This window comes from Amycolatopsis ponsaeliensis (assembly GCF_030182635.1).
GTDB classification, from domain to species: Bacteria; Actinomycetota; Actinomycetes; order Mycobacteriales; family Pseudonocardiaceae; genus Amycolatopsis; species Amycolatopsis ponsaeliensis.
In genome coordinates this window covers 57672-112493 of sequence record NZ_JAPZLD010000005.1, presented here as the reverse complement: position 1 = coordinate 112493, position 54822 = coordinate 57672, and the positions used below count along the sequence as shown (strand labels likewise).

64 protein-coding genes (2 of these 64 running past the window's edge) are annotated in these 54822 nt (G+C 68.5%); 33 read left to right on the top strand and 31 right to left on the bottom strand.

What is annotated here, in order from left to right:
- The 3 genes from QQ657_RS09460 to QQ657_RS09450 form a co-directional block, all read left to right on the top strand.
- Window positions 1–295, top strand: partial view of a hypothetical protein gene (locus tag QQ657_RS09460; protein WP_284741733.1) — the 3' end only. The gene continues 488 nt to the left of window position 1, outside the view; the window shows 295 of its 783 coding nt (coding positions 489–783); the start codon falls outside the window, past its left edge; it ends in the stop codon at window positions 293–295.
- A gap of 201 nt (window positions 296–496) precedes the next feature.
- Entirely contained in the window at window positions 497–769 is a 273-nt protein-coding gene (locus QQ657_RS09455; RefSeq protein ID WP_091628395.1) for a hypothetical protein, read from the top strand.
- A gap of 104 nt (window positions 770–873) precedes the next feature.
- On the top strand, window positions 874–1335 hold the full coding sequence (locus tag QQ657_RS09450) for a hypothetical protein (protein ID WP_284741732.1): 462 nt from the start codon (window positions 874–876) through the stop codon (window positions 1333–1335).
- A gap of 253 nt (window positions 1336–1588) precedes the next feature.
- On the opposite strand, the gene QQ657_RS09445 is transcribed toward QQ657_RS09450, so the two are convergent.
- Both QQ657_RS09445 and QQ657_RS09440 read right to left on the bottom strand, forming a co-directional pair.
- Complete coding sequence (locus tag QQ657_RS09445; RefSeq protein WP_143086427.1) at window positions 1589–1945, bottom strand: hypothetical protein; 357 nt, start codon at window positions 1943–1945, stop codon at window positions 1589–1591.
- A gap of 41 nt (window positions 1946–1986) precedes the next feature.
- Window positions 1987–2322 (bottom strand): hypothetical protein, encoded by a 336-nt coding sequence (locus QQ657_RS09440; RefSeq protein ID WP_284741731.1) that lies wholly within the window; start codon window positions 2320–2322, stop codon window positions 1987–1989.
- 241 nt (window positions 2323–2563) lie between these two features.
- On the opposite strand from QQ657_RS09440, the gene QQ657_RS09435 reads away from it, so the two are divergent.
- Both QQ657_RS09435 and QQ657_RS09430 read left to right on the top strand, forming a co-directional pair.
- A complete protein-coding gene (locus QQ657_RS09435) occupies window positions 2564–2920 on the top strand; it encodes a hypothetical protein (RefSeq protein ID WP_284741730.1) in 357 nt (118 codons plus the stop codon).
- Between the two features lie 30 nt (window positions 2921–2950).
- Entirely contained in the window at window positions 2951–3745 is a 795-nt protein-coding gene (locus QQ657_RS09430; RefSeq protein WP_284741729.1) for a hypothetical protein, read from the top strand.
- A 133-nt stretch (window positions 3746–3878) separates the two neighbouring features.
- Here the strand turns inward: QQ657_RS09430 and QQ657_RS09425 are convergent, their stop codons facing one another.
- Window positions 3879–4199 (bottom strand): hypothetical protein, encoded by a 321-nt coding sequence (locus QQ657_RS09425; protein ID WP_284741728.1) that lies wholly within the window; start codon window positions 4197–4199, stop codon window positions 3879–3881.
- A 248-nt stretch (window positions 4200–4447) separates the two neighbouring features.
- Between QQ657_RS09425 and QQ657_RS09420 the strand changes: the two genes are divergently transcribed.
- The 11 genes from QQ657_RS09420 (at window position 4448) to QQ657_RS09370 (ending at window position 12616) form a co-directional block, all read left to right on the top strand.
- On the top strand, window positions 4448–4939 hold the full coding sequence (locus QQ657_RS09420; protein WP_284741727.1) for a GntR family transcriptional regulator: 492 nt from the start codon (window positions 4448–4450) through the stop codon (window positions 4937–4939).
- 73 nt (window positions 4940–5012) lie between these two features.
- The gene (locus tag QQ657_RS09415; protein WP_284741726.1) at window positions 5013–5399 is read left to right on the top strand and encodes a hypothetical protein; all 387 of its coding nucleotides are present in this window, start codon (window positions 5013–5015) and stop codon (window positions 5397–5399) included.
- Window positions 5396–6463 carry a hypothetical protein gene (locus QQ657_RS09410; protein ID WP_284741725.1) on the top strand — a complete coding sequence of 356 codons (1068 nt, stop codon included), beginning with the start codon at window positions 5396–5398 and terminating at the stop codon, window positions 6461–6463. The genes QQ657_RS09415 and QQ657_RS09410 overlap by 4 nt, the downstream gene beginning before the upstream one ends.
- A gap of 261 nt (window positions 6464–6724) precedes the next feature.
- The gene (locus QQ657_RS09405; protein WP_284741724.1) at window positions 6725–7048 is read left to right on the top strand and encodes a hypothetical protein; all 324 of its coding nucleotides are present in this window, start codon (window positions 6725–6727) and stop codon (window positions 7046–7048) included.
- Window positions 7049–7104: 56 nt separating this feature from the next.
- Entirely contained in the window at window positions 7105–7809 is a 705-nt protein-coding gene (locus QQ657_RS09400; RefSeq protein WP_284741723.1) for a hypothetical protein, read from the top strand.
- Between the two features lie 5 nt (window positions 7810–7814).
- Complete coding sequence (locus QQ657_RS09395; RefSeq protein WP_284741722.1) at window positions 7815–8084, top strand: hypothetical protein; 270 nt, start codon at window positions 7815–7817, stop codon at window positions 8082–8084.
- Window positions 8085–8109: 25 nt separating this feature from the next.
- Window positions 8110–8583: a hypothetical protein gene (locus QQ657_RS09390; RefSeq protein ID WP_284741721.1), complete on the top strand. Its 474-nt coding sequence runs from the start codon at window positions 8110–8112 to the stop codon at window positions 8581–8583.
- Between the two features lie 323 nt (window positions 8584–8906).
- Window positions 8907–9317: a hypothetical protein gene (locus QQ657_RS09385; protein WP_284741720.1), complete on the top strand. Its 411-nt coding sequence runs from the start codon at window positions 8907–8909 to the stop codon at window positions 9315–9317.
- A gap of 74 nt (window positions 9318–9391) precedes the next feature.
- On the top strand, window positions 9392–10255 hold the full coding sequence (locus tag QQ657_RS09380) for an LppA family lipoprotein (protein WP_284741719.1): 864 nt from the start codon (window positions 9392–9394) through the stop codon (window positions 10253–10255).
- Window positions 10256–10425: 170 nt separating this feature from the next.
- Entirely contained in the window at window positions 10426–11580 is a 1155-nt protein-coding gene (locus QQ657_RS09375) for a hypothetical protein (protein ID WP_284741718.1), read from the top strand.
- Window positions 11581–11779: 199 nt separating this feature from the next.
- The gene (locus tag QQ657_RS09370) at window positions 11780–12616 is read left to right on the top strand and encodes a hypothetical protein (protein WP_284741717.1); all 837 of its coding nucleotides are present in this window, start codon (window positions 11780–11782) and stop codon (window positions 12614–12616) included.
- Between the two features lie 87 nt (window positions 12617–12703).
- Here QQ657_RS09370 and QQ657_RS09365 read toward each other — a convergent pair whose 3' ends face one another.
- The 6 genes from QQ657_RS09365 to QQ657_RS09340 all read right to left on the bottom strand — a co-directional run bounded on the left by QQ657_RS09365 (window position 12704) and on the right by QQ657_RS09340 (window position 19308).
- Window positions 12704–12949, bottom strand: a complete 246-nt coding sequence (locus tag QQ657_RS09365; RefSeq protein WP_091628367.1) for a hypothetical protein — start codon at window positions 12947–12949, stop codon at window positions 12704–12706.
- Window positions 12950–13032: 83 nt separating this feature from the next.
- On the bottom strand, window positions 13033–13440 hold the full coding sequence (locus QQ657_RS09360; RefSeq protein WP_284741716.1) for a hypothetical protein: 408 nt from the start codon (window positions 13438–13440) through the stop codon (window positions 13033–13035).
- 309 nt (window positions 13441–13749) lie between these two features.
- Complete coding sequence (locus tag QQ657_RS09355; protein WP_284741715.1) at window positions 13750–14985, bottom strand: TniQ family protein; 1236 nt, start codon at window positions 14983–14985, stop codon at window positions 13750–13752.
- Window positions 14982–16223: a TniB family NTP-binding protein gene (locus tag QQ657_RS09350; RefSeq protein WP_284741714.1), complete on the bottom strand. Its 1242-nt coding sequence runs from the start codon at window positions 16221–16223 to the stop codon at window positions 14982–14984. The genes QQ657_RS09355 and QQ657_RS09350 overlap by 4 nt, the downstream gene beginning before the upstream one ends.
- The gene (locus tag QQ657_RS09345) at window positions 16220–18478 is read right to left on the bottom strand and encodes a hypothetical protein (RefSeq protein WP_284741713.1); all 2259 of its coding nucleotides are present in this window, start codon (window positions 18476–18478) and stop codon (window positions 16220–16222) included. Before QQ657_RS09345 ends, QQ657_RS09350 begins: the two co-directional genes overlap by 4 nt.
- Entirely contained in the window at window positions 18475–19308 is an 834-nt protein-coding gene (locus QQ657_RS09340) for a TnsA-like heteromeric transposase endonuclease subunit (protein WP_284741712.1), read from the bottom strand. Before QQ657_RS09340 ends, QQ657_RS09345 begins: the two co-directional genes overlap by 4 nt.
- A 162-nt stretch (window positions 19309–19470) precedes the next feature.
- On the opposite strand from QQ657_RS09340, the gene QQ657_RS09335 reads away from it, so the two are divergent.
- The gene (locus QQ657_RS09335; protein WP_284741711.1) at window positions 19471–20406 is read left to right on the top strand and encodes a hypothetical protein; all 936 of its coding nucleotides are present in this window, start codon (window positions 19471–19473) and stop codon (window positions 20404–20406) included.
- 33 nt (window positions 20407–20439) lie between these two features.
- On the opposite strand, the gene QQ657_RS09330 is transcribed toward QQ657_RS09335, so the two are convergent.
- Window positions 20440–20835: a hypothetical protein gene (locus tag QQ657_RS09330; protein WP_091628362.1), complete on the bottom strand. Its 396-nt coding sequence runs from the start codon at window positions 20833–20835 to the stop codon at window positions 20440–20442.
- Window positions 20836–21105: 270 nt separating this feature from the next.
- Between QQ657_RS09330 and QQ657_RS09325 the strand changes: the two genes are divergently transcribed.
- Window positions 21106–22419, top strand: a complete 1314-nt coding sequence (locus QQ657_RS09325; RefSeq protein WP_284741710.1) for an ApeA N-terminal domain 1-containing protein — start codon at window positions 21106–21108, stop codon at window positions 22417–22419.
- Window positions 22420–22579: 160 nt separating this feature from the next.
- Here QQ657_RS09325 and QQ657_RS09320 read toward each other — a convergent pair whose 3' ends face one another.
- Complete coding sequence (locus QQ657_RS09320; RefSeq protein WP_284741709.1) at window positions 22580–23410, bottom strand: hypothetical protein; 831 nt, start codon at window positions 23408–23410, stop codon at window positions 22580–22582.
- Window positions 23411–23468: 58 nt separating this feature from the next.
- Between QQ657_RS09320 and QQ657_RS09315 the strand changes: the two genes are divergently transcribed.
- Window positions 23469–23768 (top strand): hypothetical protein, encoded by a 300-nt coding sequence (locus QQ657_RS09315; protein WP_284741708.1) that lies wholly within the window; start codon window positions 23469–23471, stop codon window positions 23766–23768.
- 22 nt (window positions 23769–23790) lie between these two features.
- On the opposite strand, the gene QQ657_RS09310 is transcribed toward QQ657_RS09315, so the two are convergent.
- Entirely contained in the window at window positions 23791–24648 is an 858-nt protein-coding gene (locus tag QQ657_RS09310; protein ID WP_284741707.1) for a helix-turn-helix domain-containing protein, read from the bottom strand.
- Between the two features lie 136 nt (window positions 24649–24784).
- Between QQ657_RS09310 and QQ657_RS09305 the strand changes: the two genes are divergently transcribed.
- On the top strand, window positions 24785–25357 hold the full coding sequence (locus tag QQ657_RS09305) for a kinase (RefSeq protein WP_091628526.1): 573 nt from the start codon (window positions 24785–24787) through the stop codon (window positions 25355–25357).
- Window positions 25358–25532: 175 nt separating this feature from the next.
- Here QQ657_RS09305 and QQ657_RS09300 read toward each other — a convergent pair whose 3' ends face one another.
- Complete coding sequence (locus QQ657_RS09300) at window positions 25533–26915, bottom strand: helix-turn-helix domain-containing protein (protein WP_284741706.1); 1383 nt, start codon at window positions 26913–26915, stop codon at window positions 25533–25535.
- 182 nt (window positions 26916–27097) lie between these two features.
- On the opposite strand from QQ657_RS09300, the gene QQ657_RS09295 reads away from it, so the two are divergent.
- Both QQ657_RS09295 and QQ657_RS09290 read left to right on the top strand, forming a co-directional pair.
- Entirely contained in the window at window positions 27098–28810 is a 1713-nt protein-coding gene (locus tag QQ657_RS09295; protein WP_284741705.1) for a ribonucleotide reductase barrel domain-containing protein, read from the top strand.
- Between the two features lie 8 nt (window positions 28811–28818).
- Window positions 28819–29289: an NUDIX hydrolase gene (locus tag QQ657_RS09290; RefSeq protein ID WP_284741704.1), complete on the top strand. Its 471-nt coding sequence runs from the start codon at window positions 28819–28821 to the stop codon at window positions 29287–29289.
- A gap of 136 nt (window positions 29290–29425) precedes the next feature.
- Here QQ657_RS09290 and QQ657_RS09285 read toward each other — a convergent pair whose 3' ends face one another.
- The 5 genes from QQ657_RS09285 to QQ657_RS09265 form a co-directional block, all read right to left on the bottom strand.
- Window positions 29426–30541 carry an FAD-dependent oxidoreductase gene (locus QQ657_RS09285; RefSeq protein WP_284741703.1) on the bottom strand — a complete coding sequence of 372 codons (1116 nt, stop codon included), beginning with the start codon at window positions 30539–30541 and terminating at the stop codon, window positions 29426–29428.
- On the bottom strand, window positions 30538–31695 hold the full coding sequence (locus QQ657_RS09280) for an MAB_1171c family putative transporter (protein WP_284741702.1): 1158 nt from the start codon (window positions 31693–31695) through the stop codon (window positions 30538–30540). Before QQ657_RS09280 ends, QQ657_RS09285 begins: the two co-directional genes overlap by 4 nt.
- On the bottom strand, window positions 31692–32117 hold the full coding sequence (locus tag QQ657_RS09275; RefSeq protein WP_284741701.1) for a hypothetical protein: 426 nt from the start codon (window positions 32115–32117) through the stop codon (window positions 31692–31694). Before QQ657_RS09275 ends, QQ657_RS09280 begins: the two co-directional genes overlap by 4 nt.
- A gap of 153 nt (window positions 32118–32270) precedes the next feature.
- Entirely contained in the window at window positions 32271–32819 is a 549-nt protein-coding gene (locus QQ657_RS09270; protein WP_284741700.1) for a hypothetical protein, read from the bottom strand.
- Window positions 32820–32821: 2 nt separating this feature from the next.
- Entirely contained in the window at window positions 32822–33301 is a 480-nt protein-coding gene (locus QQ657_RS09265; RefSeq protein WP_284741699.1) for an XRE family transcriptional regulator, read from the bottom strand.
- A gap of 279 nt (window positions 33302–33580) precedes the next feature.
- On the opposite strand from QQ657_RS09265, the gene QQ657_RS09260 reads away from it, so the two are divergent.
- The 3 genes from QQ657_RS09260 (at window position 33581) to QQ657_RS09250 (ending at window position 35201) form a co-directional block, all read left to right on the top strand.
- The gene (locus tag QQ657_RS09260; RefSeq protein WP_284741698.1) at window positions 33581–33838 is read left to right on the top strand and encodes a hypothetical protein; all 258 of its coding nucleotides are present in this window, start codon (window positions 33581–33583) and stop codon (window positions 33836–33838) included.
- 170 nt (window positions 33839–34008) lie between these two features.
- The gene (locus QQ657_RS09255; protein ID WP_284741697.1) at window positions 34009–34698 is read left to right on the top strand and encodes a hypothetical protein; all 690 of its coding nucleotides are present in this window, start codon (window positions 34009–34011) and stop codon (window positions 34696–34698) included.
- A gap of 80 nt (window positions 34699–34778) precedes the next feature.
- Window positions 34779–35201, top strand: a complete 423-nt coding sequence (locus QQ657_RS09250; RefSeq protein ID WP_284741696.1) for a hypothetical protein — start codon at window positions 34779–34781, stop codon at window positions 35199–35201.
- 9 nt (window positions 35202–35210) lie between these two features.
- Here the strand turns inward: QQ657_RS09250 and QQ657_RS09245 are convergent, their stop codons facing one another.
- The 3 genes from QQ657_RS09245 to QQ657_RS09235 form a co-directional block, all read right to left on the bottom strand.
- Window positions 35211–35831 carry a hypothetical protein gene (locus tag QQ657_RS09245; protein WP_284741695.1) on the bottom strand — a complete coding sequence of 207 codons (621 nt, stop codon included), beginning with the start codon at window positions 35829–35831 and terminating at the stop codon, window positions 35211–35213.
- On the bottom strand, window positions 35828–36679 hold the full coding sequence (locus tag QQ657_RS09240) for a DUF6283 family protein (protein WP_284741694.1): 852 nt from the start codon (window positions 36677–36679) through the stop codon (window positions 35828–35830). The genes QQ657_RS09245 and QQ657_RS09240 overlap by 4 nt, the downstream gene beginning before the upstream one ends.
- 98 nt (window positions 36680–36777) lie before the next feature.
- Window positions 36778–37785, bottom strand: coding sequence for an endonuclease/exonuclease/phosphatase family protein (locus tag QQ657_RS09235; RefSeq protein ID WP_284741693.1), 1008 nt, complete (start codon window positions 37783–37785; stop codon window positions 36778–36780).
- Window positions 37786–37927: 142 nt separating this feature from the next.
- Here QQ657_RS09235 and QQ657_RS09230 point away from each other — a divergent pair, with 142 nt between their 5' ends.
- Window positions 37928–38200, top strand: coding sequence for a hypothetical protein (locus QQ657_RS09230; RefSeq protein WP_284741692.1), 273 nt, complete (start codon window positions 37928–37930; stop codon window positions 38198–38200).
- Between the two features lie 327 nt (window positions 38201–38527).
- Entirely contained in the window at window positions 38528–38683 is a 156-nt protein-coding gene (locus QQ657_RS09225) for a hypothetical protein (protein WP_284741691.1), read from the top strand.
- A gap of 642 nt (window positions 38684–39325) precedes the next feature.
- Here the strand turns inward: QQ657_RS09225 and QQ657_RS09220 are convergent.
- Window positions 39326–40159, bottom strand: coding sequence for a hypothetical protein (locus tag QQ657_RS09220; RefSeq protein ID WP_284741690.1), 834 nt, complete (start codon window positions 40157–40159; stop codon window positions 39326–39328).
- Between the two features lie 131 nt (window positions 40160–40290).
- On the opposite strand from QQ657_RS09220, the gene fxlM reads away from it, so the two are divergent.
- From fxlM to QQ657_RS09205, 3 genes are all read left to right on the top strand, one after another.
- The gene (fxlM, locus tag QQ657_RS09215; protein ID WP_284741689.1) at window positions 40291–41535 is read left to right on the top strand and encodes a methyltransferase, FxLD system; all 1245 of its coding nucleotides are present in this window, start codon (window positions 40291–40293) and stop codon (window positions 41533–41535) included.
- A gap of 85 nt (window positions 41536–41620) precedes the next feature.
- Window positions 41621–42832 (top strand): M20 family metallopeptidase, encoded by a 1212-nt coding sequence (locus QQ657_RS09210; RefSeq protein WP_284741688.1) that lies wholly within the window; start codon window positions 41621–41623, stop codon window positions 42830–42832.
- A gap of 82 nt (window positions 42833–42914) precedes the next feature.
- A complete protein-coding gene (locus tag QQ657_RS09205) occupies window positions 42915–43439 on the top strand; it encodes an NUDIX domain-containing protein (protein WP_284741687.1) in 525 nt (174 codons plus the stop codon).
- A gap of 218 nt (window positions 43440–43657) precedes the next feature.
- Here QQ657_RS09205 and QQ657_RS09200 read toward each other — a convergent pair whose 3' ends face one another.
- From QQ657_RS09200 to QQ657_RS09185, 4 genes are all read right to left on the bottom strand, one after another.
- Window positions 43658–44617, bottom strand: coding sequence for an endonuclease/exonuclease/phosphatase family protein (locus QQ657_RS09200; protein WP_284741686.1), 960 nt, complete (start codon window positions 44615–44617; stop codon window positions 43658–43660).
- Entirely contained in the window at window positions 44614–45357 is a 744-nt protein-coding gene (locus QQ657_RS09195) for a sigma-70 family RNA polymerase sigma factor (RefSeq protein ID WP_284741685.1), read from the bottom strand. The genes QQ657_RS09200 and QQ657_RS09195 overlap by 4 nt, the downstream gene beginning before the upstream one ends.
- 240 nt (window positions 45358–45597) lie before the next feature.
- Window positions 45598–46446 carry an SAM-dependent methyltransferase gene (locus tag QQ657_RS09190; RefSeq protein ID WP_284741684.1) on the bottom strand — a complete coding sequence of 283 codons (849 nt, stop codon included), beginning with the start codon at window positions 46444–46446 and terminating at the stop codon, window positions 45598–45600.
- A gap of 538 nt (window positions 46447–46984) precedes the next feature.
- Complete coding sequence (locus QQ657_RS09185; protein WP_284741683.1) at window positions 46985–47647, bottom strand: Scr1 family TA system antitoxin-like transcriptional regulator; 663 nt, start codon at window positions 47645–47647, stop codon at window positions 46985–46987.
- Between the two features lie 316 nt (window positions 47648–47963).
- On the opposite strand from QQ657_RS09185, the gene QQ657_RS09180 reads away from it, so the two are divergent.
- The gene (locus QQ657_RS09180) at window positions 47964–48455 is read left to right on the top strand and encodes a RapZ C-terminal domain-containing protein (RefSeq protein WP_284741682.1); all 492 of its coding nucleotides are present in this window, start codon (window positions 47964–47966) and stop codon (window positions 48453–48455) included.
- 150 nt (window positions 48456–48605) lie between these two features.
- Here QQ657_RS09180 and QQ657_RS09175 read toward each other — a convergent pair whose 3' ends face one another.
- The 5 genes from QQ657_RS09175 to QQ657_RS09155 all read right to left on the bottom strand — a co-directional run bounded on the left by QQ657_RS09175 (window position 48606) and on the right by QQ657_RS09155 (window position 53588).
- Window positions 48606–49514, bottom strand: coding sequence for a hypothetical protein (locus QQ657_RS09175; RefSeq protein WP_284741681.1), 909 nt, complete (start codon window positions 49512–49514; stop codon window positions 48606–48608).
- Window positions 49511–50500: an endonuclease/exonuclease/phosphatase family protein gene (locus tag QQ657_RS09170; protein ID WP_284741680.1), complete on the bottom strand. Its 990-nt coding sequence runs from the start codon at window positions 50498–50500 to the stop codon at window positions 49511–49513. Before QQ657_RS09170 ends, QQ657_RS09175 begins: the two co-directional genes overlap by 4 nt.
- Window positions 50501–50600: 100 nt before the next feature.
- On the bottom strand, window positions 50601–51728 hold the full coding sequence (locus QQ657_RS09165; protein WP_284741679.1) for a YhaZ family DNA alkylation repair protein: 1128 nt from the start codon (window positions 51726–51728) through the stop codon (window positions 50601–50603).
- An 83-nt stretch (window positions 51729–51811) separates the two neighbouring features.
- On the bottom strand, window positions 51812–52660 hold the full coding sequence (locus tag QQ657_RS09160; protein ID WP_284741678.1) for a TauD/TfdA dioxygenase family protein: 849 nt from the start codon (window positions 52658–52660) through the stop codon (window positions 51812–51814).
- A 34-nt stretch (window positions 52661–52694) separates the two neighbouring features.
- A complete protein-coding gene (locus tag QQ657_RS09155; RefSeq protein ID WP_284741677.1) occupies window positions 52695–53588 on the bottom strand; it encodes an amino acid--tRNA ligase-related protein in 894 nt (297 codons plus the stop codon).
- 490 nt (window positions 53589–54078) lie between these two features.
- On the opposite strand from QQ657_RS09155, the gene QQ657_RS09150 reads away from it, so the two are divergent.
- A complete protein-coding gene (locus QQ657_RS09150) occupies window positions 54079–54327 on the top strand; it encodes a hypothetical protein (protein ID WP_284741676.1) in 249 nt (82 codons plus the stop codon).
- Between the two features lie 134 nt (window positions 54328–54461).
- On the top strand, window positions 54462–54822 hold the 5' end (the start) of the coding sequence (locus QQ657_RS09145) for a fatty acid desaturase family protein (protein WP_284741675.1). It continues 713 nt past the right edge of the window; only the first 361 of its 1074 coding nucleotides appear in the window; it begins with the start codon at window positions 54462–54464; the stop codon falls past the right edge of the window.

Genomic DNA, 54822 nt, shown 5'->3' with positions numbered 1-54822 from the left:
TCTGCGCTGCCGCATGATGCGTGACCGCGCGGCCGCGAGTGTCTGGGTCCTGGTCGTCGACGGGCTACCCGAGGGCCGTCACGTCTCTCTGCACCCTGGCCGCGGCGACGCCCGCGACCACTTCATCGCGATCACCCCGGCCAGCACTCCCGCCGACGCGGTCGTGGCCACCGTCGCCGAACGGGTCCTCGGATCGCCTCGGGGCCCGGTCGAGACGTTGCATCGCCATGACTTGCCCGCCCCATCACCGTCGGACGGTGATGGGGCGGGCGAAGTCCCACGTAATGGGACCTAACCGCGCGGGACAAAGCGTCGACGCATCGGGCCTGGTCGTCGTCCTCAAGGTCGCCGTGGCCTACGGGGCGGGTCCGCGGGATCGACACGATCAGCGCTGACCTGAACTCCGGGTGGGTTGCCCGCACACGGACCGCACCAGCGTCGGCACGGTACGTTGTAGGTCCGCAACAGTCGGTGCACCGGGAGAGGCTGCGAATTCGTGGGCATGCAGGGTGATCGCAAGTCTTTCGGTGGCTTGGCCATCACGGTCGACGTAACCGTCGAGACCTCCGGTTTTGAAGGCGGTGACGGCAGTCAGCACGCCGTGACGGTGACGACTCCCGACTACTCCGGTGCGGTTGTCTTCGAACCCGCTGACGCCAGCGGCGGCACGATTCGCATCACCGGAGACGCAGAGCTGGACACGATGATCGCCGGACTGGAGTGGGCCGCTCGACGCCTACGCGAGTTGGCTGGCCCGTCGCCTGCATGACGCTGTCCCGTCGGGACGGGCTCGGCCGCGCGCCCGAGCCGGGCACGATCGGCCGACTCGTGATCCTCAGCGGGGTCATGTGCGGGGCGTCTCCCGTGTAGTACGTGGAATCCGTCGAGCGCTCGCCCCTGAGCCACGCCGTTTCCGCCCATCGAGTCGGTGAGACCGGCAGGCCGATGGGTGGTGGATTCTCGACGGAAGTGGCGGAGGAGGATCGTGGCGGCACCCGCCCGCGGGTCATCCCCGGACGAAGTTGCACCGATTGGAAGGATCGTCGCCCCATGAACGCGGCAAACATCAACGTGATCCGGGTGGGCCAGAAGGAGGTCACCATGCCCGCGTCGGCGACCGTTGAGCAGCGACGGTTCGTCCGGGGCTGGCTGAGCGGCCTCGACTCAGAAGGCGCCAGCGCGGACATCGTCGCAGAGAAGTGCGGCATGGACAGGGAAATCCGCGTGTCATTCCTTGCCGGGGACGGTCAGCGTCAGCAGATGGTCATCGCCCCTGAGGGCGGCGGCAGCTACGCCGAGGGGGCCTACCTGGGCGACTTCGCGGGCCGCTCCTGAACCCGAAGCCCTGGGCCGAGGTGAGCCGACGGCACCGTCGCGCACCTGCTCGCCAAGGGCGAGCCGGAGGCTGGCGCTCGCTCCCTCGCGTTCCGGGCCGTGCCAGCGCCGGCATCGCGACCCACCAGGAGTTGACCGAACTGCTCGCCTAGCTCCAGCACTCCAGAGCCCATCGACGCCTAAGCATCCGGGAGTGAACTCCTGAGGCGTTCCAGGAAAATGGCAACTGGGCGGATGCGCCCTTGACCCGGACTCAGCTGCCGGAGTCGTCGATCGATCCACCTCTGCGGAGACGATCAATTGTGCAGCTCGCGGTACCGGGACCGTACTGGCGGTCAAAGTCCGTGACGTCCACCGACGTACCGCGAAAAGTGACTTTCAGCAGACGGCCGTGGAGATAGTCGAAGCGAATGTGCTTGATTCGGCGAAGTCCTCGCCACGATCGACCCACCATTTCGCCCTGAGTGCGCCACGCCTGCCGCGCCCAGCCTTCGGTGGCGGTCGTTCCCTGATGGGGGTGCAGAGACCCGAGGCCGACTGCACCTGCGTTGTTGTACAACGCGGCCAGGACCTGCTCCTTCTTCAGGCCGGCGATATCGATCTCCGTCACAGGGGTCACCATAGCCGCGAACCGCCGTCCGGGATGCCCGATCAGCGACACGTCCGCCGTGCTGCGGCCGCAGGCACGGCATCAGGTTGGCGGTCCATGCCATGGAGGGGCTTCTCCGTGAAGTACGCGGAATCCGTCGAGCGCTCGCCCCTGAGCCACGCCGTGGTTTCCGCCATCGAGTCGGCGAGCTCGGCTGGATTGAGCACGATGAACAGCATGTTGGAGAACTCTTTTCGAGCTTGCTGATCAGCGGGTAACAGGCCGCGCTTTTCCTTGCGTGCCCAGTACTCCTGCTCGGCCTCCAGCCGTGGCAGGAGCTCGTCGCGGGTGTGGGTGGTCAGGTCGTCACGGGTGAGCCGCTGGAACCGCGCCATCATGTCCTCGCTCCTTTCTCAGTCGTAGATTGTGGACACGGCGAGCTGGTGCCGCTTGCCGGGGGTGCGAAAGTAGCGGCCGCAGCGAGGTGGGCGGGGGTCGCTGGCTGGCCAGGGAGTTGTCAGTGTGGTCGTAGATCGACAACCGGATGGATAGCAGCGCCCTCCATCTCGCCGGCACTGCCGCGTACGTCGGCGCCTCGAGTCGAGGCGCCGCGATCATCCTCTACGCTTCAATAGCGCGATGACCTCCTGGACTCACGTACTCGCCGTCGTCGTCGGCGCCGCCCGGCCCGACGGCGATGTCTACGCGCACTTCGGCTCCCTGCTGGGATTCGATGCCCACCTCGCCGTAGCCGAGGAGCTCGGCCTGGTGCTACCTGCGCCCGAACCGATCGCCGACGACGCACCGGAGATCTTGCTTGCCGACGCCGGCCGAGCCTTCGTCCGGCAATTCCAGCTCACTAAACTGCCGGCCGGCCGAGCGAATTACTGGAACCTCCGCCACGCCTCGCTGACCGAGCCAGCATCCACCGAGCTGGCTTGCCGCTGGGAGGCCCTGCGCGCCCGGCACTCATCCATCCAGAACGGGGCGTCATGACCGCGACCGAGCACGCCCTGCACCGGTCCCATGCGTGACGCTGCGCGCGAACTTGCCGATCTCCAGGCGCACGACGACCTGGTGGCCCGCATCTACGCCGACCATCTGCCCGGCGAGATCCGCGAGCTCGCGCTTGCCTTGGCCTGGATCAGGCTGCGCGACCCAGCGCGGCATGCCCCGGACGCCGATAGCAGCCTCACCCGGGCAGCCCGGCTGCTCGGCTGCGACGAGACCGGCCGATGGCGTCACAAGCTCGGCTTCGCCGCCGACGCCCCGCGCTACGAACCCGGCCGCGAGCACCACCTGCGCTCCGGCGTGACCTGCCAGGGCCCGCGCATCCGGCCATACCGCCCGCGCGGCAGCGCGCCGGCGACGGCGACGGCGACGGCGACGGCGAGCACCCCGCCGAACACGGCGCTGGTGTGCGGCGGCCAGGCGACGATCGGCGTCGAGGAGCACGATCTGGCCACCGGACACATCGTCGCGCTGCACGCTTTCTGCCGTCGCCATCGCGAGGACGCCGACCGCGTCCTGCACCAGGTCGCTGCCCGCGGCGAACCGCTCGATCCGCCGATCCCCAACACCGGCGGCTGGCTGCCGCGCTACTTCACCGCCAAGCCCCTGGAGCGGCTGTACCGGTGGGCCCGGCCTGGCTGGGCCCGGCCTGACGCTGGGCTCTGCCGCGACGACTGGCTCACCGGCGACGTCCGGTTCCTGCCCCGCCACCAGCGCCTCGCCCTCGTCGTCACTGCCGAAGAAGTACCCAGCGCCCCCGCCCCGCTCAACAGCCACAACAACGCACGATCCACACCGTCGAGGTCGTGAGAACCTGGGCTCGCCACCGCGAAGGAGCGTCCTGCCGAGCGCCAGCAGCAGCTGATCGGGACCCGAGAACCTGCCCGCAGGCTGCAGCGCCATGACCCTGCGCCGCGGCGACGTGAAACGAGCGTCTGACCGGCTAGCGCTTAGCATCAATGCGCTGGTCAAGACCGCCGCTGCCCGGTCCAGCATCGCCGCGGCGCGGGTGCAAAACCACAACGACCGTTTCTTCACTGGGCTGCATGCCACGCCAAGGATTCGCCCGCATCGCAGGGAAGACCGGGCGCAGCCCAGCATCAGCCAACACGGCCGCGAGGTTCTGGCGGACGAGTTTGGTCAGCACCGGGCTTCGCCCCGGATACGGTCCGCCCAGCACCGTCACCGCGCCGGCGAGGGCCTGTCCGCTCCTGAGAGCTCTCGCGTGCCCGAGCCGGCGAAACCAGCTGGCGAACGTCCGCACGCTGCTTCTCCTCAGCCGAGCAGCCAGGTGACTCACGATCGCTCCTCCGGTCCGACAGTCACTCTCACCATACAAGCCGTCCTAACGGATCATCGAGATTTCCTTTCCTGGAAACGAAAATGCGTAGCTCGCTCGGGTCGACCGACGAACTACCGATGCGACGTTCCGGGATCAACACGGCGGACGAGGAACGAACAGCCAAAGCACTCCCTATTGCACCCCATGAGGGGTAGTGGTAAGTTTGTCACGTGAGCAGATATCGGGAGATCGCGGACGTGCTCCGCGCTCGCATTCAAAATGGCGAGTATCCCGTCGAAAGCCAGTTGCCGGGCATCTCCGCCCTGCAGGACGAGTTCGCCGCACGTGGTCTCGACACAATCCGACGCGCCCAGCAAATCCTGGTCGAGGAGGGGATTTTGGAGACACGACAGGGGGTCGGCGCCTTCGTCATCGGCACGACCTCACTGCGACAGGTCGACGTCGTGGCCACCCTCACCAAAGCCCGCGACTCGCTGGTCACCGCGATAGCCGCGATGACCGCACCTCGGCGCAGCATCACGATCGACCTTGATCTTGAAGATGACGACACCTACTTCGTGCTCACCGATGCGCTGCGGGAGTGGGCGAGCGATCAACGACACGAGGCCAAGGACGAGCCGGATGAACTCCTGCGCGAGAAGCGGCTGCGGTGGGCGTCTGCTGCCGAGACCCTCCTCGATCGCATCGACGACGCACTATGAACTGGAAGAAGCAGGCGACGACCGGCCCCGGAAGGCCGGGGCAGCAGGACACACACGGGGAGGCGCGCGGCCGATGAGGAAGTCAGGACTCGTCAAGGGCCTGGGTAGCGCTTGGCGCTGGGTGTTCCGAGGGCGGCTGTACGTCCACCAGCTCGTCAGGTTCGAGTTCGCCTGCGACGATCACTTACGGCTGGAGCTCCTGCCGAACATGACTCCGCCGGGAACCGATCTGGATGAGCTGGGAGCCGCGCTGCAGTCCCTTGGCCGCGCCGGGGTGAACGTCGTAGCCATCGGGCAGATCGTGCGGGATCGCAAGCTTGTGCCGGACAGCTGGTGGGCGGAGACGTCCTACAAGCGCCCGAGGATCAGGTCGAACAACTCGGCCGGGATGGTCGAAGCGGTGACGGCGCTGGACAGCGGGCTCGCCGCGGCGCTGGCCGAACAGGACGGCTGGTCGTGAGCCTCGAGCGGCTCACCGCGGAGACCCTCCGTCGGTGCCGGGCCGTGCATGAGACCCATGACCACGTCATCCCGGCGGCGTGGCCAGTCGGGGACCAGCTCGCCGTCGCGCTGGTCCTCGAGTTCGGCGAGCACCTCGCCGGGCTCGGGCACACGACGGCGAGCGGCATCGCCGAGCTGGCCCAGGCACTGCCCGATCTGCCGGAGAACGTTCCCGCCTGGCTGGAGGAGATCCGTGCCGCGCTGCGCCTGCGAGTGGGCTGGATGGCCGTCGGCGACGAGCCGGCCTTCCCGTTCATCGTGGACAAGGCCCCCGACGGTCCTCCCCCGGGCTTCGTGCCGACGAAGCTCGACGAAGGCTCGGCGCGCGCCGCCTTCCTGGACTACGCCGGCACTGAACGGTTTGCCGAGCAGGTGGTGCAGCGCTGCCGGATGGTTCGCGACGTGCACGACGGCCGGATCGACCGCGGCTGGAGCCTGCGCCAGCAACTGGTCGTGGCCCTCGTCCTGCGCAATCACGGGCACCTGACTTCGCTGGGCTACAGCATCCAGGGCGCGGAGGTTGAGTTGATCAACGGGATGGCACGGCCGCCACGCGACCTGGACAGCTGGCTCGACGGGATCCGCCATGAACTCGGAGGGCTCGAGGTGGTCGGTGCACCGCTTGATCGACCGACCTTGACCCAGCTGCGCATCGAAATCGAGGTCGAAGGGCAGCGCTGGAATTCCGGTGGCCCGGCGTCGGCCGAGGTTGATCGTGCCGGGGAGATCGTCGACCTGGTGCAGCGGACCGTCGTCCGCTCGCAGCGGATCCATCAGGCACCCGCAACGATCGGGGTGCAGCGGGCCGAGTCTCCGGCGGTGCCACCCTCGCCGATGCACACCCTGGTGACGATCGAGCTCACCGTCAGCGTAATCGAGTCACGCTGGCGTGACACAGCGCCAGCTGGGTCCTCGACGGCGCCGCTGGCAGAGGAGCTTCGCAGCCACGTCGCAGAAACACTGGCGGCCAACGGGCGTTTCGCCGACACCGCAGCCACGATCACCGTCACAGTGATCGCATGAACATTTGTTGCCGGACAACGGAAAGGAGGATCGAAACTTACCCGATGAGCACGCAGCCCAGCGGCTTCGACAAGCTGATGATGGCGATCATCGTTGCGTTCGTCGCGATGATGATCACGCTTGCTGTCACTGGCAATCTCGGCTGAACCGCCGAGCATGCACCTGGTCGTTGCCCCCGTGCCCGCCAAACACGGACACCGCCAGGGAAGCCGCAAAACCCCACAGAACCCCAAGTTAGACCGCGACCGGAAGGAAACACCGATGGACATCGACATGGATCGACAGGAGATGTGCGCGCTGGCCGAAGATGCCGTGAGCGACGCGCTCGGATTCGCTCCCGAGCTGGTCGAGAAACTGCTCGCCGACACAGACCCGGAGAGCGCGTTCGGCGCGCTCGCCACGCGGCTGCGTCAGGCCGAGGAGCGCGGCATCACCCGGACCGACGCGCTGAGCGAGGTCGCGCGGGCCGAGGACTTGCGCGATGAGTGCGGCGTGGTCAACCTCAGCCGGGTTCGTTGGCTGGCGGAGAACCTGTCCAGCCCCGCGGGCTGGCTGGCCTCCAAGGTCGACACGCACGTGCTGTAAACGCCGCTGCCTGCCCGGCGCCCCGCCGGGCAGGCTCGAGCGAAGGGACGCAGCGGGTGTCCACCACGACGATGCAGCGGATCCTCACGCGCCTGTGCCGGGCAGGCTGGGTCAGCCGGCTCGCGCGCGGCCAGCGCGACGACTTGGTCGTCGCGGCCGCCGACGTCGGCGACGGCCGGGCCGCCGAGGAGCTCACCGCGATCGCCGAGGTGTGGCGCCGCGTCGCGGACCGGCTGAAGGACGGCGCACCGCTCGAGGCCGGGGTCTACGCCCAGGTCGCCGCCGACGTCGAAGCTCGCGCGGTGGTACTGCGCGGTGTTCCGAAGATCCGCACCCTGCTCGCCTCCCGTCCCGACCTCGACGTGGCCCCGGCCGACGTGGCGCTGGACAAGCTGGCGGCCGTGGCGGAGGTCGCGCTGCAACTGCGGTCGCGCCCGGCTGCCGCGACCGTGCGCGCCCTGCTCGCCTGGTGCCTGATCCTGCGCGAAGGCCAGGTGGACGTGGTGGTCCTCGGACCCGACTCGATCCAGCTGGTGGTGGCCGGGATCCTGCACGAGTGCGTGGTCTCGGTCCGCGGCCGCGTCGCCGGCGGCCACCCGGCGGTCGCCGAGTTCGTGAGGGACCTTCGCGAGCGGCACCCGCAGGGCGCGGCCACGGTCGGCTCCGCGCACCTGCGGCACCTGGCGGACACCCTCGCCGCTCCCCCGCTCACCCCGGAGCCCGCGATGCGGGCCACCATCTCCATGACGAACAGGACATGACCACGATGACCGATCAAGCACAGACCATCCCCAGCGACTGGCAGGTCCAGATCAACGACCCCGGTACTCCCGACGCCGCCTGGGTGCTCGTGTGCGAGCACGAGGGCATCGGCCCGGTGGCCGAGGGCACCCTTGCCGTAGCCGCCTCTGACCCCGCCAGCGCCGGCCCCGACGACGTGGTGGCACGCTGGGTCGCCGACTGCCTGCAGGTCACCGGCGTCACCCTCGTCCCGGCCGGCCCGCCGCAGACGTGGGCTGTCGAGATCAACTTCTGAGCAACGCCTCACGAACAGGGACATCATGATGAACAACGACAGCACCGCCGGGCCCTCACCGAGCCAGCCGGCCGAGGTCGCGCATGACGTCGAGGCCGTCACCACGGCCGACGGCAGGGTGCAGTGGATTCCCGGCGATGCCGAGGTGACGGCCGAGGCCTTGCGCATGATCGAACAGGTAGCGCGGGCGCGTCGTCAGCCTGGACGCGTCACGGCCGCGGATTCACCCGTCATGGTGCTCGTCGACGAAACCGCGGAACTCCTGCGGCGTTCCGCGGCAGAGGCCAGGCGAGGCACGACAGTACGGGATGTCCTGGCCGCGATGCGCACAACTGAGCCGGTGAGGCTCTCCCATACCGTGTTCGGCAACCGCGTGACTCGGGTACCACCGCTGATGCAGCGAATGTCGGTGGACGCAGCCGACGAGACCAGCACGGTCCTCCACGACAGGACGTCCGCGCCGCCGGACACACACGACGCTCCCCCGCCGGATCGGTGACCAACAACGCCACTGATCCACTGTGGACATACCGCTTGTGTCGCTCTGTTTCCCTTACCCGCAGACCGCCTCCGGGTATGGCACGACGCGATACCGGCTGGCAGCAGCCCGGCCAGCACACCGTCGTCGGTGTGCTGGCCGACGCGCACTCGCCGCCGTTGCCTCGGCTGCTGCGGCCGCCGCCGAGGCAGCGCCGGAATCCTCCTGATCGGAATATTCGATTGTGGTCGCGATCGAACGCGTGCTCTCGTGCGTCATCATCATCATCATCAGAAGGACCACGTGGATCTCGTGAGTGGGAAGGACCAGGGAGGGACATGCCGATGACCACAGAACACTCCTCGACGCCGACCACGGCTTTCCTGCCCGCGGCCAGCACCGTCCCGGTCGCCGACGGCCTGCTCCTGCGGCAGGCGGTGCGCGAGCTCGATGCCTGGGAACTGGTTCACGTGCCATCGGGCTGGGTGCTACCGATGCTGGCCTGGGAGACCGACGCGCTGCCCCGCCGGTTCGCCGTCGTCGCCGCGGCGAACCTGGCCGCCGCCGAGATCGACTTCGCCGTCGATCGGGATGCCCTGCTGGCCAACCCGGCGTTGGCCGGCGCGCTGCGGGACGCCGCGCTCGCCGCGCGGATCGCGGCGAAGGGACCCCGGCATCGCCCCAGCGGCGGGTTGCTGCTCGACCTGCTCGCCGCGGCGAGGTGCCGGCGATCGATGCGCGGGAACGGCACGTAAATTCGGTACACCAGCGGATACGTTGAGTAGTTTCCCTCTTGGCCGCCCAAGAACTGTTCTCTACCGTCGCCGCAGTGGACACACCGGATGATCACCGCCCGCGCGCTCTCGACGCGTCACGCCGGCGCCCCTGGCCGCTGATGTGGGGGCTGGTCGCGCTGGGATGCGTGGGTGTCGCGGCCGCGCTGTACACCATGTTGGCGGTGGCGGTGCAGCCTTTCCCGTGCGTGACGTTCGAGCCGATCTGCAACGGGACGATCCGCAATCTCGTCGCGAGCATGCCGATGTTGACGCTGATCGCCGGACTGCTGGCCGGCGCGATCGGCGGCGGGATCGCCGTCCACCGGCGACGCTCAGCAGGATGGTGGGTGCTCGGGGCATGGCTGCTGTTCCTCTCCGGGTGCGTTTACTCCTGGGCCACCCTCGGCACTGGGCCCGACACGCACGCGATGGAGGCGCAGGCGGCCGACGAGCGGGCGGAGCGAGTAGCCGCGATGCGGGCGCGGACCGATTTCGAGACCATTCAGGCCCGCTACGGGCAGATGCAAGAGCAGTTCGCCGGGGCCACGGCCGCGGCGGTGCCCGGACTTCGATGGCCGAACTCGTCGCTGCTGGATGAGAGCGGCAGCTTGTGCACTTGGGATCACCCGAGCGGCCACGGCTTTCACGGAGTCGGCGCGGCGAGCGTTGTCGGGTACGCGGCGATCACCGACGCCCAGTGGGTTGCTCTCGATGCGGCCATCCGGGATGTCGCCGCGCGGTACGGCTTCACGGGCCCGCCGGCCCACCGCTCAACGGGCCCGGCTGAACCTGAGCCGCCCCAGTTCTCGTTGTCCGGCCCTGACGGCGCCCGCCTCGATGGATACCTGGAGCGGTTCGGCCACGACGTCCGCCTCACGTTCACCACGCCGTGCTATCTGCCGAAGGCGCAGCGCTAGCTCCCGCCGAGGATCCAGTCAACGACCTCCGCGGACGCCGACGATCGGAGGTGAGCGCGGGCTGCTCGGTCGCCGTGTCGTTCCGGACGGGAACGGCCCCTTGCCAAGCGCGCCGAGGCAGCTCCGGACAGCGCGGCCACGGTGTTCGGAGCGCGATGCCAAGATGAGGCGTGTCCCTCGCAACGCAGCTGCACAACGGTGACCTCGGCCGATGGTGTGCCGAGCATCTGCCGGGCACACCGAATCTGATCGGCGACATCCAGCGCCGGCTGGCCGCCGCCGGGAATCGCCAGCCGATCATTCCCGCGGGCCGCGTGCCGGCCGACCACTGGGCTCGAGTGGCGACGGCGTTCCGGCTGCGACTCGGGCTCCTGGTCGACGGCGGGGCACCGACAGGCGCTCTTCTCGGTGCCGTCCGTGCGCGGCTGGCGAGCCGGGAGTGGGCCGAGCACGCGGGGCAGTCGTTCGCGGGGGCCCGGCCGAAGCGGGATACGGCAGGTCGCTGGTCGCCGTATCTGGCCGGCAGCCGCGGCTGGCTGGACGCCGCCCGCGTCGACGCGGAGCCCGACGCGGGCCATGAGCCGGTCCTGACCGATCTGCTCGAGCGCACGGCCGCCTACGCGGGCGAGCACATGCCGCCCGCAACGATCGGCCATCCTGGCGCCGAGGCTGGGCTGGCCAGGGTGTGCTGGGTGCTGGCGGCGTGGGAGTCGTGCGCGCGCGGCGGGAACCTCCCCGCCGACGTCGCCTCGGTCCACCAGCAACCGGACTTCGACGCCGACGACCTACGGCGGGTCGCGCCCGAGCACGCCGTCACCGAGCTCGCCGCGCTGATCGAGCTGCTGCAGAGCAGCGGCACCCTGCGGGATTGGCGAGGCGACACACCCGGCCGCGCGCCGCGCGAGCCGGGGCCGCTCGGCTGCGCCACCCCGGTGTTCGTGCCGCATTGGGCCGAGGGGCACTTGATCATCGGGCGCTCCCTGGTCGAGGTGACCGCGGCACCGTCCCTCGAGGAGGACGCGCTGGCGCGGTGCCTGTGGCGGCTGCTGGCCTGCAGCTGGCTCGACACCAGCAACCGGCACGACATCGGCTCGGTGGATATCTACCTCGCTCGTCACGGCGTCGTCGCCAGCTGGGGTGTCGTGACGTTCGCGGACATGCTGCTCGGCGGCACCGGCCGTGCCGACGGCGGCGCTCGCGACGCGTTCCTACGGCTCGCCCGCCCCGTGATCTCCGCCGAGGGCGGTCAGCCGCCGGCCGAATGGGTGCCCCGAGAACGATCGGCGCCCCGGCCCCCGTACATCACCAAGTCGTCCGCGCCGTGACGCACGGTCCCGCGCTCACGACCTTGAAATCGGGCCGACAAACGGGGGCGTGCGGGTCGCATGGGCTGCCTTCCGCAAGTGTCCAAGACGCCTGCCATAGTTGTCACCCTGTGTCAGCGCGATCGCGGAGTGCGATGGGATGGTCGGAATGAACCCTCCGAAGTGGGCGACGGATGCCCAAGCACTCATGGATGCCGCCGTGCGTATGGACTGGTCGCGTGGCCCGGCGGCCGTCGACGAGATCTCCCGCCTGATCGCGGCGTTCACCCGCGATCACGGGAACCAACTGCTCGTCGCGTTGCGCGAATGGGTCGACCACGCCAAGTTCGAGACCGGGTTCGAGCCTCACGACGGCCAGAAGCCGTCCTTCGAGCCCATCGACGTCTCCACCGGCGCGACACTGTCACTCGACGCCGTTCCGGCTGGCATGCTCTGGGCTGGGCGATTCCTGGCCGCCGGCTTCGGCGACGACCGTGAGGAGCAGCGCGCCCTAATCGACACGCTGTGCTCAGATTTGTTTCCTGAGCAGGATTTCCGTGACGCGGTCGTCGCCACCTTGCGGCTGTCCGCCGAGATGGTGCGGACCGGGCTGGGCCCGCAGGACACGACGGTGCCGGAGGCGGCGTGGGCGCCGGAAGCCCGCACGCTGTTCGCGGCCGCGGCGCGCGAGCACTGGCATGGCCCGGATGGCGCGCTGGAACTCTTGCAGCGGTTCAGCACAGAACACGGGACGCCCGCGGTCATCGGGGCGATGAAAGGCTGGTGCCGCCAGGCCCGTGGACTGATCGCCAACGACGTCCCCGGCGAACCGGCGTATCCGGGGTGGCGATCCACCAGCACTGATGACGAGCTGGCCGCCGACGAGGTCCCGCCTGCAGCGCGGTGGGCCGGACGGTTCATCGCGGCGGTCTGGAATGACGATGAGGACCAGGCCCGGGCGCTGCTCGGATCGCTGCGCAGCAGCGCGGAGCTGACCGAGTGCGTGATCGAGACGCTCAAGACGGCCACCGCCTTCGTGCCAGACCCTCGAGGCTGACAACCTCGTGCTGGCCGGGCCGCGTCCGCACCGTTCGCGGTGGCGAGCGCCGTCTCGGTTCCCGCCACCGCGAACAAGGTCAGAGCGTTACTCGCTGAGCTCCCGCCGCTCAGGCGTTTCCGGCGCCTCGCCGCGGCTGATCGCCACGGGCCCGAGCTTGAGCGACAGCGCCGGCGACAACATCCGCAGCACGCGCAGAGCGGCCTGCCGGCGCTTCTTGTCGCTGGTGTTGAGCGCAATCACCACGGCGTAGACGACGAGGGCGGTGTGGATCAGGATGCACACCGCGGCTAGGGCAGCGACGGTGATGAAGGCAATGTGGGCAGCCGACACGGCTCCTCCAATTGAGGATGACGTGCCGGGTGCCTCAAACCCGACGTGGCGAGCGGTCCCGCCTCAGGCATGCGTTTGTGCGATCAGGGTACCGAAGGTTCGCCGTCCGAGTGCGGAACACGCGTGGCGGGGTGTCGGATTTTCCGGCCCCTGCCTCGGTAGCGATCGATGACCGCCCGGCAGTCCGCACCGGTGATCCGCAGATCTCCGTGGCCGCGCCAGCACACCAGGTCAGCAGCCTCGTCATCGGCGGGTTCCGCCGCAGTGACGAGGGAGAAGAAGGCGAATCCGACGATCAGGCTCTGCGGGTTGGCCACCGACGAGCCGCGCATCCACGAGGTGAGGCCGACACCCTCGGCGCGGTCATGCAGCCGGGCGAGGATGTTGTCGCATTCAGGGCAGAAGATCTCGCCGATGAGTCGTTGGTCGCCCGAGTCGACAGGAATGTCCTTCTCGGTGCAGGGCCCCAGCTGGGTCTGCCAGAACGTCACGCCGGCCTCCGAACACTGCGCCGAGACGCCATCGGCGCGCGGCAGCCGATCCAGTGAGGGCTGCAGGTGCGGGCAACTGTGTCCAGCATGGTCCAGACGATACCGAGCAGCGCGCCGCCGAGTGCCGAGCGTCGTCCCGATCACGAGTCCGGGTGACATGCGCCTTTGGCACCGCATGTTGACAGCCTGACTTGTCAATTAGTTTTGACAGGATAAGCTGTCAACTATGGCGATGACGTGGCGGCAGCCGACCGAGGGTGTGACTGTGAGCCGTAACTGTCATTTGTGAGTCACATCTGTCACCAGCGCTCATCTGGTCCACCGTCCCCTCCCCGTTGTGGTGCGTCGACCAGCGAGGCTTCGGATCTGGATCTGAGCGATCGAGCGGAGTGCGTCGAGGAGTCCTTCTGTGCAGCCAAGTTGTGTTCGCGGTAACGCGGGGTTTTGCCAGAGAGGTTGATCAGGACGTGGCCGGTCGCTGGCGATGAGCTGTTCGAAGGTGCGGACAAGGTCGCGAGGCGAGTTCAGTCGTAGAAGTTGGTCTGCGGTGGCGAGCAGTGCCGCGGTGACGGAGGCTTGCAGCGGCGGGGCTTTGTGTGTGACTTTGAAGCCGCGAGCCGTTGAGAGCCGTTTTTTCGCACTTCGCAGGGCTTTCTCCTGTTGCTCGCGGATGTAAGTGTCCAAAGTGGTCGCCAGTGGCTCGTTGGGGACGAAGTCGTGAGCGAGGGGCCAGGTTGCGCGGATCAGGTAGCTGATCAGCTGCACGTCCTTGAAGTAGTGCCGCGACGTAGTTGGTGTGCCGAGAGACTCGGCTTTCCTGGTGTGTGCCGGGTCGAGCGCGGTGAGGAACCGGTGCTGCAGGTCCAGCAGCGGCGAAGAGAGCGCGACGGCCGGTGGGGGCTGATCGGGTAACCAGTGCTCGCAGACGGTCGTGGGGTCGGAGGGGTTTGATCGTGTCAGGAATCGGCATCGCAGCGGGTGCAGGGAGGCATCGTTCCAGCGCAACACCGCTGTGGATCGCTGCTCCTGCACCGGTTGCTGGCAGGCGGGGCATTGGTGTTCGAGTAGCCGGCGGTGAGGAATGCAGGCGAACACGACTGGAAGACGCCAGGTCTTGCGCCAAGGCCCGCCGAAAAGCCGCTCGATCTCGGTTCCGGTGCCCGCGAGGCATTCTGGGCAATAGCGGGTCGAACGGGTGAACAGCCAGCTCTCGTGAGGGTTCAGGCTTGTCCATCGCGTCGTCGTTGGCGCGGCGGTGGACGCGTAACGTTCGCCGAACACGCTCAGGAACAGGTTCGCGGTTTCGGCTGAGGTCAGGCGGGTCGCGTGTGCAAATGCCCGCTGGCCGGCAGGTGCGACGTGGCTCGCCAGCGCGAACGCGGCCAACGATCGACGGTGATGGCCGGCGGCCAGGCCGGTGAGCGTCGCGAGCCGCTGAGGGCTGATACCCAGCCTGAAGGCCAGCCGCAGCAAGTATCCGATAATGGACTCGTCGAACAACGGGTCAAGACTGCGCGGCAGCGGCCTGAGCAATGTATCGGTCACCCCGTAGCTGCCGGGGTGCCGGCGTCGTCGAGGACAGTGTTGCGGGGCTTGCGTTTCCTCCGGGGTGGTGAAACTGCCGGGACGGAGGGCACTTCTCCGGCCTCGGGGTCGCGGGTGGGGTCGTTGCCGAGGTTGATCATGATGCCGTCGAGCAGCTCTTCGGTCAGGTTCTCGACACCGGTGCCGAGTGCTTCGGTGCAGCCTTCCTCGATGAGCCGTTCCAGCAGGCCGACGACTCCGCCGGTGCGGCGGAACAGATACTCGGGCATCGTGCCGCCGGTGAGCATGTCCGGTCCGGCGTCAAAGAGCCGGAGTTCGTCCTGCAGCCCCGCCAGGTGCGCGGTCCAGGCGGCGATGCCGTCCGGGGTGTCATAGCTGAACGGTTCGAGATGGACAACGTCGAAGCGGCGTTCGGTCTGGGTGGACGGGTCGTCGCCCAGGTGCCCGCGCGGTGGCGGAAAGACCCATTGGCCGGTGCGCGGATCGTGGCGCCCTTCCCGCAGCAGCCCGGATCCGGGGATGTTGACCCCGACCAGCACGAGGGTGGTGTGCATGCTCATGAACGCGCGCATCAGGTCGAGGGTGTCCTGGTCGTCGGCGCGGTGCATCTTCAGCCGGGTGATGTCGTCCAGCAGCAGAACGCGGTTGCCGTGGTCGTGCAGCGACGTCCGGACCGCCCGGGTGAGCTGAGGAAGGGTCATTCGCTGGTGGTCCGCGCCGAAGAAGTCCAGGATCGCCTGGCAGGTGCTTTTCGGTTTCGCGGTCACCGGGGTCTGGACGTAGGCGACCGGAGCGTGCAGGTCGCGGGTGCCGGGAACGGCGTTCGGGTTGAGCTGGGCATGCATGTCCAGCCAGGCATCCTCGAACGCGGCCGCGATCTCGCAGGCGGTTTCGGTCTTGCCCTGGTAACCCCCGCCGGTGATCATCAGCCCGGCCCGGGTGGTTGGTTTGTGCTTGAGCGCGTTGGTCTGCAGCCGCGACCGCATGATCCGCCCGACCGCGCGCGTCATCGGCGTCTCAAGCAGTGGCAGGTTCGCGTGTGTGGCCGCGCGGTGCAGGTCGTGCAACTGCCGCTTCCGCGGGCTCAATGCCTGGTAAGCGGCCAGATCGAGCCGGGGCGCACGAACGAAGCTGTGGCGGGTCAGGCGCCACTGCTTCCAGCCCTCAACGGTCTCCCGGTCCGGGATCTGCCCGGGAAGAACGAACGGGCTGGCAACGGAATCGGGGCTGGTGCTCACGAATCGCCTTCCGCGGTGTCGGCCGCGTCGGCGGCGAGCAGGAACAGGTTGCCGCGCCGAAACGAATCCCCCAGGCGCGCGGGCCGGGCAGGTGACTCGTCGCCGAGCGCTTCCCGCCGTCGCCGCCGATCACTGTCGACGGCCTGCTCGACAGTCCGGGAATGCTCGGGCCAGCTCGCCGGACCGGGCGGCGCCGGCGAAGTGGCGGGCTTGCTCCGCCGGGATGCGGTGACCTCCCGCAGCGGCCGGGCGCTGGAGCGGTCCGCGGCGGCCGCGCGGCCTCGGGTGGTGTCGCGAGCCAGCTCGGTGCGCTGGGTCTTGGCCAGGGTGGGCCAGGACTCGACGGGAACGTGAGCGCCGAGCAGATCCAGCAGCAGCGGCAGCAGCTCGGCGTCGCTGCGCGGCTTCAACCCGGCCTCGCGGGCGGCCGCGAGCAGATCGCGGGCGCGGGCGTCGCTGAAGGCGGGAACCTCATCTTCCGGAGGAAGCCCGGTCCAGCGCAGCGTGTGCCAGGCGTGCGTGCCCGGATCCTGGAAGAACACCGTCCGCGCGTCGCGGGGATCCCGGCGGATCTGCCACTTTCCCTTGTGCCGTCCGCCGCGCACCGACTTCTCGTGACGGTAAGGCTCCAACGCCGGGCCGTCGTAGAAGAGCCCGCGGATCTTCACGCCCCGCTGGCCGTGGATGCCGACGTGGTGTGCGGGAAGCAGCTGGTAGTAGAGCTCCGGAGACGGGATCTGCATCGCGAAGCCGCCCTGGTTCATCGCCGCGGCGAACAAGGTGTTCGGGCTGTGGTCCCCGGCCGGATCCCAGCTCGGGGCGTGCTCACCGAGCCGCCTGTTCTGCCAGACCGCGACGATCCAGGTCGCGATCAGGTGCTCCATCGCGTCGATCGTGAGCGTCGCGTCGGCCTCCGGATCGGCGCCGCGGTCATAGACATCGACCCCGGTGTAACCGAGCAGATGCTCGAACAGCAGCGACCGGATCGATCCGAAGGCTCGCTCGACCGCTTGCTTGTCGGTCGGGCGCAGCACCCGCGCGGGCAGGATGTTCGCGCCGATCACCCGCTCGACCTCGACCAGGTGATGGTTGCGATAGACAGATCCGTGATCGGTGGTGACCGTCTCGGGCGCGAAGAACGGCAGCCCGGCGACCCGGTGCCCGGCGAACTCGGCGACCACGTTCGCCGGCAAGCCGGGATAGGGCCATTCGAGGTCCTCGCCCCAGTCCGGGCGCATCGGCAACGGCATCATGATGTCCCGCAGCACCATCGCGACGTCGACCGAGCTGTCGGAGACCAGCGTGAGCCGGAACGCGACCAGCGACCGCGTATAGACGTCCAGCGCTAGCGTCAGGTGAACCGACACCGGATCACCGAACACCGTCTCCCGAACCTTCACCGGCAGGATCGTGGTGTCCATCGCGACGACCTGACCCGGCCGGTGAATCACCACATGCTGGCCGCTCGTCGGCTTCGCCGCCGAGCGGACGTAACGCTGCCGCCCGCCGCCCGGACCGAACCAGTCCGCCCAAACGGTCCGCAGCGTGTAGTAGCCCGGAATCTGCGCTGTCGCGTCCGGTCCGTGCAACTCGCGGACATACTGGTGAATCAGGCGTTCCTTGGCCCGCAACGACATTCGCGAGCGATGCAGTGTCTCGGCGTGAACGGCGAAGATCGCCTCGCGGACCAGCTCGTTGACGCTGGGATGACCGCCGCCCGGCCGCAGCCACCGATCGTCGGCGCAGCCGACCGCGCCGACCTGGCGTCGCCGGGCCGCCCAGCGGATCAGCGTGCGGTAACCGGCCTTGTCCAAGCCCAGCAACCGGGCCTGCTCACGATCCAGGGCCGATAGCTCCGCCGCCTTCGCCAGCCGCCGCTGCGTGAGCGTCGTGACCGACGGATCGAACTCCGGCCGCGGTTCCCCGGGGCCAGGCCGCAACGGGTCTCCGCCTCGGAACCCGGTCTCGGCCTCCAGCAGGTGAGCCAGCCGAAGGTCGACCACCGCGCGCTGGTGCTCGGTCAGGTCCGCAAGCGTCGGCTGCTGCCGTCCCCGTCCCGCCGCGACCTCGCTCGCCGTCGACGAGGCCCGGCAGTCGGGATGGTTCATCAGGAACCGCATGGTCACCGGAAGCCGGCGACCGCCGCCGTCGAGCAGCACCACCCGGCCGAACTGTGGCTCGGCCCGCTCGACCGTCCACTCCTGTCCGTCGAGCACCAACGTGGCCCCCGGGGCCAGATCCAGCGATCCGGTCATCGAACTGCCGCCGTGATCAAAGTCTGGTCGGTCAGCGGAACGGCCAAATCCATGCCCAGCCTCCGATGCCAGAGCAGGTGCAACAGGAAAGCCCGCCCGATCACCGGAGCCGACGTCGCCGCCGCCAGCTCCCCGAACGGCCTCGCGCCCCCGCCCACCTCGTCGAGCAACTGAGCCGCGATGCCGAGCGGATCCGCCAGCGGCCGTCGCTGTGCCGAGAACGCGTCGACCGACGCCTCCGCCGGCTGACGCCAACCCGTCACCACCGCATAGCCCCAGCCCTGCAGCAAAGCCACTTCCGCGGTCGCCGCGAACGCGACCTCGTCCCGCGCCGCGATCCGGCCAGAGGGGCGAACATCGATCAGCCACCGCCCCGACCGCGTCTCGACGTAGAAATCCGGGACATGCTCGCGAGTTCCATCGGAAGCTCGGAAGCGGAGCTTCAGCGGCTGTGACAAGACATCGACCAGCTCACCGGCGAAGTCCAGCATCAGCAACAGCCGCGACTCAGCCAACGACTCGAACCCATGCAGGCGGCCGGTACTCACCAGAAACTCCAGGCCCGGACGATGCCGCTGTGCCCGGCCCCAGGAAAACCGCCGCATCGGCTCTCTGCCCGACAACGGCAACGAAGCCAGATCACGCACCGGAACAACGACCTCATCGCCGCTGAACCGCGCAGCCAAGCTCCAGCTCCGAGACCAGCCATCCCCCAAACCGAGCTGGCTCCGAGCATCATCGAACCCCGCCTCGACCAGGGCGAGATCCGGCCAACGACACACATGCGACCAGGACACCCGCCCAAGCTCGACCGCCACCGCGACATCCAAGCGCACCTCAGCGGCCCAGCACGCACTGGGTGACAACAAACTCTCACAATTGATGACAGAAAGCCCTCACCGTTTGCGTTCAATCACCTGCTCGCCATCACCTACAGGTGACAACTACCGCTCACGGTCACAGAGGGCGAACGCGAAGAAGTCAGCGACTCGGTGCGAGAGCTGGCTTGGCAGCTGGCTCGCCACCAGGCCGGGCTCGGCCCTGCAGACTCCCCGCTCAGCGTCTACGACGCGGGCACGAGTCCCCGGGATCAGGCCGCTGCGTGGCTTGCCCTGGCGTCGGCGGCCGCGGAAGTACGCGAGATAGCCGAGGTCATCGTGAGGTTTGCCGTGCACGGTGCCGGCCGGACCGGTGCCGTCGGATACCCGGCGATCGGCGCCGCGCTGGGCATAACCCGGCAGTCGGCACGCGGGAAGTACCCGGACGCGGTCAAGGCTCCCCGACCGGGGCCTCGTGCTTCACGCGTGGTCGATGCGGCGTACGAAAGCTGGCGGCTGCTGGGCGACGGCCGTTACGAGTCCGATCTCGCCCAGCAGCTCCTCAAGGCCGATGAACTCGAGGCCGATCGCGGACCGATCCGGCCTGTGGTTCCCATCAGCGATCTCGACGCCGAATACCTGCACGCGGTCCTGGCTGCCGCCGGCACCCAGGCGGTGGCGAGTATCGCGGCTGCGCTGCACGAGGTGCTGACCGTCCTGCAGTCCGAGCACCCAGAACCCGCGCACGCCCGCCGCCGCGCGCGGATGGCGCTGACCGGAGAAGGGCATGGCCGCAACGAGAGCGTGTCGCTTCTCAGCCTCGCCACCGAGGGCGAGGACATCTCCCCTGGCCGAGTCAACGACCAAGCGCGGAAGCAACTGGTCGAGATGATCCTGCGGTGGGTCACCGGACCGGACGTCTACGTCCAGGTCGCATCGTCACTGGCCTTCGAGGTCGCCCGCCACGCCGACCAGCACGGCCCCGACGGCTGGAAGCGGATCGCCGATCGCTGGCTTCAGCCGGGCCTGCGCTCCGGCCGCATGTTCGCCGTCGCCTACCGGCTGCTCTACAGCCAGTCGGATCACTTCGATGCAGCCCGACTCAGGTAACCGGCCCGGCCGCGATCTGGCGCCAGCCCGGCGTCAGTCCTCGTGCCGCCAGTAGGCAATCCACTCCTCGCTGCCGCGGATGTTGAGGCGGGCGATCCGAAGGGTCGCCACGAGCAGCGACCCGCTCAACCGGCGGCGGAAGACCGGCACCTCGTAGACGCTGCCGACAGGCTTGGCCCACGTCACGATGCGATTCAGAATCACCGCCTGCTGGGAGGTCGAGGCGAACGGCCGGTTCAGCAGATCTCGCGCGACGCTGGCGGAGACCTGGGTAATTCGGTGACCGTCCACGTGCACATGCTGCGAGGTGAAGTCGACGGGCTGGTGAAGGTCGACATCGGACATGAACCACGCGGCGACGGTGTTCACGATCCGACGGACAGGGGCAGGCCGGAAGTCCTCGCCGACCACCGGCTGCGCGACGGCCATCTCATGTCGATCCACCCGATCAGGGTACCGGCTCCGAGCAGCACAAACACGACGAAACAGAGCCGCGGCGTCCCGGCCGCATCAGCCACCGCGCTCATCTCCCCCGCATCGCCGCTGGTCAACGCGGTATGCGCCCCCGAGGACTACTCGGCGCTGACGGATTCCCTGCGCCGGGCATGCTGGTGACATGACGTTCGCACACGAGCTGCGCCCGCAGACCCGAGCCGATGATCGCCGCGACAGCGTTCCGGTCGTACGCGGGGTGGCGCGATGAACCGGAATCCGCTGATGCCGCCCGGCGACTATCCGCTGCAGTGGCGGCTCGCCGACGGCTCATCGGTGTCCGGCATCCTCTCCCTGGCCGGCGCGGAGAACGTCACCGGTATGGCCTACGAGCTGCCGGCTGAGCCGCCGTCGCCGGACGTCGCCGCGCGGATCGATCCGTCGTGGACGGTCTGGGAGCCGAGCGTCAAGCCGTACGGGGTCGTCCGCGGGGAGCTGCGCAACAACCTCGACGTCGCGTTCCCCGAGGCCTACGTCTCGCATCAGCTGCCGGGACAGTCGATGCTGCTGGCCGAGCTCGCCGTGGCCGGACCCCGGTTGCGAGAGAACACGGACCTTCAGTTCGACGAGATCACCTTCCAGGTGGGCGGCCTGACCGAGCTGTCCGGCGTGACCCCGCTCAAGACCTACCGGTACATCGAGCAGTTCGGCGACGACGCGCCGTTCGGCGGAACCTGGAACGCCGACTCCACGCAGGAGTGGACCGGCACGAACGGCGACCAGATGCGTCTGCACTACCTCGCGTCGTTCACCGCGCCGCAGCTGTACAAACTGTCGTTCACCACAACGCCGGTGATCACCGTGACCGGTCACCGCCGACCGCTGCACGATTGGATGGACGATTACGTCCGCCCGGTCGCGGAGCTGAGCTCGTTCGCCATCGGCGAGCCACAGCCGGTGACCTTCGCCAGCGTGAAATCCGGCGGCCGCGACGAGTCCTCTGTATACGGACGCGAGCTGACCCAGCAACGCTACGAGGCTGAACGCCCGCGGCCGGGCGCGCTTGGGGCGCTGGTGCACTGCGGGCCCGGTGGAGCTCCGCTGACCGACCTGCTCGCCGGCTGGGCCGAGCTGAAGAGCCGCTACGTCACCTTCGCCGACTACTTCACCTCGATCAGCGCCCGTCCGCTGCCGGTGACGTCACGCTTCATCGCCCTGGTCGCCGCCCTGGAAAGCTTCCACGGCGTCGACACCGGCGATGCCGCATTCGAGCTGTGGCAACGACTTACCCAGCTCGCCACGAGCTTGCCAGAGGAGATCCGCACGCCGATCGAGATAGCCACTACCCCGATTCCACCTGTCCTGCAAGGGATTCTGCAAGAGCCTCGCAACGTCTGGCACATCATGGGCAAGGCGCGCAACAACCTCGCTCACGGCAACATCCGCCAGACCGACGAGCAGCTGCGGATGCTGACCCGGCTCGGCCACACCGTTGCCGTAGGGCTGGTCCTGCGCACCTTCGGTGTTCCGCCCGCACGTTTGGCCTCCGCGATCGACCGCGGTGACTGGCCTCTGCTGTAGAGATGCCACACATCCGATGACGAGCTTGTTGGCCTCAAGGCCGGTCCGGAGCTCAGTGCCTGGCAATGGCGGTCCGCACAATGATCGAGTGCTGGCCGCGATGGACAGTCTCCGGATCGCCCTTTCGATCCGAAGCCCGGGCAGCGGATGCCGAGAGTTGTCAGGCAGTCATCAAGCACGGGCCGAGTTTCGCGCGGACGTACTCGGGAAGCGTGTCGAGCGCGGCGCGGGTGTCGGCCCGCGCCGCCAGGGCGATCTTCTCGTGCGGCTGCTTCTCCAGGCCGCGGGGTGAGTCCGGGCCGAGCCAGCCGGTGATCGGCGGAATCTTCCACGGCAGGACCGGCCGGGTGGACGCGCGCATTGCGGCCAGCGCGGCCCGCAAGCTCCCGCCAGTCGCGATCGAGTTGCGTAGATGCCAGCCCCGCGAACCCGCCGCCAGCCGCCTGCCGTCCGATTCGGTGGTCCACGACCAGGTGCGCGCCGCCAGAACCAGCAGGACCGGATCGACGATCTCGACGTTGCCGTAGATCGTCAGCGACCATGGCTCCGGGTTGCCGGGCAGGCTGCGTTCCAGGAACAGCTCGGCCAGCAGTCCGCCTTCGTCCACCAGGAACAGTTGGCGATCCCCGTGGTGTTCACGCTCGCCGATCAGGGCGAGGCCCTCCTCGCCGCAGATCCGGACCACTTCGTCCGCGGGCAATTCGGCGACCAGGTCGTCCAGCGTGGCCAGCGGCTCCTGGGTTGTCCACCAGCCCGTCATTGCCGCCAGCCAGCTCGCCAGCTGCACGCGCTCTTCACCGCTGACGATCTGGTCGCCGAACCCCAGGCCGTTGCGGGCCAGCCGCTCGGCCTGGTCGATTTCGGCTCGGCGGCGCTCCTGCGCCAACTCGCCCCAGAGCGAGAAATACGCTGTTGGCGCGGGATCCGGAGCCAGGCGCCGTAGCTCTCGTAACCGGCCGAGCGCACGTTCCTGGTCAGACGACAACGTCATCTCCGCAGCGTAGCGCCCCAAGTCCTCGGGCGACTTCCGCGAGCGGTCCGTTGCGGACGTGCTGTTCGCCGTCCACCGAGCTGCGAAGGTGGAAATCCGAACGGGCAGACGGCTGAGGCAGGGAGTGCATCGGATCATGGATCTCACGATCGCTATCCAGAAGGTCACTGCGGAGTACGTGGTTCCGGCAGCTCAGATCGCCGACCCTGGCGAGGTTGCCTGGGAGATCCGCGGCGCGGTGACCGCCGAAGAGGTCGGGGCGTGGCCGCTGACCGCGGAGCTGATCGAGGCGTACCGAGCGGTGGTGCAGGCCGATGCCGAGGAGATCACCGCCGCCCTCAGAGGCGTGGCGAAGTGAGCCTGAAAAGTACTCCTTGGGCTCAGCCAGGATGGCGAGATCCGTCGGCTTCGGGGTTGGTGTCGCGAAGTGTGTCCATCACCGTGACGTGGGTCGTGTCGCACTGGCGCAGCAGATCGAGCTGCTTGCCCAGGGCGTCTCCCAGGACGCGGTTGATCGCGAGCCCTTCGGTGACACAGGACTCGCTCAGCAGCATGAAGTCGCGGTAGGTCTTTGCCTCGGCGACGCCGGCGGCCTGGATCGCGGCCGGGTCGCCAGCCTCACGCGCGTCGGCGAGCTCCTGTTGCGCAGCCTGCCACCGCTTCATCGCCGAGGACTGTTCGTCGCGCAGCTGGTGGATTCGCTGCGTGCCGACCGCGCTCTCGGCGGCCATGACCGCGCCGTGAGCCGCCGCCATCGACTTCGCGCTGTCGTCGACGGCCATCACGGCCGTCACCTCCGGCCGCAGCATCGGTTCGTCGTCATGCTGGTGAGCGGAAACGCGGTCATCGGGCATCTCTGGCTCCTGTTCTCCCAGTTCGATCTCAGCGGGCTCCGCCCGGTTGTGCAACCACAGCAGGAACTGGGCGTAGGTGGTGAGATGGCCGATCTGCGCCGGGGTGAGGCCGACGACGAGCCGGGTCACCGCGGTTGCGGGGACGGCGTCGCGATCGGGATGGTCAAGCAACACGGCCATCGTCGTGCTCAAGGTCCGCGCGAGGTGGCGAAGTTCCAGGGCGTTGATGCGGCGGCGGCCGAGTTCGACGTTGGCCAGTGCGACCCGGTCAATGCCGCTCGCGTCGGCGACTTGTTGCTGGGTGAGGCCGAGCGCGGCGCGGGCGTCGCGGATCCGCTCGGCCAGAGCGAGCTGCTCCGAGTCATCGCTTACCCGACTGGCCATTTTCGCAACCCTTCCTGAGTCGCCGCGCGACGCCAAGTTTTATAGCCGTCGTCGTTGACCAGGGAATCAAGATTGGGCGAGCTACGATGGCTGCGCTGTGCGACGAGAAGCGGAGAAGGTGGGCGGGAAGCAGCGGATGACCGTGCAGCATCCCACCGAGCAGCCGCTGCCCACGGGGCCGACAGGCTCAGCAGCCACCCGGCTTGTTGTGCTGCGGGGGCCGTCCGGCGCTGGCAAGAGCACCGTCGCGACCGCTGCCCGTGCCCGGCTCGGCCGCGGAGTAGCCCTGGTCCAGCAGGATTTACTGCGGAGGGTCGTGCTACGCGAACGCGACGTCCCCAACGGCGTGAACATCGGGCTCATCGCGACGGTGTGCCGGTTCAGCCTCGACGCCGGCTACCACGTGATCCTCGACGGCATCCTGACAACGGCCCGCTACGGCCCGATGTTGCGTCAGCTCGCCGCCGACCACCGCGGGCAGACCACCTTCCTCTACCTCGACGTGCCGTTCGAGGAGACCGTGCGCCGCCACGCCACCCGAGATCAAGCCAGCGAGTTCACCCCGGAGAACATGCGCAGCTGGTTCGCCGCGAGCGACCGCCTGGACGTCCCAGGCGAGCAGACCGTCACCGCGTCCTCGTCGGCAAAGGACACCGTGGACCGCGTCATCGCCCTCTTCACGGAGTCCACTCTCCCCCAGGTTCCCTGACATTTCTGCGAACACCAACGGAAAAGGCCCTAGCGGCGACAATGCAGGGCGTGAGCCTGCGTGTGGAGCCGGCCTCTGCCCAGCGACGGTCATCGGGATCGCGCGGACCGCCGTCGGCTGCCGCGACCAGGCCGAAACGTCCAGCCGAACATCGGTTCCACCCCGGGTGCCGCCGTCAGACCGACGTGCCGGTGCGCCGGGCGAAGTCCCGCAGACCTGGCAGCCGGTTCGCGGTGGGGTGGCGCAGCAGGGTGGTGGTCATCGCGGCGGTCGGCTTGCGGTAGCGGACCTCGTCCGGGGATGCCTGTTCGGCGGCGAGCAGCGCGCGGTAGCAGTGTTCGGGCTTGTCCCACTGGTGGTAGGCGCGGGCAACGTCGACCCAGTAACGGGCCCTGCGTTCGGTGCTCGGGATGCTGGCCGGGTTGATGCGGCGGGCGTGCTCGATCGCGGCGCCGGAATCACCCATGACGCGGGCGATGCTGAGCTGGTACAGCCCGACACCGGTGGGGCCGAAGCTGGTGTAGCGGTGATTCCCGTCGGCTCCGAGCCGGGTGGCGGCGTCGACGGCTTCGGCGATGAAGGTGCGGGCCGTGTCGCGGTCGCCGTCCGCTGCGGCGGTGTAGGCGGCGGTCTCCATCAGCGATCCGAACACCGACAGCTGCTCAGGCCCACGCAGGTCGGGTTGCAGGGCAAGTGCGGTGTCGATCACCATTTGCTGGGCGGTGTCAGCGTGTCCGGCGCGGCGCAGCACGATCGCCCAGACCCGGCGTGCAGTCGCTTGGGTAAGCAGGTCACCGCTGGCATCGGCGGCCTGCGACGCGCGGTCGGCAGCAGTCCAGGCGAGCCGGTCGTGCCCGGTCTTGATGGCGAGGTCGGTAGTCAGGGTGTAGAGCTCGGCGAGCTGGGCGTGCGCCGCGGTGGCGGTGTCGCCGGCGCGTGGATCGGCGCGGGTGGCGGTCGCGGCGACGATCAGGCCGGGCAGCCGCGCGGCGACCTCGCCGTAGCGGCCGTAGGCGAACACGGACCTGGCGACGGCCACGGCATGGCGTAGCCGCGCGACCTCCGCCGGGGCGCCCGTGGTCAGCGGCGGGGCGAGCAGCGCCTTCTCCAGCTCGGAGATCGGGTCGGCCGCGGCGGCGGCCGGGTTCGCGGGGGTGCCGAGGACCGCGCTGCCGGCGAGGGCTCCCATCCCCGCGAGCAACGTGCGACGACGCATCGGGTCCTGCTCCTCCCACACCGGCATCGGATCGCCGCTCACCCTATGTTCTGGCGAGGCCGCGGGCCGGGTGGACACCCCGGCGGAGTGGTCGAGAACCAGCCCGAACACCTCCACCGGCAGGAACAGCACCAGGGCCAGCGCGCGCAGGGTCTCGACGTCGCGCAGCGGGGAGCTGCCGGTTTCCCAGCGGGAGATCTGGCTGCGGGAGTAGCCACAGCGGCGCGCGAGCTCGGCCTGGTTCCAGCCGGCGGCGGTCCGCGCGATCCGCACGATCTCACCGGGCGTGTGGTGCTGGTTCATCAGGGCTGCGACGACCCCGCGGTGCGTGGTCGAGGGCATCGGACTCCTCCCGGGAATGTCCAGCTCAGCCGTCTCACCGTAACCGATTCTCCTTCGCGTCAACCGAATGTGCACGACGTGCACACCACGCGCGGGGGCCGCGCAGCCCTCTGCCCGCCGGTGACCAGCGGCGGTTGTGTGGCAAGGGCCTGATGATCCGCACCCGAGGAGGGCCTTCCGTCATGTACCAGTCGACGTTTCCCACCAGCCCGCAGCTGGAGGCATACCTGCGGTCCGGCCGGATGATCTCCGAGCACGAGACCGCACAGGACATGGTCACCCGCATCGTCGCCGCACTCGAGCACGCCGACGCCCGGTTCGACCCGACCGGCGCCGAGGCCTTCGGCGAGCGGCTCGGCTGGGCGTGCGACACCGAACGGATCGTGTTCTCGACCCCGATCATGACCAACGCCGGACGGTATTTCGACCGGCCGCTGGCCGCGTGCGCGGTGCCGCCGGTGGACCTGCGCGGCGACCTCGCCAGCGTCAAGACGATCGTGGACGGCTACCACCGGGCCGGGATGGGCACCGGGTTCGCCCTCGACGAGCTCGACGACCCGGTCCGGGTGCTGCGCTACCTCAACGACATCGCCGTCACCGGCGCCGCGTCCGGTCTTGAGGATCGGCCGGTCGGGAACATGGCCATCCTGTCCCTGAACCACCCTGCCACCGAGGAGTTCATCGGCTGCAAGCTCGGCGCGGACGCCCGCGGCGAGGCGTGGAAGTTCAACATCTCGCTGCACGTCACCGACGCGCAGATGCGAGCCGCGCTCGGCGGCGCCGGTCGCGAACGGGACCTGCTGATCGCCGCGGCCGAAGCCGCGCACGCCTGCGCGGATCCGGGGCTGCTGTTCGCCGACCGGATGAACGAAGCCAACCCCACGCCCGAGGTCGGCGCCTATGTGTCCACCGCGCCGTGCGCGGAGGTCGGCCTGGTCGCCGGGGAGACCTGCCAGTTCGGCTATCTCAACCTCGGCCGCTTCCACACCTGCGACGCCACCGTCCCGGTTGACCTCGGCGCTCTCGCCGACACCACCCGCACGCTGGTGCGGGCACTGGACGACGCGATCGAAGCGAGTTTGGCGCACTACCCGTCGCCGCTGTCGGCGCAAGTTATGGCCGCCAAACGCAAGATCGGCGTCGGCGTGTGCGGCCTGGCAGACCTGCTGCTCGCCGCCGGGCTCCCGTACGACAGCGTCGAAGGCCGGCAGCTGGCGCAGGAGGTGCTGGCGCTGGTCAACTACACCTCCAAGCTCGCCTCCGTCGAGCTCGCCCGCACCCGCGGCGGCTGCCCGGCCGTGGCCGGCGGCCGGTCCCGCTACGCCGACCCCGCGTTCCTGCGCCGCTTCGCCGACCTCGAGGTGGACAGCGTGACCCGCGGCGACTGGGCCGCCCTCGCCAACGAAATCGCCGCTACCGGACTGCTGCGCAACTCCTCCACGATCGCGGTTCCGCCGACCGGGCGTTCCGCCCCGGTCGTGCGCGCCTCGACCGGGATCGAGCCGCTGTTCCGGCTCTCCGACGATCTGCCCGGCCACCAGCGGGCCGGGGTCGTCGCGGCACTGAAGGCGGCCGGACGCACCGACGTGCTCAGCTTCGCGTCCACCCACGGGCGGCTCCCGGCCGATCCGACGCTGCCCGAGCGGCTGCGGGCCGTGCTGGCGACCGCGACACAGATCAGCCCGGCCGGGCACCTCGCGATGGCCGCGGCGGTGCAGGCCTGCGTCGACGAAGCGGTGTCCAAGACCGTGAACCTGCCCGCCTCGGCGACCTCGATCGAGGTGTACGACACCTACGCCACCGCGTTCGAGCTCGGCTGCAAGGGCATTACCGTGTACGTCGACGGATCACGCGACGTCCAGCCGCAAGCCCTCGCCACCGCGACCGCCCGCTGAGGAGACCAATGGCCGCCCCGCAATATGTGTTCGACACCAAGCACGACCGCTACCCCCTTGCCGTGCACGTCTTCCTTGTCCAGCAGGGAAAAATCCTGCTCATGCGGCGCGCTGGAAGCGGCTACGCGGACGGACAGCTCGGACTTCCGGCTGGCCACGTCGATCTCGGCGAGACCCCGACCGCGTGCGCGGTGCGCGAAGTCGCCGAAGAGCTCGGCATCACGCTGGACCCGGGCGAGCTTCGGGCGGGTGGGACGATGTTCCGCAACTCCCAGGAACCGCGGGTGGACATCTTCTTCACCACCCGATCGTGGGACGGCACCCCGGAGATCCGCGAGCCGCACAAGTGCATCGAACTGGTCTGGGCCGACCCGGAGCAGCTGCCCGAGGACGCGCTCGAGTTCATCGGGCCCGCGTGGAACGACGCGCAAAACGGGCGCGTGTTGCGGGAATTCGGCTTCACTCCGGTCCCGGCGTAAGGAAGCCCGCCAGGGCCTGAGTCCGACGTGGGCGGGGCCCAACTGGTGGCTCAGAGCGAGTTGCGCGTCTTGCCGTCGAGGTGAGTGCTCGTGCCCAGGGACCTCGATGCAGGCATGCGTGGACGCGAGCACATGCCTACCGGATCTGGCGAGACCAGTCGATGTGGTGGTGATAGGACCAGTTCGGGCTCTCCGTCGTCGTCAGTCTTCCTGTGGCGAAGCCGATGATCTTCTCGACCCGGTCGCGCCGCAGCTGTTCGAAACGGGCCAAGGCGAGTGGGAGCTCGAGGTCGCGGAGGCACTGGCCGAGGACCGCGGCGTCTTCGAGGGCTATCGCGCCGCCTTGCTCTGTGGCCGGGGGCGCGGCGTGGGCGGCGTCGCCGATGACGACGAGCCGATCGGTGTGCCATCGGGGCAGGTGGTGCAACGCTTTGTCGTCCGCTGCGCGGATGCTGCTCGCCGCGGCGATGATTCCGGCGGCCGGGGCGTCGGCGTCGGGCCAGAGCGCGAGCAACTGGTCGCGCCACTCGTCGGTGCTGGGGCCGGGTTCTGGGAGCTGGTCGGGTGTTTTCAGGTTGGTGAACCAGTACTGCTCGCCGGTGACGGGGTCGTCGATGTGCGCGAGCAGCCGTCCCTCGCCGCGGTAGGCGCGCAGCTGAGCGGGAGCGGGCGGGACGTCTGCCGGGGTTTTCGGGGTGTAGCCGTAGACGGTGCGGGAGCCGCAGTACTCCGGCGCCGGGGCCTCGTCGTCGATAGCGGCGCGGATGACCGATCGAGTCCCGTCGGCACCGATCAGCACGTCACCGTCGACGCGACCGCCGTCGGCGAGCAGCGCCGCTACGCCGTCATCGGCTCCTGTCGCTCCGGTGACGCGAACAGCGTGCCGAACGCTGGCTCCGCGCCGCACGGCCTCGGCGCGCAGAGCCTGCTCGAGGTTCGTCCAGGTGACGAAGCGGGCTCCGAGTCCCCGCTCGGGCACCGGGTCGGATAGCGGGCGGTTGACGAGAAGGGTTCCGTCCGGTCCGTAGGCCTCGACGTGCGTCATGGGGAAGGACACGTTCATGACGGGATCGAGGACGTCGAGTGCGGCCAGTGCGTCGAGGCCGTTCGGGTTCAGGCGCATGAACGATCCCAGGCCGTCTTCGGCGTGCCGCTGCTCGAGGACGGTGACGTCGATGCCGGCCTTGCGCAGTGCGATCGCGGCGGCGTGGCCTGCGATTCCACCGCCGGCCACGATGGCGTGACGAATCATCGATCCCCCTTCGGCGCGGTGCGCGCCATAGCGTCGGACAGGGCAAGCAGCGCGTCGACCTCTGCCCGGGTGCCGCCCTGGTCTGGCAGGGCGAGCGGCGAAACGGTTTCGTTGCGGGGTTCCTCGCCGCGGCTGCGGCGGGCCAGTGCGTCGCGCAGGCGTTCGGCGAGGGCGGTGGGGTCGGTCGGGGGGTTGTCCCCGAGGTAGGGCGAGATCTTCACGAGGGCGTCGCGGATCTCGATGATCCGGCGGTAGCGGCGCCGGTTGATCCCGAAGGGGCTGACTCGGCTCCACCCGGTGTCGGCCACGCGGTGAGCGGAGGGCGTCTGGTCGGTTTGAGGCGCGTGGGCGGCGCTGGGCACGCGGCTGAGGGCGAGTTCGGGGTAGGCGGCGTAGAGGGCGTCCGACAGCGGAGCCAGCCGGCGGTAGTCGCGGCCGTGCTGGTACCAGGCCCGCACGGCGGCCGCGCGCATCATCGTGGCCGGGTAGAGCAGACCGATCACGAAGATCAGGCCGCCGATGAGCGGTAGCAGTCCCAGCACGCCGGACACCGAGGCGGGCAGGGTGAAGACCTTCAGCCACCGGAGCAGGAAGAGAACCACCTGGACCAGGCATGCGGCTGAGATGAGGGCGGCGCCGATTCCGGCGATGTAGAGGCCGTGGCGCAGGCGGGGCGCCGCGGCCTGGGCGTAGCGGCGGGTGAGCATGACCACGACGACGAACATCGTGGTGCCGGCGTAGGTGAAGGACGTGAGGTAGATCGGGTAGGTGTGGTTCGGTGCCGGGCCAGGTGGCGCGGTAAGTGCGAGGACCGTGCCGAGGGTAAGGGCGGCGAGCAGGAAGGCCGTGTGGGTGAGCAGACGTGGCTTCACCCGGGTGTTGCTCGCCAGGATGTAGAACACGGCGATGCCGAACACCATCAGGAACGGGTTGAACACCCGTCCCAGCCAGAACATCTGCGTGCTCGGGGTGATCGAGGGCTGGCTGGTGCGGCCGCCGGCGTAGGTGGTGATGAACCATCCGATGAGGCCCGCGGCCAGGGTGCCGACCACCGCCCACAGCGGGAGATCGCGCGGCCGCCGGGCCACCTGCGACCCTTTCCACAGCAGGCCGCCGGCCAGCAAGATGAACTGCACCGTGAACACGACTGTCATATCCCCCACCCCACTACGTCGCCCAGTGCCGCGAACCGCTGGTCACCTGGCTCTATACCGATGCTTTCCTGCAGCGTGCGCCACACCAGAATGATCGTGGCGACGGTTTCCGCGTCCCGCTCGTGCGCCTGGTCGTACCGTCCCGTGCGCAGGGCGCGGTGGACGGCGTCCATGTCGAGCTCGGGTTCAGCCCGACCGGCGGAGCCGGTCCACCGCTCGGGCGCGACGATCGCGGTCTGCTCGGCGCGAGCGGCGTCCTCGGCCGAGGCCCCGAGATCGCGGGCGAGGATGTGCGCCAGCTCGTGCAGGACGATGTGGTCCTGGTGCACCGAGCTGGTGGACTGCTGGAAGAGGATGTAGTCGGTTCGTGCGCCACTGAGCCAGGCGCCGAACGGACCACCAGCAGGAATGTCGCAGGCCACGCGCCGGATGGCACGTCCGCGATGCTCGGCGACACGCTCACAGAGCTGTCCCACGTCGAGGGGAGGTCGGATATCCAACCCGCGCAGCAGACGCCGGCATGCTCGTGGCAGGTTCGGTGTGCCTGTCATCCTCGACCCCCAGGTGCGACCTGATCACAGCCACCCGAGCCGGTCGCCGAGGGCGGTGTCCATCCCCCGAGCCCATCCCTGGGATGACCGCGAGGCCGTGGCATCGAGCATGGAAGCCCAGTCCAGGATGATCGTGGCCACCGTCTCGGCCTCGTGCTCCTGCTCCGAGTCGTATTCGCTGCGGCGGCTGGCCAGGCGCACGGCATCGAGCGGGATGTCGGGGTAGGCCGCCCGCAGTCCGGCTTCGTCGGCGTCAGAGGAGAACTCGGCGACCAACGAATCGTCGTGCTCGGTGCCAGGGTGACCTGCGAGGATGTGGCCGAGTTCGTGCAGGATGATGTGGTCTTGATGCAGCCGGCTCGTGTTCTTCTGGTAGAAGATGTACTCCGCCCGCGGGCTGGTGATCCACGCGCCGAACGGTCCGGGTTCGGGAATCGCGTGAGCGACCAGCTCGATCGGCTTGCCCCGGACCTCGCCCAGACGGCGGCAGAGTTCGGCGACATCCAGCGGTGGCTGGACGTCCAGGCTCCGCAGCAGGTCGCGATACCGACGCCGCAGTTGTCGTTCGCTCATGGTCAGCCCATTGTGCGGTGTTGTGGATCTTCTGGCGAGGTCTGCGCTGAGCCTTCTTGCTCGCGCCGGTCGAGTTCGTATACCACGGACAGCATTTCCAGCGCCTGCTTGCGGCGGGCGGGAGATAGTTCGCCGGCTCGCATCGCCAGCAGTCGGATCTCGGGATCGGTGGCAGGCTGACCGGGTTCGGAGCTGGCTTCCGCGATCTTGGCGTCGATCGCCGCCGCGACGTCGTCGTCGAAGAAGTAGTCACCGGGCACGCCGAAGTACCAGGCCAGACCGGCCAGGTGCCGCATGGTCGGGTTGTCCTTGACGCCGTTGCGCAGCTGCCACATGTAGCTGTTGGAGAACGACTTCACGATCCCGCTCTTGACGATCGCGTCGGCCACCTGGTCGTTGGACCATTCCTTGCCGTCGGGCCGCGGGTGGGTTGCGTACAGCTGGTTCAGCTTGGCGGCCAGGGTCCTTTTGGGCTTGTTCACCTGTCAGGGCCTCCCCGTCCACTGTGTCGTCGCGTCCCGGGTCGCACCCTAGGCCACCCGAGAACTCTCACGCTAGTTAAGAAAGATCATCACGCTGGTTGAAAGTTTTCCTCACATGAGTTTAAGGTGTGAGTCGTCCAGCTTCAACTGTCGTGATGGAGACCGACGCTCACCTTGGCATATGCCGAAGCGCGACTATGACCCAGTCCGCACTGACACGTGCCGGTACTCGTCGCGCAGGGGACAGAAGGTTCCTCGAGGCGAAGGAGAGCACACGTCGTGATCCGACTCAGCGACGTCCCACGCCGCGCCGATGTCCCGGACAGCAGCGACCCCACCGCCTGCACCTCGCGCGCCGCCCACGTGCACGATCGAGGCGCGAACACGCGGCTGCCGCCGGAGCAGGACGTGGCAGATCAAATCCCCTACCTTTGGCGACCCGGGCCAGCGCAGGGCGCCGCGGTGCTGATGGTGGCCGCGATGGTGGCCGCCATGGTCGCGCTGGGCCTGCTGGCCTACTCCGGAACGCTCCGGTGAACAGGTCCATCCCCCGCGATCAGCCGGTCACCCCGGCGCCGACGAGAGAAATGGCGGGGCTCGGCCAGTGCCCCCGCATCAGTCAACACGAACTGATTCCGGCGAGGTGCTGACACCAGCCAGGGAATCCATGCACAAGGGCAAGCACGTGATCTTGGGAGGGAAGGTCCATGCGGTCTCGAGAAGCAGAGGCATCACGAAGGGTCCGTTCGCCGGCCGCGGCAACACCGCGGAAGCTGCGGGAGCGGTGCGAGTCCGCGGTACGGAGGCTGCCGATTCCGGCGCCGTTCACGTTGGAGGGGTTTCTCGAGCAGGTCGGTGACCACAGTGGCCGCCGGATCGAGTTGCTGCCGGCGATCCTGGGTGCCACGGCGCCGTGCGGGATGCTGGTGGGTACCGATGATGTCGACTACATCTGCTTCGCGGCCAACACGTCTCCGTTGCACCGCCGTCATATCGTGCTGCACGAGGTCGGGCATTTGTGGTTGGCGCACAAGGGAACCACGGTCGCGCTCGACGCCGCATCGAGCGTCGCGGCGGACGTGTCATCGACCGACCCGACGGCCGACGCGGCGGTCGATCTCGACGACTCCGCGCTGGCCGCGCTGAAAACCCTGCTGCCCGACCTGCCCGAAGCCGTGATCAAACGGATCATGGGCCGCACCGTCTTCGACAAACGCGAAGAACGCGAAGCTGAACTGTTCGCCCTGCTCGCCGGACCTGTCATCACCCGCGCCGGCCAGATCCCTGTTCAACCCACCGACAACGCCCTCGATCGCATCCGAGAAGTCTTCGACGCCCCGGAACATCAGCTCTGGTCCGGCTGGCGTGTTCCAGAAGCATGCGCAGACGCGACCTGACGCACCGGGAGGCGAATTCCGGCGATCGTCGTTCAGGACGTAACCGGTGGAACGGGTGCGCGGATCGCTACGCTCGGGCAGTGCAGGCGAGCCCCTCGACGACCACCGTGTCCCAGCCCGGTCTCGTCCTCGTGAGCGTGGTGGTTCTGGGGTCGGCGATCGGCGCTACCGCCATCATCGGTCCCGGCTACGTCTACACCGGCCTTCCCGCGGCGGTGATGTATCTGTTCCCCATCCTCTTGAACATCGCCGTCGTCAAGGAAATCCGGGAGCGGACCCGTTCATCCAACGTGTGGGTGCGCCGCGTCGCCCGGCGGGAACACCTCGGTTATGCCCTCCTCCTGGCGGTCTCAGCCACGCTCGCGACGCACCTTCGCCTGGGGCACTTGGATGTGACCGCAATGGTCTTGGCCGGCACGGTCAGCGGGGCCGGACCGCTGGTCCTGACCCTGGTGCTCCTGCGGAAGGGCCAGCCGGCTCCCGCCGAGCGACGCGGCGATTGATCGTCCGGATCAACCGAGCGGATCCTCAGTGACGCGGGCGCGCTGCAGCGCTCCGAGGAGGTCTCGTAGTTCCACGGCTGTGGCCAGGTCAACGCCGGTGCGATCGCGCAGCAGGGACAGCCCCCGCGCACCGCCGATCGGCGGCGTGTCGAATGCATCGACCGGAACAGGCAATCCGTCCTCGGTCCTGCCAACGCGAATGGCCGAGACATGCCGGATAACCCGGCCTCGATGCGGAAATAGCCAGAATCTCTCAGCCAGAAGCACATCGAGGTCGGCTTCGTCGACGGGTAAGGCGCGGACAAACCCACCGATCTCGCCAACGTGGTTGATGATCACATCCCGTCCGCCCTCGCGGTCGAGGACAAGCTCGGCGCCGTCGGGATGCTGTTCGTTGATCCGCTCCAGCTCGGCATAGAGAGCCTTGAGCTCTTTGCCTGCACCGAATCTGAAATCGCGGCGATACCGCACCAACAGCCACGCGACCAAGCCGAGTGTCAAAGCCAGACAGATCACCGAAACGACATCCGGCTCGGTCACCACCAGGTCGATCGCAATACCCAGCGCGGCAAAGGCGCAAACATGCATAAGGATCTCTTTGGCCGCGAGCCGATGGCGCAACCGGATCATCGAGACACGCCCTTGGCGCCTGGCTCGTGCTTCAACGATTGAACGTCGGCCGCCATTGGGAGCCGAACGTGGGCAGGCACTGCCGATGTTGCTGCTTCAATGACCAGTCGACCAACGGCGAGTAGGTGCTGTCGCTGCCGTGGCCGCATCTTCCGCCAGGTGGCCGATGGCAGCGAGAACGCGGCCTGAACGACCACGGCGGCCAAGTCGGTCCTGGTCACGTCTCCGGCGTCGATGACCGCGAGGGCGCGCAAGGATCCGGCGCGATAGTCCCGTCGCGCCGCGGCCGTGGCAGCTGACCAGGGGCGGGCCTTGTCGTGCCAGTCCCACACGGCCTGGGCGACCGGCTCCCAACGAGTGTCCTCACCGTCAGGGCCGAGCATGACGCTACTGGGGCCCGCTGCGGGTGCGGTCTGGTGACGGACGACGTCTTCCCAGGTCTCGTGCAGCGGGGGCCAGTTGTCGCCGGCTTCCAGGGCGCTCTCGGGGAGTCGGCCTGTGGGGACGGCGAGCCGCACGCCGATGTGGTCGGAGCCGAACTGCACCAGCCACCCCGCGCAGGACAGGTCGTCGTTGGTGCCCGGTTCTCCCTTGTGGCAGCCGAACATCGGGTCGCCGGGAAACGGCTGCTTGCCGGTCTCCGGGTCGCGCACCGTGCTACTCAGCGCCGTCCACCGCTCGGCGGGGAACTTCGCCTTGGGGTTGTCGCAGTTGTCGGCGCGGATCGGGCACGGGCCGCAGGGAAATTCCCGGTGCGGCATCGGGCGCCGTCCGGCGGACGGTGCTGCGTCACACCGGTCAGCGTCAGCTTCGATGGTCACGTCGGCTCCGGAAAAGGTCGTCAGCATGCCCGGCTCAGTGTTCCAGGTCCCGCCGTCGCACACGCCCGCGGTGGCGCTGGCCCAGAGCGCAGACCGGGCGGCAGCGCGCTCGGGCCGGCGCCTGGTCATAGTTGCCGGGACAGGGCCGTCGTGTCGTAGGTGGCGACGATCCCCAGGTGGTCGCTAAGAGTCCATGGGTCCGCCGTGACTTCGCCGAGTTCGTCCGCGGCGGACAGCGGACGGTCGATGACCTCGTAGCCGGTCACGGCGTCCGCGGCCGCGGACGTGGCCCAGATCTGATCGAGACGGGCGTCAGGGTGGTCACCGCCGCTCCAATGCCCGACAGTGGGCATCCAGGGTGCGTCGATCAAGGCCGCGGCGTCACGCAGGCCGGTGTGCTCCAGGTGCCCGGTGGGCCGGCGGTCGGTCGTCCAGGAGAGAGTCCTGGTCTCATCCGAGCTGACGTGGCAGTAGCTGGCGAGGCTGGGATGCCAGTTGTCCTCCCCGGCGGGATAGTCCGGGTCGTACAGCGGCCACCGCTCACCGGCGCCGTCAGGGGTGCGACGGCGGACGCGGGCAGCCGAGACGGAGTTGAAGTCCCCGGCCACGAACCCGAGACGCCGCGTGCCGCGGGTCATCGCCACCAGCACCCGCTCGCCCTCGTCGGCCCGGTGCTCGCGCCCAAAGGGCCTCAGGTGCACGCTGGCGTGCGTGACCGGCTCGGACGCACCGACGTCGAGGTCCAGCATCGCCATCGCGTGCCAGAAGCTGCTCCCCGCGATCGAATACCAGTTCCCGGCTGGGCGGATCCCGTCTGCCCACAGCAGCGCGCTGTGGAAGCCCTGGTTGCCGATCGCGACCGCCGGCGCGCCCGGTGCGTGCTCGTAGCGCAGACCGGTGCCTTCGGCGAGCAGGCTCAGCCGGTGGCCCGCGAGCCGCGCCGTGTCCTCCCGGGTATTGCCCTCGGCGATCAGTTCCTGCACCGCGAGCACGTCCACCCGCATCGCCCGGATCAGCTTGCACTGCTGCTCAAACCGGCCGATGGCAACCTCGCCATTATCCTCGAGGAGATTCATCATGTTGTAGCTGGCGAAGCGGATGCCCCTGGCCGGGCGTGCGGAACTCGACGTCATTTCACCGATCGTGCCAGCCGGTCGCGGGAAGCCCCGTGTCGTTGCAAGGCCACGCCGCAGATCAGCAGCGCGACACTCGGAAAGAAGGGGTAAATCCGCAGGTCAGAGAACTTCGGAGGTCGTCCTCCTACTTTCCCTTGCGATGGCCGCGGACGATCGCGGCCCGGAAGGAAATGAGGACACGATGGCAGCAACCGAACACCCGCCGGTCGAGATCACCATCAAGCTGATCGGCACAGTGCCGACTGACCTGATCATCGATCTCGCCAACACCGGCTGGTTCCTCGCCAAGACCGCGACCAGCGGCCGCAACTTCGACTTCGAGACCCACGTGCGGGGCACCGGCTCCCGCATCACGCGCACCGAACTCAATGCCGCCGCCGAGCGCTGCGCCGTCGACATTCGCTGGGAATAGGGAAGAGACTGCCGTGGGCCGCCGCAGCCGTGGCGGTCCACAGCAATCCCTGCGATCGACCCGCACGCGCTCTCTGGCTTGCCCTGTATCCGACGCCGCGATTGCGACAGCGTCCTGCCGATGGTCGGGCACGCGGTCTCCAGCTCGAGGCTCGGCGGGACTACCTGCCAGCGGAATGGTGATGGCGGCACAGCTGGCCAGGGAAGGTGTGCGGTGGAGATTCGACTTGGTGAGGCCGGCGGGGTCGGCAAGACGTCCATGTCGATGCCGTTTCCCTAGCACCGCAAGGACTTGCTGCAGGGGCGGACGGCCAGCATCTCCACCCTGGTGACACTCCTGGCCGACCGATTGCCCGGACTCGAGCCGTTGCTCATCGACACCAGCGACGTTCCCGCCGACTGTCCCGTCCGCGGTGAGAATGTCGAAGCACTGGAGTCCCTGTTCGCCCGGAACGACGGGTCACTCAGCGGCTACGCGCTCTGACACCGGCGCCGACGGCTCCTTAACGGACTCGATCGCGAGCTCGGCGAGTAAGACCGGGCCGTGGCGCGGCGGGCTACGTCCTGGGCGCGCGAAGTTCGGGGTTCACCCTGTCGTCGGCGGGCGGCCCGGCGGCAGACGCCGGGACAGGCTCCCCTGCCGGATCGGAGCGGTGAACACGGTCCTCGGCGGCGCCGGCATGTCGTCATCGGGAAGATCGAGCTCGTCGGCGCCGTCCTGCCAGCGGACCCAGTGCGGGCCGCACAAGCCCAGGTGAAGGGGTGTGTCGTAGCAGGCTTTGCGACGACACAGGTCACCTTGATTACTGATTGTCACGATGCGCGTCCCCCTTCAAACCCGCTCACGAACGACATTACCTGACTTTGATCATCGATCAAGCAAAATCGTGACAGACGGTAACAGTTCCGTGAGTGTCATGCGCGGCTTTCGCACCCGGTCGCGGCGAGCCCAGCACGGTGACATCTCATGCCGACCATGCCCCCGACCCCCGCGCTTTTTTTCACGACCGCAGACGATCTGGATGCACCCCACGGCCCCACGGCCCCAAGAGCGCCATGCGGTATAGGTCGTTATACATCGAGCTGAAGCGGGACTGAGTTCGGCCGATACCAGGCGAGTGTCGCGTCAGACCCGCGCGAATACTTCGTCGCCGGCGACAGTGAGGCCGCTCGTGGTGAAGCCGCCGGGGACGCAGACCTCCGCGGCGAGCACCGCGGTGTGCGCGGCGAAGGTGTGTGCGGCGAGCGTCGCGCCGCCCGGCCCGGCAACCAAGGTCTCGAGCGCCGACTGGACGTCGCCCTCGCGCAGGCCGTCGATCGCCGCGGCCGCGGCGATCTCCTCGTGCGGAGGCAACGTCGCGGCAAGCAGGGACAGTACTTTCGCCCGCGCCTCGGCGCGCGGGGCGAGGGCGGCCTCGGTGGTGCGGGCGTGGGCCGCGACGAACGCGGTGAACCTGATGACTTCGACCAGCACCTCATCGGTTGCTCGAGCAGCGTGAATCTGCGCGACGGCCTCGCAAACCTGGTCAGGTCGCGCATCGGCGTAGCTGGCGATCAGGTCGAACGCCAGCTCGGCCAGCCGGACCTGCTTCGCGTCGTCGGCTGTGTCGGCTGCCACTGCCCCTGGAACGGGAGCGGCCGCAGCGATCTCGACGCCGTGGCGGCTGGTGACGAGGTCGGCGATGTGTTCATGTCGCTGTCGTTGTTCGTCGACCAGCCGTGCGTAGTCCTCGATGCCAGAGGCGTGCGGGTGGTCGCGTTCCCAGCGCACCCGCCTCCTCTGGTTCCGGTCCAGCTCCGTGGTGTGCGGACCGTAGAGGCGGACGATCTCTTGCAACTGAGCAGCGGGAAGGCTGCCGGGCTCGGCAGTCTTCAGCAGCGCTTCCATCTCGGTCGCCTCGTCGACGCTGGTCGCGAGGAATTCCAGCAACCCCGGCATGAAGCCGATGGTTTCCTTCACCGGTCGCCATCCACCTGCACTCATGCGGCACAGCATCGCAGCGTCGACGTTTCCACGAACGAGCGATACCGGCGGGCGCGCGGGACTCGCGGGTGCCGTTTCTGTCGTACCGGTCTGCCAGGGTTGGCCGGGTGAGCACAGACCTCGACATCTCTTCCGTCGCGCTGCGGCGAGCCATGGTCGCCGGGATCAAGGACGCGGGTTACCCGCTGAGCCGTGATGTCGAACAGGCTCTCCTGGCCGTCGAGCGCCATGCGTTCGTACCTGGCGCATCGCTGGCCGAGGCGTACGCCGCAGCCATCGTGGTGACCAAGCGCGGCCCCGGCGGTGAGGTCCTGAGCTGCCTGTCCGCGCCGTCGATCGTGGCGTTGCAACTGCAGCAGCTGGATGTCCGCCCGGGTCACCGTGTTCTCGAGATCGGCGCGGGCACCGGCTACAACGCGGCCCTGCTCGGGCATCTGGTCGGGCCGGGTGGGCACGTCACCACGATCGATGTCGATGCCGACATCGTCGACGACGCGCGGCGGCGGCTCGCGGCCGCCGAAGTCGGCAACGTCGAGGTCGTGCTCGGTGACGGGGCGCTCGGGTATCCCGACGGCGTTCAGTTCGACCGGATCGTGGCCACGGTCGGCGCCTGGGACATCCCGCAGAGCTGGCTGTCCCAGCTCGCCCCGGGTGGGCGGCTGGTCGTGCCGCTGCGGATCCGCGGAAGCATTACCCGCTCGATCGCCTTCGAGCGCGGCGAGGACAGCGGCTGGCGCAGCGCGGATCACCAGCTGTGCGGGTTCGTTCCGCTGCGCGACGGCGCTGCCGACGATCCGCGTCGAACGATCTCCTTGACCGCGGACGAGACGGTCACGCTCCAGCTCCACCAGGAGCACACTGTCGATCCTGCCCGGCTGGCCGAGATATTCGATCAGCCGCGGACGGCGGCGTGGACGGGCGTGACGTTTGGCCCGATGGCGTCGGTCGAGTGGCTCTACCTGTGGCTTTCCTGCACCGAAACCAGCGGGCTGTGCCGCCTGGCTACCGACGCCGCGGCTGTCGAGTCCGGCGTGATCGCCCCGATGTTCAACTGGGGCGCGATGGCCGTGGCAGCCGACGATGCGCTCGCCTACCTGACGTGGCGAGCAGCCGAGGGTGCCCGCGATCGACGGGAACTGGCGGAGGTCGGCATCATCGGCCACGGACCTGGCGCAAGCATGCTCGTCGACCGAATCGCTGAACGCATCTCGTTGTGGGACAGGCACTTCCGGCACCGCGCTGTCACGATCGAGATTCCCGACGACGGAGCCGGCTTCTCAGAGCCTGCAAGGGGCCGGTTCTTCCTCGACAGGCCCCTCAATTCTGTTGCAGTCAGGTGGATGGAGGCGTAACGCACGTTCGCGGCGACGCAGACCGTGCGAGGCTAGACGCTCAAGACGACGCCCGGCTGCGCGTGGGTGAAGGGAGGTGCCGGTCGTGAACGCGATCGACCAGGCCGGTGGGCACGATGTGCTGGCCGCGGCCGCCGAGGATCACGAGTCGGTCGTCACCCTGACCCGCGAGCTGGTCGCCATCCCCAGTCGAGGCGGCATCGACCCCTACGAGCCGGTGCTCAACCAGCTGAGCACCTGGCTGGAACAGCGCAACCTGTCCGCCACGGTGCTCAAGGACAAGACCGGCGCCACCGTCGGCCTGACCTGCGAGATCCGCGGAGCGCATCCTGGACCCCGCTGGGTGCTCGACGCCTGTCTGGACACCGCACCCTTCGGTGACGAGGCCGCCTGGACTCACCCGCCGACCTCCGCGGCCATCGCCGACGGCTGGCTCAATGGACGCGGCAGCGCCGACTCCAAGTCCGGTGCCGCGATCTTCTGCCACATCGGTGCCCGGCTCACCACCATGACCGACAAGCTCCACGGCAGCCTCGTCCTGCTGTTCGACGTCGACGAGCACACCGGGGCGTTCGGTGGCGCGAAACGCTACTTCGAGGGTCCCGGCGCTCCCGACGACGTGGCCGGCGTGATGATCGGCTACCCCGGCATGGACAAACTCGTCGTCGGCGGCCGCGGCGTGCACCGCGTAAAACTGCACGTGCACGGCGTGGCCTCCCACTCCGGCGGTAGCAAAGCCACTGCCAGCGCCATCGAGAAGGCCGCCAACTTGGTCCGAGTCCTCTCCGCCGCAGAACTCTCTGACAGCGCCAGCTCCGAATTCCCGATGGCCGGCAAGCTCACCGTGACCGCGATCGAGGGCGGCCAGGGCTACTCGGTCACGCCGGGCCTGTGCACCCTCAACGTCGACGTCCGCACCACCCGGACCTTCGACGACGAAGACGCCGCCCGCCTGCTCAAACACATAGTCGCCCAAGTCGACGTCGCCTGGCCCGGAACCCAACCGACCCTCAGCCAGGTCGACACCCGCTGGCCCGCGTTCGCCCTCGCCGAAGACTCCCGCCTGCGTACCGCCATCCTCGACGCCGCCATGACGGTCGGCGTTGAGGTCGAGCCCAAAATCGCCGGTCCGTCCAACATCGGCAACTATCTCGCTGGCCTCAACATCCCGGCCACCGCAGGCTTCGGTGTCGGCTACGTCGGCCTGCACGGCACCGACGAACGCATCCGTCTGGACACCATCCCCACTATTCAAGCCATTTACCACGCCGCTGTACTCACGCTCTTGGGCAGGTAACTGGTGAAGGTCAAATTCAGGGGGAGGCCACGTCCGCATCAGCATTAGACGTTCGCTCGCTAGGAGGTGGACCTCCCGACGCATGTCCTCGGGCCAGTCTTCACCGGTCGCCTCGAACGACTACTACTCGTCGCGCCCGCAGCACCTCGCCAGCGGCGGTGTCATCTTCCGGGACGAGGCAGAACGAGTGCTGTTGGTGCGCCCCACCTACCTCGATGCCAAATACCGAGGCAAGGAAAAGTGGGAGCTTCCTGGTGGCGGCGCGGAGCAGGGCGAATTTCCGATTGATACTGCTCGCCGCGAAATCAAGGAAGAGCTTGGCCTCGACGTCATTCCCGGGCGTCTGCTGGTCGTGGACTGCGTTCCGAGCATCGGCGGCCGGCGCCCGCTGATCAACTTTCTATTCGATGGCGGAACGCTGACACCCGAACAAGAAAGGGCGATCGAACTTAAGGATGGCGAGTTGTCCGAGTGGGACTACTCCAACCGCGATGACTACGTCGCCCGCCTCGACGACCACATGAGTCGGCGTATCGATGCTTGTGTGGTGGCGCTGCGCACCGGAACCACGGGATATCTCCATCACGGCTACCCGGTCGGGCACTAGCTTCCGCGGCCTCAAGGCTTCCTGCTCATTTCACGGTGGCAATTGAGGATGCCAAGGCTGGCTTAGCCAATTCGGCAACGGCGTCGTCGACGATGCCAGAAGGCAGCCGTGCGACAGCGCGCGTCCGCAGTCGGTCGATGGAGAACGGGCTGCTTGAGTCTCATGTGAGTGGACCGCGCGCTAGGCGCAGCCTTGCCGCAGACGAGGGTCGGCTCCGGTCAGCCTTCTGTCCTGATGTTGTCGAGAATCGGGTGTCCGAGTCGCGTGCGTGTGGCGGGCGCGAGTGCCGCCGGGTTGACCTGCAGGACGACAGGATCGTGGTCGGTGCACTCCCCGACCGTTTCGGCTGCGAGGACGTGGAGTCCACTGACCGCGGTGTCCGGGAAGTCGCGGTTGGCGTACCAGCGGTCGAGCCGCCGCGGCGGCTGGTTGTCGGTCGGGTGCCGCCCGGTGGTCGGTGCCCAGTCGATGTTGTGAATGCGGGCGCAGTCACGGAACCGGCCGTGCCGCTCAAGTCGCACGGCGGCGTGCCGGTCGGGCTTGTCCTCGTGGTCGAAGTGAAAGGCGTGGTCCGGGTGCCATGGCACGTCGTCGGTGTACGGGTTGGGGTCGTATTCCTCGGATGCGCCGAGGGCGTTCCAGTCGCCGCCGATCAGCCCGGGGATGCGATCGAGGCGGTTCATCGCGCGCATCACCTGGCCCGCGTCGTGCCAGCCGCCACTGAGGCCCGGATCGTAATGCGATAGGTGAGCGGAACCCACGCGCAGTACCGGTCCGCCGAGGTCGAACACGGCGGTGACCATCGAGTGCCACATGCCGTCGGGGCTGCGTCCGTATCGGGCCACGGTGCCGGGGACGACGTCGATGTCCTTGCGCCACAGTAGCGCTGTGTGGTGCCGGTCCCCTCCGAGAGCCAGCACCGGCTCGTCCGCGACGGCGCACTGCCGGTCGATCGCGTCGGCGAGCTGGTGCAGGGACCGCGCTGCGGCCTCGTGCTCCTCCGGTGCGCCGGGGGCGCACGGTGGTGCGCCGGCCATGACTTCCTGAACGGCGAGCACGTCGGCGTCGATCGTGCGAAGCATTTGCTCAACTTCGGCGAATCGCTGCCGCTCCTGAGGGCCAGGGCTGCCGCCGTACTTGAGAAGGTTGGCGGTGACGAGTGTGATGATGGTGTTCACTCCTTGTCGTGTCCGTGGAACACGGCTTCGCGAAGGGTTCGGATCGCCCGGTGCTGCGTCACGCGAACGGTGGCGTCGCTGCAGTCGAGAAGCGCTCCGGTTTTCCGTGCTGAGAGTCCGTGGTGGAAGCGCAGGATGATCACGTCACGCTGTCGTTGCGGCAGTGCGGTCAGCAATGTGGCGAGGGCGATTTCGTTTCCACGGCGCAGGAAGTGCTCTTCCGGTGTCGCCGCTGCGTCGACCAGTTCGGGCACGGTGGCTACCGCCTGGGTGCGATCGCGACCGGCCACGCGGAAGGCATCGGCGATCTTGTGCCGGGCGATGCCGTACACGAACGGCATGAACGAGTTCTGGTGGTTTGTGTAGCCCGGCAGCGCCTTGAGGACTGCGGTCGCGATCTCCTGCGCCACGTCGTCCGCGGTTGCCATACTGAGCAATCCCCTGCCCAGCCTGCTTCGGCAGAACGTAACGATGACCGGCTGCAACATCGCGAACAGTTCCTCAACGGCCGGGCATCGGGTAGTGCCGGCGTGAGAGCGAAGCTCCTGCTGGGCACGGGTCACGAGATCGTCAAGCCGTGACAGATCGACGTTCGCGGCTGCGGTGCCGCACCTCCCCGCGTGCGAATGGCTCGACTGCCGCGGACAGGCCCTGTCCAGCGTCCCAATGTTCGACGACGCTTCGCCGCCGTGAGCCGCCGGGAGTCGAACAGACTGCCGTGCTGGGCTGGGCTGGATCATCAGGTACGCACGTGCCGGGGACGCAGACGCTGGTTGCCCAGCGTATGTCGGCGAAGGAAGCCCAGGGACGGTCTCGACGACGGGACTGCTCCGCTTCTCGAACCACAGTGGACATTCGAGTGAGCCTCGGCGTGAAGGCGGCTTCTGTGGCGCAGCATAGGTAATCGTGCCGTGAGGCCTCCGCCAGCGCTCGGTCGGAGCGAGGCCGCGGGCGTCGGTGGTCGCATGTCGATCATCGGGTCACTCGCAAACTGCGTGTTCTTGACTGGTGGGCTCGGTGTCTGGATTCGTGGTGTCGTCTCGGTCGTTGCGGATCAGGCCCGTGACAAGAGCGTCGGCGGTCGAGGTGTGTGAACGGTCGGCCGGGAGCAGGGGATGCAGGGCCGGCAGCGTGGCGTGAACGTCGGCGCCGGTCGACACTGCGATCGGGACGCCGGCGTAGCGGAACAGTCCACGCGCGACAGCCATGCGATCACGGGTGTACGGGTCATCTGGCGTGACCAGCTGGGCCAGGGCGAGAACACTGCTGGCCGGCGCCGCGGCGAGACAGCGAGCGATGTCGCGCAGCAGCAGGGTGTCTTCACGCAGGATCGAGGTTGCCAGGATGCCGATCGGCACTTGCGCATCGAGGCCCGCGGCCGCGACCGGGTCCCGGAGGAAGTCGTGGGGTGCTGCGGGGCTCAAGATCTGGACGGCGGGGTTGGGCTCCGGGTCGCCGCGTGAATTCTCCGTGGTGCGCACGGCCGCGGTGAGCGGATCGAGTTCGACGATCACGCAGTGCGTGATCACGCCTTCGGCGGCCGCGAGGGCCGGGACGGTGCTGGCGATGGGCAGCCCGCCGGTGCCGAGCAGCACGAACTGCCGGATGCCTTCATCGAGCATCGCGACAGCGGCGTCGCGGTGGAAGTTCGCGGCGGCGAGCACCAGCGCCGGAAGCAGTGGGAACGCCAGCTCCGCTACCTCGGCGAACTCGCGATCGACGGCGGTGTTGCAGCTGCCGCCGAGCCACAGATCGGCCAGCGCGTCTCGGCGCGGAATCTCGACGTCGATGATCGGCCGCTCGTTCCCGACGCTGGGTTGGGGTGTCATCGTGGTGTCCTGGTGGTGATGCCGGTGGTGTTCGCGGGCCGGTCCCGGCCCGGAGGATGGACCCGTGCACGTCGGGCCGGGACCGGCGTTCTCGGCCGCCATCGGGTGAATGCGGACCGCTGTGCTGGAGCCGCTGCCAGGGCGAGGCGGGTCACCCGCAGCGGCGTTGGCTCGCCGGCGGGGCTGTGCCACGGCGGCAGGCGGGACGATGCCGCGTCGTGATGGTCAGTGGCGGGAAATTCGAGGGCGCAGTTGCTGCGAGTGCCCGAATCACCCCTGCGCTGACAGCGTTTCCAGTCCTGCTCCATGGCTAGCGCGCTCCGCACGACGGCCAGGATCCGCTCGTGCCGGGTCACGGCGGTGTCGATGTCCGGGCGCTGATCGAGGACTCTGTATTCCTGTGCAGCATCGTCAATGTCGTGGGCGTTCAACGACGCGGGCGTCCGAGGTGTGTCGGTGACGCATCCGGCCACCTGCAGTGCGTCCATCGCCGCGGGAGGTGGTGCCTGGCCCGGTCGTCGGCAACGTGTGCTTGCGGTCAGCATGCCGGACGTGGTGCGTCGGACAGGCTGCGCGTACCTGCGATGTTGCGACGGTGCAAGAGTGCGCGGCCGAGCATCGCTCGGCTGTCGTCCTCGCTGAGGCTGTAGTCGGTCAGTTCGGCGAAGAAGTCGAGGCAGCTCTCGAGAACGTCGCCGTCTCGGCCCACTCGGAGCCCAGCAGGCGCCAGAACGTCGCCGACAAACGCTGTCCGCTCGCCGTCGACGTCGGTGGTGACGGTGAACGGCATCGACGGCGGCAGAACTGGAGCGGCGAAGTCGTAGATCCGCAGGCTGATGTGTGTCCGCGACGTCACCTCGAACAGGTACTGCAGCTGCGCGGTGGCCTCGTGCCGCTCTCGCGGGCAAGCTGCCAACCGCTTCACGGCTTCTTCGCTGACAACAAAAAACGCCCAGGGAGGAGGGCGATGCCACAAGTAGTCTTGCCTGTGCGGCAACAGTTTGCCGACGAGAGCAGTCAGCTGATCGTGTCGCGGGCGGGTTTCACGCACGAGCCGGGCGAAGTCCTCGGTGGCGAGCAACTCCGGGGTGTTGGATCCGCTGTAGCAGCGAATGGTCGCCGCCGCCTTCTCGGCCCGGTACTGCTCCAGGGCCTCTTCAGGGAGACGGATCCCGGCATCGGGTTGCGCAGTGACCAGCAAGGGTGCGCGCTCCTCTCGGGCAGGCAGTGACACGAATCGCCTGAAGTCGGTGACGGTGTTTCAGCCTCGCGGAATGCCACGCCAACGGGAATGGCGCACTGGTGCCGTGGTGATGCCACAACTCAGCCATCGCCGTTACCGTTTCGTGTCCTCCTGCTCCCTGGAGGACTGTCACCCAAGCACGGTGACCGCACCCGCTGAGGCTTTGACCTGCGCCAACAACGACGATTGATTCCGCGGGCGACACCGCGCGCTCCGGCCGATCGGAAGCTGTGCGGCGCAGTCAGGCCGAGTCTTGATCACTTATGGTCGCCGCGTGACAGGTCACCAGCTGAAGATCGTTCGCGTAGTCTCGTGCGGCCACAACCACATGAAGCACGGGCTTCTTGCCGAATGGACCACCGCCGACGTCCAGGTCATCGCGCGCCGCGAGCCACCTCTCCATGATCTGCCGCTCACCGCCGACCAGGTGCGGGTACATCACGCGCTGGCCAATCCGTTCCGGGTGGACGAGCTGCGCGACCTCGGCGGCTTGGACGAGCCGGTCCAGGATTTCCTGCAGGCGCAGCCGGAGTGGACCGATCTGCTGAACGACACGCTGGCGGCGATCGGCCGGCACTTCGAGTCCGGGCGGACGGTCGTGACTGCGGCGGTGATGTGCTCGGGTGGTCATGACCGAAGCGTTGCGGCTGCGGAACTTCTGGTCCGCGTCCTCAAGTCGTGGCCGGAGACGGACGCCTTCACGCGCCACCTGCACCTGTATCGGCGCCACCCCTGGGTCCCCGCACTCGCTCGCCGTGGAGCCTGATTTCACCTTCTGAAGTTCAGACCTTGACGCGTGGTGGAGTTTCCGCGGGATGACCTGGCGAGCGTCGAACTGGATTCCGACTTCTCCAGGCGTGCGCGTGCCCGCCGGTTTCGTTGTGCGGGCAGGCCCCTCGGGACTTCGAAAGGCTGCTCATGTTCGTCGCGTGAGCTGCTGGGCGAGCTGGTAGCCCACGGTCAGTTCGAGGTACCAGGACACGAGAATCTGGTCATCGTCGCTGGCGGTGGCGATGGCGCCGGTGGCTGCGGCGACCCGGTCCCGGTCGCGGTCGGGGGCGAGCAGCGCGTCGAGCAGTTCGCGCAGCAGCGCCACGGGTCCTTCGGTGCCAGCGGGATCGCCGGCGCCGTCGGGGATGCCGTGCTCGTCGAGGCTGAGCACGGTGGTCGCGTGACCATGCAGCTGGGTCATCGCAACCGGAAGCAGTGCTCCCATCGCAGCTCGTGGGTGGCAGCTGCTGAGGTAGACGCGGGCTGAGTCGAGGTGCCCGGCGGCGATCGCGGAGAGTCCCGCGGTGACCGGGCCGAGCGCCGTGTCCGGGGTGAGCGCGTGCGCAGCGCCGGCGACGTGTTGGGCGATGGTTGCGAACGCGGTGATGCCGCCGACAACGTCCACGACGGGCCGCACGGCGCAGGCCATTACCCAGGTCAGCCAGTAGGAGCCGTCGTTGTCCAGTTCCCCGATGGCCTGCTCGGTCCGCGCGAGCAGCGCCTCCTCTTCGCGCGGGTCTGCAACGGCGTTGCGGGCCGTGGCGATCAGGTTCTTGCCGTGCCGGCCGACCGGGCCGCGCCACTGCTGTTCGGGAATGTCGCTCAGGTGCGGAGCGAGCGGATCCGCGTCGGGGGTGTGGGTGTGGGCCAGCAGCTGTGCCCAGGTGATCCACATCAGGTCGATGAGACCCGCGTCGCCGATCTCCCGCAGTGTGGCGTTGTAGGCGTCTTCGTCCAGCTCGTCGCTCTCGAGTGTGCTCAGCAGTGCGGCGCTCAGTCGGGGCAGGTTGGCGACAATCTCGTCGCCTGGGTCAAAGAGGAACACGCGGTTCACACATCGCTCCTGACTTGCCGGGAGATCGCCGCGGGGTCGTACTCGACGACTTCGGGAAGGTGATCGCTGGCCCGACAGGCGAGTTCGCCGTCGACGATCTCGACCCGGCGCAGCGCGGGGACCACATCGGCGGTGCATCGGATGCTGTCGATCCGCCGCCACCCGAAGATTGTCTCGTTGCTGCGGTGCCCGGCACTGGCTTGCCACGGAACGCCGCCGGTGGCCAGCGTGGCGTTGTGCAGCTCTACCCGGGCTTCGAGCAGGCCACCGTCGAGCAGGGCCTCGCCCGTGGTGCGGTCGGCCCACCAGCGGATGAGGTGTCCGCGCTCGTCGCGTTCACGATGGCACTGGAAGACGGCACCGGGGTTCCACGGGAAGTCGGCGTAGGGGTCTGGATCGTAGAAGGTGCCGTCGGACGATCGGTCCGCGCTGGTCGTGTTCCAGTCGCCGCCGACCAGGCCTGGTGGCCTGTCCAGGGGCCGGGTGAACGCACTGGCGACGCGTACCGCTTCGTCGGCGCGGCCGGCGTGCGGGCCGAACGGGGTCAGGTGGGTGGAACCGTGCTGCACCTCGTAGAAAGCCCCGTCGCTGCCCTGGACCCGGAAGACCATCTTGATCAACCCATGGTGCATGTTCTCCTTGGGGTAGCTGCGGAACGTACCCTCGACTACCTCGACCCGGTCGGGATTCCAGAGCAGTCCCAGGTGCAGGTCGTGGGGGCTGATGCCGACGGCGATCTTCCCGATCTGGTATTCGGGACCGGCATCGGTGCCGGGTTCGCGGTGATAGGCAGTCAGGCCGACCCGGCGGCCGAGTTCGGCCAGCCGCTCTGCTGCTTGCTCCGGGAACGCGGCGGCAACCTCCTGAACCGCCAGCACGTCGACGTTGAGACCGCGGATGACCTCGCACACCAGTTCGTGGCGTTTCCGCTCGCCGGGCGCGTCCGAACCGAACAGCTTCTCAACGTTGTAGGTGCCGAATCGCATGGCCGTTCTCCTGATCCCTCCTGCTCGGGGTACACGTCTACAAATCCTGCGGGCGCCGAGCAGGTCCGCCGTGTTCCGCGCTGCCGGCCACCGTGCAGGGTCAGTCCTCGTTGAGTTGGAACGACACGGCGGGGAATCGTCGTCCGTTGACCTGGAGTGCGATGGTGTGCGGCCCGGGGACGAGTGTCATCGTGGCGGTCGAGCGGAGTGCGTGTGCCTTGGTCAGCGGCAGGGGCGTGGCCGGCTTGGCCACGGTCCGGGTCAGGACGTACACCTTCTCGCGCGGTTTACCGTGCGCCGTGGTGGACGAGATCACGTACATCACGTCTACCGGGGTCGCCGCGGTCGCGGTCAGCGTGGCCGAGAAGGCCAGGGTGTCGCCGTCGACGAACTGGGTGCGGTCCAGACGCGGAGGTGAGACCTCGATTGGGGCGTCGCGCTCGTAGCCGAGGAAGGCGTAGGCCGGGGGCCAGCCCTGCTTGAGCTTGCTGCGCAGGGCCTCGCGGGCGATGAACGTGAAGTCCTTCTCGGTAGCGCCCCCGCTGCCCTTCCACCGCCGCAGGACGGCCAGCGCGAGGACCGGGTCGTCGGTGGCGATGTCGTGCAGGTGGTTGGCGACCGATTTGCGGACGTACTTGCTGGTGTCGGCGTAGAGCTGGTCGAGCACGGGCACGGCCGCGTCGATCGCGAGGGGAACGCGCGGTGCCCAGGGCAGCTTGGGGCGGGTGGACTCGCTGGCCAGGCGCCGCACCTGGTGCTCGTCGTCGTGGGCCCACGCGTTCACGGCTTTCATCGTCTCGTCCGGGAAGTCGGTGAGGAAGTGGCGGACGGCGACTTCGGCGGTGAAGTAACAGGTGAGGCGTTTGAGCGCGGCAAGGGCGTGGTCCAGCAGCTCGGCGTTGCGGCAGTACCGGGCGACGTAGTCGGAGTGCGGCGAGTAGATGTGCAGCCCGAAGTCGTTGGTGACGCCGGCGGCCTCGGGTGTCGGCGGCAGCGACCGCAGGATTACCTCCAGCGCCGCGGCGCCGGTGACCGGTATGTGGGTGTGCAGGGCCGAGCTGACGCGGGCGATGCGGTCCTTGAGCTCCAGCGTCGGCAGGTCGGCCATCACCTCGCGGATGAACCCATCGGCGTTGAACTTGGGGCAGACGGCGTGCACTTCGTGGCCGATGCGGCTGACGCGGTCGGCGTTGAGCGCCTGCTCTTTCAAGGGAACCTTCGCGGCCATGCACGAACCCTAGTGAGAAGCGGGCGGCCGGCCCGGGCGGTCCCGCGTGGTTCCTCCGCAGGGGTGACGTGGGCGGCACGGTGCTAGTGGACCGAGGCGCGGTAGAGCAGCCGGTGGTGGCGGGAGCTGTCGCAGGGTGAGGCGGTGTGGAGGGTGGCGAGGTTGTCCCAGATGACGAGGTCACCCTGGCTCCAGCGGTGGGTGTGGACGTACTGGGCGCTCGTCGTGTGCTCGAGGAGGCCGGCCAGCAGGGCGCCGCTCTCCTCGTCGCTCAGCCCTGCGATGTGGCGGATCACCATGGACCCGAGCAGCAGCGAGCGGGCGCCGGTCGCCGGATGCTGAAGAACGAGGGGGTGCTCGACTTCGGGATCGCTGGCAAGGGTGCCGGCCGCGGCTGAGGACTGCCCGCCGCTGGCCTGGCGCTGCAGCGCGCCGAGGTGCTGGATCGAGTGGACAGCGCGCAGGTCTTCGATCCGCTGCTTGAGGTCCGCGGGAAGGTTGGCGTAGGCCCGGGTTGCGTCGGCGAACCGGGTTTGCCCGCCCTGTTCGGGGGTGATCACCGAGTAGAGCATCGTGGCTCTGGTCAGCTGTGGCTTGAACGAGTTGTCGGCGTGCCACTCTTCTTCGTCGTCGCCGTCGTAGATGCCGACGTGTGTCCCGTGTTCGACGATGTTGCTGATCGTGGTCAGGCCGGGGAATCCGCCGACGGCGTACCGGCGGTCGACGCCTGTGTCCACGGCGCCGAAGCACCGGGCGGCCGCGAGAAGATCGGCGTGATTGAGGTGCTGGCACGGGAAGATCAGCAGCCGGTGGCGGTGCAGGGCCTGCAGCAGGGCCGGTGCGGTGTGTCCGGCTTCGACCACCGCGAGGTCGGCGTCGACGATCGCGCCGAAGCCGGTGTTGTCGAGCGGGCGCGGGGTAATCGGCATCATGGGTGCTCCAGGCGGGGAACGCGGCTCGGTTTACTCAGAACTGGGACGACTGCAGGAACGTGCCGATGTCCTTGATGCCGGTGGCGGCCATGCACAGTCGTTCGATGCCGATTCCCAGGCCGACGCTGGCAGCCGGGACCCGGCCCGCGGTGATCGCCTCCCATGCCAAGGCCTGCTCGTCGTCGTACAGGTCGACAACGCGAGCGCGCTCGGCGAACGCATCACCATCGACTTCGTCCTCGTAGCCGTGGACGACTTCGATGCCGTCCACCAGGAGCTCGAACCGGTTGAGGGTGGCGGTGGCGCCGGGAGTGAGCCGGGCGCACGGCTCGTCACCGCCGATCGGGTACTCGGTGAGGAACACCGCTGCCCCGGTGCTCTGCGTCTCCAGCTCGCGTTCGACAAACTGCCCAAGAACTGTTTTGAACGGGGTCTGCTCGTTCAGCTGCAGGTGGCCGGCCATCCGCGCCGGCAGGTCGCCGAGAGGTTCGCGGCGCAGGTCGACGCCGAACAGGTCGCGGATGTGGTCCGCGACCGAGATCCGCACCGGTGTGTAGCGAATGTGCGGCGTCGTGAGCCGTTCGGCCAGGGCGATGAGGAAGTCGAAGCTCTCGTGGGCGGCGTAGAGGTCGAGCATCGTGAACTCCGGTGCGTGGAGTTTGTCCGGCTTCTCGGGCCGGAAGCACGGGCCGATCTCGTACACCCGATGGTGGAATTCCAGGTTCACCCGCAAGGCCGGGCCGATCATCGTGCGCAGGTACCTGTTGCCGGCGACGTCGGCCGGAGCTCGGCGACCAGGACCGAGATCTGCCTTGCGCGCGACAGGAGTCACGACCTCGACGAACTTCTCCGCGCGGAGGGTGTCGCGCAGGCTCGACAGCAGTTCGGACTTCATGGCGATCGGGTCGAGCATGGCGCCGTGCCTCATTTCGTGTTCCGGTGGCGCTGGGTGGGGTGCGGAGCCGGCTCGACCCGGGGGGCGTGATCGTCGGCGGCGACCTCAGCTTGGTGCGGCTGGGGGCGTAGCAGAACCCCCGTCGCGCGCCGCTGCAGCGCGCGCAGGCGCGCGGCGGCTGTTCTCCGAACCTCGCCCGCCGGTTTCCGGCAGGTCAGAGGGCATGTGTACGCAACGGCCACGCAACATCTGCGTGCACCCGCCGCAACACTGCGGACCGTTGCGGCGCCCTGTGGTCGTGCCTAGCGTGATTGTTCAAGCGCTTGGCGCAGCAGCGTTTCTTGCCGTGACGTGTGGTGAGAACACGCGTGCTCCGGGCGTGGACTCGCTCCACCGGCGTGCACTGCGCACAGCGGCACTCCGAGCCGATGGGTCGTCTCTTCTTCGTGCCATTTCGGCCCACCGGCTCCCCTGCCTCGATCACACGGACTCGCGGGATTTCCCGCGACCGAAGGGAGAACCCATGACCGCTCCGACCGCCGTATTGATCCCGGACGAGGGGCTGAAGTTCGGCATGCGTCCCGACGCCGACGGCGTCAAGGTCGGCATGCGTCCCGACGCCGACACCGACCTGAAGGTGGGCATGCGTCCCGACGCGGACACCGGCCTGAAGGTGGGCATGCGTCCCGACGCGGGCAGTCTCAAGGTCGGCATGCGTCCCGACGCCGACACCGGGCTGAAGTTCGGCATGCGTCCGGACGCGGTTTCCTGACGCACCGCTGATCCGCCTCGACCGTGCTCCGGCGTGATCGTGGGTGCTCACCGGCTCCGTGGGCGTCCCGGCCGCGCCGGAGCACGCCCGTCCCAGTCCGGAAACCCCAGAATTCCTGATATCTGGAGGATTTGATGCCCAGCTCCGCCCCGCGCTCGGCGACCCGGCCGGCACCTCGAGGCAGGACACGCAACGGCACCGGCGCGTCCGGGCCTGTCCGCAAGGCGCTGGGGCCGCAGCTCGTCACCGAACTCGAAAAGCTCTGCGGGCGCCCCACTATCGGGCTGTTCGACATCTGCCGGGATCTCCTCGCCATCGTTGCCGCAGCGATCATCGGGCACCTCATTGGTCATGTCGTCGGGCCCGTGCTCGCCGTCTGCTACATCGGTGTGCGCCAGCGGCATCTCTCGAATCTGGCGCACGAGTGCGTGCACTCCAAGCTGATGGTCACCCGCATCGGCAATCGTCTTGCGGGGTACGTGCTGACAGCGCTTC

Excerpts from the sequence above, each read along its gene's own strand:
- QQ657_RS09440 (WP_284741731.1), bottom strand. The coding sequence starts at position 2,322 with ATGATGGCGCGGTTCCAGCGGCTCACCCGTGACGACCTGACCACCCAC.
- QQ657_RS09435 (WP_284741730.1), top strand. The coding sequence starts at position 2,564 with ATGACCTCCTGGACTCACGTACTCGCCGTCGTCGTCGGCGCCGCCCGG.
- QQ657_RS09430 (WP_284741729.1), top strand. The coding sequence starts at position 2,951 with ATGCGTGACGCTGCGCGCGAACTTGCCGATCTCCAGGCGCACGACGAC.
- QQ657_RS09415 (WP_284741726.1), top strand. The coding sequence starts at position 5,013 with ATGAGGAAGTCAGGACTCGTCAAGGGCCTGGGTAGCGCTTGGCGCTGG.
- QQ657_RS09405 (WP_284741724.1), top strand. The coding sequence starts at position 6,725 with ATGGACATCGACATGGATCGACAGGAGATGTGCGCGCTGGCCGAAGAT.
- QQ657_RS09395 (WP_284741722.1), top strand. The coding sequence starts at position 7,815 with ATGACCGATCAAGCACAGACCATCCCCAGCGACTGGCAGGTCCAGATC.
- QQ657_RS09390 (WP_284741721.1), top strand. The coding sequence starts at position 8,110 with ATGATGAACAACGACAGCACCGCCGGGCCCTCACCGAGCCAGCCGGCC.
- QQ657_RS09385 (WP_284741720.1), top strand. The coding sequence starts at position 8,907 with ATGACCACAGAACACTCCTCGACGCCGACCACGGCTTTCCTGCCCGCG.
- QQ657_RS09345 (WP_284741713.1), bottom strand. The coding sequence starts at position 18,478 with ATGACCGGATCGCTGGATCTGGCCCCGGGGGCCACGTTGGTGCTCGAC.
- QQ657_RS09330 (WP_091628362.1), bottom strand. The coding sequence starts at position 20,835 with ATGGCCGTCGCGCAGCCGGTGGTCGGCGAGGACTTCCGGCCTGCCCCT.
- QQ657_RS09325 (WP_284741710.1), top strand. The coding sequence starts at position 21,106 with ATGAACCGGAATCCGCTGATGCCGCCCGGCGACTATCCGCTGCAGTGG.
- QQ657_RS09320 (WP_284741709.1), bottom strand. The coding sequence starts at position 23,410 with ATGACGTTGTCGTCTGACCAGGAACGTGCGCTCGGCCGGTTACGAGAG.
- QQ657_RS09310 (WP_284741707.1), bottom strand. The coding sequence starts at position 24,648 with ATGGCCAGTCGGGTAAGCGATGACTCGGAGCAGCTCGCTCTGGCCGAG.
- QQ657_RS09305 (WP_091628526.1), top strand. The coding sequence starts at position 24,785 with ATGACCGTGCAGCATCCCACCGAGCAGCCGCTGCCCACGGGGCCGACA.
- QQ657_RS09300 (WP_284741706.1), bottom strand. The coding sequence starts at position 26,915 with ATGCCCTCGACCACGCACCGCGGGGTCGTCGCAGCCCTGATGAACCAG.
- QQ657_RS09295 (WP_284741705.1), top strand. The coding sequence starts at position 27,098 with ATGTACCAGTCGACGTTTCCCACCAGCCCGCAGCTGGAGGCATACCTG.
- QQ657_RS09290 (WP_284741704.1), top strand. The coding sequence starts at position 28,819 with ATGGCCGCCCCGCAATATGTGTTCGACACCAAGCACGACCGCTACCCC.
- QQ657_RS09285 (WP_284741703.1), bottom strand. The coding sequence starts at position 30,541 with ATGATTCGTCACGCCATCGTGGCCGGCGGTGGAATCGCAGGCCACGCC.
- QQ657_RS09280 (WP_284741702.1), bottom strand. The coding sequence starts at position 31,695 with ATGACAGTCGTGTTCACGGTGCAGTTCATCTTGCTGGCCGGCGGCCTG.
- QQ657_RS09270 (WP_284741700.1), bottom strand. The coding sequence starts at position 32,819 with ATGAGCGAACGACAACTGCGGCGTCGGTATCGCGACCTGCTGCGGAGC.
- QQ657_RS09255 (WP_284741697.1), top strand. The coding sequence starts at position 34,009 with ATGCGGTCTCGAGAAGCAGAGGCATCACGAAGGGTCCGTTCGCCGGCC.
- QQ657_RS09245 (WP_284741695.1), bottom strand. The coding sequence starts at position 35,831 with ATGATCCGGTTGCGCCATCGGCTCGCGGCCAAAGAGATCCTTATGCAT.
- QQ657_RS09240 (WP_284741694.1), bottom strand. The coding sequence starts at position 36,679 with ATGCTGACGACCTTTTCCGGAGCCGACGTGACCATCGAAGCTGACGCT.
- QQ657_RS09235 (WP_284741693.1), bottom strand. The coding sequence starts at position 37,785 with ATGACGTCGAGTTCCGCACGCCCGGCCAGGGGCATCCGCTTCGCCAGC.
- QQ657_RS09230 (WP_284741692.1), top strand. The coding sequence starts at position 37,928 with ATGGCCGCGGACGATCGCGGCCCGGAAGGAAATGAGGACACGATGGCA.
- QQ657_RS09205 (WP_284741687.1), top strand. The coding sequence starts at position 42,915 with ATGTCCTCGGGCCAGTCTTCACCGGTCGCCTCGAACGACTACTACTCG.
- QQ657_RS09195 (WP_284741685.1), bottom strand. The coding sequence starts at position 45,357 with ATGATCCAGCCCAGCCCAGCACGGCAGTCTGTTCGACTCCCGGCGGCT.
- QQ657_RS09190 (WP_284741684.1), bottom strand. The coding sequence starts at position 46,446 with ATGACACCCCAACCCAGCGTCGGGAACGAGCGGCCGATCATCGACGTC.
- QQ657_RS09170 (WP_284741680.1), bottom strand. The coding sequence starts at position 50,500 with ATGCGATTCGGCACCTACAACGTTGAGAAGCTGTTCGGTTCGGACGCG.
- QQ657_RS09165 (WP_284741679.1), bottom strand. The coding sequence starts at position 51,728 with ATGGCCGCGAAGGTTCCCTTGAAAGAGCAGGCGCTCAACGCCGACCGC.
- QQ657_RS09160 (WP_284741678.1), bottom strand. The coding sequence starts at position 52,660 with ATGATGCCGATTACCCCGCGCCCGCTCGACAACACCGGCTTCGGCGCG.
- QQ657_RS09155 (WP_284741677.1), bottom strand. The coding sequence starts at position 53,588 with ATGAGGCACGGCGCCATGCTCGACCCGATCGCCATGAAGTCCGAACTG.
- QQ657_RS09150 (WP_284741676.1), top strand. The coding sequence starts at position 54,079 with ATGACCGCTCCGACCGCCGTATTGATCCCGGACGAGGGGCTGAAGTTC.